The following is a 55,840-nucleotide window of genomic DNA, read 5'->3' as shown; positions in this document are numbered from 1 at the left end:
TTGATCTCACATGCTTTTTTAGCAGAAGCTTTGATAAATATGGCTGGATTTGGATTGTTTCGAGAAAAGTTTAAAGAAAAAGATTCATATCACTCGAAACGCAAGAAGGTACTTTCGAAGTTAGATGTCGATCATATTGAGGGGTTAGATAGTGTATTTGACTCACTACAAAGTGCAAGAAACACTCTGGCGCACGCAAAGCCTGAAAGATATGAATACGAGTTGCAAGACACTGAAGACGAGTTTGCTATGTTTAATCGACCATATGAAAAACTTTTAAACCTCGATTTCTTAAAGGGTGCAAATAGAGTGTTGGATGGAACTTTGGTATGTTATCGGTGATAACGAAGTTATAGAAGAATATGGTTTACTAACTTCTGCAATAGAAATCGGCTAACAAGTGCATCAAAGATCGCCCGCAAAAAAGACTGCGGACTTGGACGTGCTAAAGCACGCCCTTTATGCAAATCGTTGAGGCTGTAGAAAAACCTCAAAGAGAAAAGTAGAGCGCGCTCTACGTTAAATTTCAAGGAAGTTTAATGGTAAAACCTATATGGATTTTAAACTGAGGCGTATTTATAGAGTGATTTTTACTCTATTTTCATAATGAAATTTAGGCTGTGTGTTTTTCTACAGCCTCGTTAGCTATTCAATAAACTAAAGGAGTAATTTATGGGTGCATGGGGAATGAATCATTCAGACACTCATAGTTAAAATTTGGCAGGGGCTGCCTTAGCTAGGCACTCAGGGGGGTTAATTAACGCCATTAAAGCCGCTTACCCAGAGTGCAAGAAGATGATGACTTAGCTATTGGCGCAAACGCAGCCACGGGCGAAATGAAGTGGTAATCACATACATGACGTTTGCTGACATTGCTCAGTATTGAAATACTAAATTGGCAATTGAGCCAATGGATGCAAAGCCCTCGCAAGAGGGCTTTTTTGTGTCTATTGAATGAACCCTGATGTACATCATGAACAATAACCATGTAACGGGTATGGTTGCCAAAAATTAGTGATTTTTTGGAGTAACTTATGGTGCTTAAACGTCATGGCTTGACCATTGGAATCGAGCGCGTCGATCACGAGGTTTATATCTCTATTAAGGCGGTTGGCACTCTGACCCATGAAGATTATAAAACCATAACCCCTATGGTTGATGGGGCGCTGGCAAAAGTTGAGCATCCAAAAGCGAATATTTTATTTGATGCCACCGAATTAGAAGGCTGGGAATTAAGAGCGGCGTGGGATGACCTTAAACTAGGCCTAAAGCATGGTAGCGAATTTGAAAAAATTGCCATATGCGGCAATAAACGCTGGTTGCAAGTGGCTGCAAAAATAGGTGAGTGGTTTGTGTCCGGTGATGTGAAATATTTTGATGATGTGGTGGATGCTTTAGAGTGGCTGGCGAATACTCACTCTAGTGACATTACCAGCTAATTGCTTTGCCTTGCCAGTCAAGAAAACTGAGCTTACCGTCTGTTTCAAGGTTGCTCAGAATGCCCTCAAGTTGTTGGGCAACAAATTCAGGTGTGAATAATTGTTTTTTTGCTACGTTTTTTTGAAACGGTTTACTGAGTTGTGTGTCGGTTGTGCCGGGATGAAAGGCGAGTATTTTTATGCCTTTTGCTCTTTTTGCGTATTCGATACTGGCACTTTTTAATAACATGTTAAGCGCAGCCTTACTTGCTCGATAGCTGTACCACCCTCCTAGATTATTGTCTGATATGCTGCCAACGCGTGCACTAAATACTGTTACTTTGCATTGTTGATGTTTAATTAGCGGCAGCAGAGCCTGTAACCAAAGAATAGGAATGAGTGCATTGCTATGCATGAGGGCCATAAAAGAATCACTCTCTATACTCTCTAAACGCTTTTCGACTTCAATCGTGTCATTGTGCAGCACGCCGTTACAAATATAAATTCGATCAATGGACGACAAGTCCAACTGCTTAATATGGTTTATGGTATTAGAAATGCTATCCGTAGAATAGTCGCATAACAGGTTTATAACTGAATTGTCTGGTGTTTCATTAGGGCGACTCGAAATCGCAATGACGGATTCATTTTGTATGTTAATTTTCTTGATAATTGCTTGGGCAATCGAGCTGCTGGCACCAATGACAATACTATTCATGATGTGTCTCTTGCTTTGTTTTATTGACAAGGTGTGCGGCTCTTTTGGGAAACAGTACAGAGGTGATGTTGTGGCGATATTTAGCAAATACTAAATAACAGGGTTTTAGTATTGGCCTTAACCAGCGCCATTTTAATGGTGAGAACCACTTGCCTGCGCCCACTGTATTCCAAAGTAAGTAGGTAGCATCTAATCCTGTTTGCCACTGACCGTCTGATTGCTGTACATGCAACAATGCATCGAGTTGCTGTTTGTTGAGGTTTGGGTACTTCGTTGAAAACGACTCACTCTTAATGTCTTCAAATTCAATATTATTTTCACTGTCTTTTTTCTTTAAATGGTTAATATCCCAATCACACAATGGGCAGTGGCCGTCATAAAATACGGTTATTTTTTCGTCATTGTTAGGCATATTAAAGTCTCGCCTCAATGTCTTGTATAAACTGTTTTGAGTTTGGTTTTATCCAGCTATCGTAACGCTTTAAAACATGGCCGTTAGCATCAATTAAATATTTATTGAAATTCCATTTGGCTTCACCCTGTTGTGCGTTTAGGTGTTTGAAAATAGGGTGTGTGGTATCGCCTTTGATTATGACGGGTTTGCTCATAATAAAGCTGACACCAAAGTTTTGGTAACAAACATCTGCGGTATCAGCTTCGTTACTTGCTTCTTGATTAAAGCTGTTGGATGGAAACCCTAAAATCACTAAGCCTTGGTCTTTATATTTTTGGTGTAATGATTCTAAGCCTCCAAATTGCTTGGTGTAACCACAATGGCTGGCGGTATTAACGATGAGTAATGGCTTGTTTTCAATGACTTTACACAGTTGAATGACATCACGGCTGTGCAGTTTGTCGATAGAAATATCCAGCCAGTCAGGGCATTGGGCCAATGCAAGCTGTGGGAGGCTGATTAGTAATAAAAGTGCATATAGTTTCATGGTATACCCAGATCAAGACCTACATACTATACGCACCAGAGACATTAATGGATTTAAACCAGCCTGGGTTAAAGGGTTGTGCCTTATTCTTCAAGGTCTCGCATCAGTAACGCATGTTGATTGTCTACGTATCCATTAGGTTTTGGGATTAACACTTTTATGCCGGAGCCTTGCGCAACTGTCCTCGGTTGCTGCTTGGTGTCGAGCATGCCCGTTAGTGTAAACCGTATATTGCCAGCAGGTGTCATGAGCTCTAATTGGTCGTTTTCTTCAAAGTGATTTTTAACATCAATGGTTAAAAAATTAGGGTGTATTTCTTGGATAACCTCACCGACAAACTGTTGCTTGGTGCTATTTGATGTCCCTCTTTCGTAATTCTGATATTCATCATGCACATGGCGTCTGTAAAAGCCTTCGGTGTAACCTCGGTTTGAAAGTGCTTCTAGTGTATCCATTAAGGATTTATCAAAGGGTTGACCGCCAAGCGCGTCATCAATGGCTTGACGATAAGTTTGAGCGGTTCTGGCAGCATAATAATGACTTTTAGTTCGGCCTTCGATTTTCAGTGAGTGAACACCCATATCAACTAAACGCTGTATGTGCTGAATGGCGCGCAAATCTTTTGAATTCATAATGTAAGTGCCATGCTCGTCTTCGAACGCTGGCATTAATTCACCCGCTCGCCCGGGCTCCTCCAGTAAGTACAGTTCATCGCTTGGCTTGCCAATTCCCAGAGTGGTTTCTGGCTGCCATATCTTCGCGGTGTCTTTGAGAATGATGTCCCCTTGTTCATTTTGTTTGGCATCATGGGTGTCGTATTTCCAGCGACAGGCATTGGTGCAGGTGCCTTGATTAGGGTCTCGCTTGTTAATGTATCCGCTTAATAAACAACGACCGGAATAGGCGATGCACAATGCCCCATGGACAAAAACCTCTAGCTCCATTTCGGGGACAAGCATGCGTATCTCTTCAATTTCATCCAGTGAGAGTTCTCTTGATAAAATGACTCGCTCAATGCCTTGGCTGTGCCAAAACTTGACGGCGGCAAAGTTGACTGTGTTTGCTTGTACGCTGAGGTGGATAGGGGTGTCTGGCCATTTTTCTTTGACCAACATAATTAGGCCTGGGTCCGACATAATAAGCGCGTCTGGCTTCATATCAATCACAGGCTCAATGTCTTTTAAGTAGCTGTGCACTTTTTTGTTGTGTGGGGCAATGTTGCTGGCCACATAAAATTTCTTGCCTTGCAGGTGTGCTTCTTGAATGCCGATGTTTAGGTTGGCTAAATCAAAGTCGTTATTGCGGACTCTTAAGCTATAACGAGGCTGGCCGGCATAAACTGCGTCAGCGCCATAAGCGAAGGCGTAACGCATATTCTTGAGGGTGCCTGCGGGACTTAGTAACTCGGTTTTCATGATGTGCGCCCATTTATGATAAAGCGGCGCATTATGCCTGCCTTTGTTGTTTGGGCTTTGATTGAGGTCAAGCAAGCAGCTGCTTACTTATCCTAGTAATGGACTAGGTTATTGTTTAAAATGGCGCAAATTTAGCACACCAGATGAGAGCCTATTTATGTCTGAGATTATTGAGCAACTTAAAGAGCAAATTGAATCGAACGATGTCCTGATTTATATGAAGGGCAATCCAAACCAGCCACAGTGCGGCTTTTCGGCCCGTACTGTGTCAGCGTTGATGGAATGCGGTAAGCGTTTTGCGTATGTTGATGTTCTATCTAACCCAGATGTACGTGCGAACTTGCCTGCATATGCTAACTGGCCAACGTTCCCGCAGTTGTGGGTGAAAGGTGAGTTGGTAGGCGGCTGCGATATCGTTACTGAGATGGCGGAAAGCGGTGAATTGAAAAAATTGATTGATGCCGCAGTGCCTGACGAAGCTTAAAATAAGCCGAGTTCGAATAACCGCCTTCGGGCGGTTTTTTTATGTCAAAAATAGGGTTAATAAGCTTAAAAGCCTAGTAACCATAAGCTTAAGATGGCTGTAACATTACTGTAACAATTAAAAGTTAGCCTGCATCCAATTAAAAATATTCAGGTTTTAGAATGACACAAAAATCACGCTTATTGGCCTTTTTAGCTGGCTTTTTGATTATTGGTCTAGCACATGGCTCTATTTCGGCTGAACAACAATTACGCTGGTCTCAGGCAAAGATGGCCATTAAAGGAACGCCAAAGCCACTAGATACACTACCACGCGGCTCTGCTGTGCACACGCTCTTCACGATTCATGGCTCTAATACAGTGGGTGAAAGCTTAGGCCCCAATATGGTGATGGCTTACCTAGAAGCAAAAGGAGCTAAAAATGTGCGTGTGTCGTCGTTAGCTGAAGCAAACGAGAAAGTGATTAAAGGTGATTTTCCAGATCTAGGAAAAACGGTTCAAGTAGCCATTGCTGCGCATGGTTCTAGCACAGGTTATAAAAGTTTAATCCAGGGTGATGCTGACATTTGGGCGTCTTCGCGTCCGGTTAAAGAGAAAGAGGTGCTGGCAGCGCAGGATTTTTCAAATCTGTTGAACCCAGAATCAGAACACATTCTTGGCATTGATGGCTTGGCCATTGTTGTAAATCCAAAAAATAGCATTAATCAGCTCAATAAAGAGCAACTAGGTTTAATTTATTCAGGCGAGGTTACTAACTGGTCTGAATTAGGCGGCCCGAATGTAAAAATCGCTTTGTTTGCACGGGATGAAAACTCAGGCACGTGGGATAGCTTTAAAAATATGGTGCTTGGCAAGCGTTTTAAGCTGAGTGCTGATGCTCGCCGTTTCGAATCCAGTGAAAACCTAGTGAGAAACGTTCTGCAAAACGAAGGCGGTATTGGTTTTATCGGTATGGCTTTTGTCGGTGAAAGTAAGCTTTTGGCTATTAGTGATGGTCCAACGCAAGCGTTTAAACCGTCGCAGTTAACGGTTGCCACAGAAGATTACGCATTGTCTCGCCGTCTTTTCTTTTATACGCATCGCCAGCCAGCGAATGCCTATGTGCAAGAGTTTATGCGCTTTGCTCAGGGCATCAAGGGGCAATCCATTGTTCGAAGTGAGGGTTTTATTTCACAAAATGTTGAATCAATGGCGGCGGCACAAGCGGAGAACATGCCGGATGATTATGTCGAAATGGTGCGTGGCGCCAAGCGCTTAAGCGTTAACTTTCGTTTTCAAGAAGGCAGCGCCCAGCTAGACAACAAAGCATTAAAGGACATACAGCGATTAGTGTATTTTATGCGCGAACAGTCGCCTGGTTCTAAATTATTGCTAATTGGCTTTGGTGATAAACGTAAAAACGAGCACCGCTCTAAATTATTGTCTAAGTTGCGTGCAATGGCGGTGAAGCGCGAGTTATCAAAGCTCGGCATATACTCAGACAAAACCACAGGATATGGTGATTTTAATCCAGTGGCCTCATTTGAAGGGGCGTCTAAGGTTAAGAATCGTCGCGTTGAAGTTTGGTTGCGCTAGCACTCGCGGCATCTGTCGTGGGTAAGCGCCAAATATAAATGCTGACACACCCGCCAATTAATACTAAAAGTAACTTCCCCCAAATAATGGGCACCACAAGCCAGGCAGAAATGCTCATTGTGAGCCAAATAGTGGCGATGGTATAAACCTTCGCCTTTTTTGGTAAACCCTCTCCATTTAAGTAGTGCAGCACATATTTCCCCAGCTTTGGGTGCCCAACTAACCATTGATAAAAGCGTGGGCTTGAGTGTACAAAGCACGCGGCCGCTAACAGCAAGAACGGAGTTGTGGGCAGCAGGGGTAAAAATATGCCTAGTACCCCCAAGCAAACACTTACCCAGCCGATAGTGAGTAATCCCCATATTATGATGTTATGACGGCTTTTAGTTGGACTGGGCATTAAATACGGGTTTCTTTTGATAATTAAGTGACGGTAACGCAAAAATTTATCACTTGTTTGAGCAAAACACCATTGCAGCATCTATTCTTTATCTTACAAAGGCTTAATAGAGGAAACATGATGAGCATTGTTAGCGTTGATAATAGTGGTGGTGTTTTACAGATTGCCATAAAAGGGCGATTTGACTTCAATATCCTGGAAGAGTTTCGGGATGCTTATTCGGAAAAACAGGGGGCTGGCGACAAGTTTGTGGTTGATTTAGCTCAGACAGAATATATTGATAGCTCGGCATTAGGGATGCTATTGAATATGAAAAACCACCTTGGTGCGGAAGATAGACAGATAGAAATCAAAAACTGCCAGCCAAATTTAATGAAAATCTTCTCAATTGCACACTTTGACAAAAAATTTAAGTTTATATAACTATGCGCATCTTAGTTGTTGACGATCAAGCCACCAATAGAGCGATTTTGGTATGGCTACTTGAAGATGAAGGTCATGAAATTATTGAAGCAAAAGACGGTTTAGAAGCTGTTAATCTGTTTCAAGAATCCTCTATTGATATTGTATTAATGGATGTAATGATGCCGGTTATGGACGGGCTCGAAGCCGCTAAGAAAATTAAAGACCTTTGTAATGATGGGGGTTTACATGTCCCCATTATATTTCTAACGGCCTTAGAAGATGATAAAGCACTCAGCGAATGCCTAGACTCAGGTGGCGATGACTTCTTATCTAAGCCTTACAATGAAGCGGTACTAAAAGCCAAAATTTCAGCTCACCTGCGAATTCGTGAATTAACCCAACAAATTAAAGAAAAAAACACAGAACTGACATTACACAATAGCCGTTGGGAGCGTGAAAAAAGGTATTGTCTCCCATATATTTAACCGTGCGTTAGAACATAACTTAAGCGACTGCCGTAATTTACGCAGTCACATCGCACCTGCCTCCACGTTTAATGGCGACATTTTATTATCGGCCCCAAGCCCTAGTGGTGGTTTGTATGTCTTTTTGGGGGATTTTACCGGCCATGGTCTTGGTGCATCGATTGGTACATTACCAATAGCCAATAGTTTTGATCAATTGGTGAATCGTCATTTAAGTGTGGGTGAGATTGCGAGTGAATTTAATCGAATGTTGTTATCGATGCTGCCCGATTATATGTTTTGTTGTGCAACGTTACTTGAATTGAATTCACATGGTAACAGTGTACAACTTTGGTCGGGAGGTTTACCTGACGGCTATATTATTGCTGCCGACGGCGTTATCAAAGAAGCCATTGTATCTAGAAATATCCCACTAGGAATTGAGTCAAACGAAAACTTTAGCCAAGGGTTTGAAGTTAAAAAGCTAGAAGAAGGGGAGAAAATTATACTGTTTACCGATGGCATTGTTGAAGCCGAAAATCCTCAAGGTGAGTTTTTCACTGAAGAAGGTTTAAAAAATGTTTTTGTCAGCGGTGTTAGTGACCCACTTGGCTCCGTATTAAACAAACTGGATGCATTCACTCAGGGTGCGGAACAACACGATGATATTACCTTGGTGGAAGTCAGTGGAGGAAAAGTGTCTATTCGAGGAGACGTCATTGAGGAAAGTATTCAATACGAAGGCGTTCGTTGGAATATTCGCTTTAATTTAGATGTTAAGGACTTACAGCGAGCTAATCCTGTTGAAGAAATCATGTCTGTACTGGGTGCACAAACATTGCTGCGCCCTAATAGAGACGTAATTGGATTACTGCTATCTGAATTGTATAGTAATGCTCTTGAGCATGGGATTTTACAGTTGTCATCTGATATGAAACGCACAGAAGAAGGGTTCATAGAATATTACAATCAACGAAGGACGCGTCTTAGTCTGTTAAAAGATGCCTACATTAAAATTAGTTGTAAATTGATTTATGACGAAGAAAAAGAGTTAGTGCTGAGAATAAAAATGGAAGATTCCGGCAGTGGCTTTGATGTAAGTGCCATCATGGAAGGAGCCGGTGAAGACTCCTTTGGCCGAGGTGTGTCGCTTATACACCGAGTGTGTAAGCGCACTGAATACATGAAAAATGGGTGTGCAGTTGAAGCCGACTTTCCTGTCAATCAAAAATTAAACTTAGACGATTAACTTTCATCGCCGTTGTAAAGCAAAAACAAATCGATCAGATTGTCAGGAATACTGGCGCATACTTGTAGGCTTAATTGTTCATCGTCATCAATATCAGCGAAAGCATCATCTTCTGCATTCAGGCCTGAAGCGTAGACAATAGGGAAAAGTAATTCCGCTGCATTTTCTTCGTGTTTGCCATACCAGTCTTTGTGTTGTTCGATGCTTAATAGAATAAAGCCAATCGCCCAATTCTCTAGTGGTGCAGCCTCGCCGTCTTCATCTCCCTCAACATTCAGGTCACACGGAACCGGAAAGCTTTGGCCTGACTCAACTAATTCAATCACTTCTTTTTGCAAAAGGCTAATTAGGCTGATGATCTCAGCTTTTACGCTGTCTTTTGGCCACTGTGGCACGCCATTGAAAATCATGGGTATGAGCGCATCAATTGACAGTGTCTTAGGGCTGACCGCATTCGCTGTCAGTAAACCGTGTAATGCAAAGAAATCGAGCCCTTCAGCGTCTTCAGCTTGGTCTTCTAAAAATAATGCTAGGGTTTCTAATTGATCTTCATTCAAGGCGGCGGTCGTCGTCATGTGGCTTGTTCGCTTGTAATTAACAGATAGACTGATTTATGCTGCAGTATACCAGACTTTAGCAGATTGATAGCCCATGCGTGGACCCAGAGTAACTTTAGAGCAATGGCGGACATTACAGGCCGTAGTGGATCATGGCGGATATGCGCAAGCAGCAGAAGCGCTTCATAAAAGTCAGTCGTCGATCAGCTACACCGTTGCCAAACTGCAAGAACAAATAGGCATGGAGCTGTTACACATCGAAGGCCGCAAGGCCGTACTCACAAGCGCAGGGGAAGCTTTGCTCCAGCGCTCTCGCCATTTAATTGATCATGCCATTGAAATAGAACAAGTCGCGGCCAGTTTAGAGCAAGGCTGGGAGGCGCAAGTGGCTTTAGCCGCAGATGCTATTTTTCCAAAAGCCATTTTAATTCGTGCATTTAAACAGTTCTTCCCTGAAAGCCGTGGCTGTAAAATGTTATTGCGTGAAGAAGTGCTATCAGGTGCGGCAGAGGTATTGCTTGAGAAAAAAGTTGACCTGTCAATTACACCTTGGGTGCCGCCTGGCTTCATGGGTGAAAAACTCATGAGTATCGATTTTATAGCAGTGGCTCACCCTGATCATGCTTTGCATCAATTGGGGCGCAAGGTTGCTAGTAGCGATTTAAGCCAGCACCTGCATGTAGTGATAAAGGACTCGGCTGTTAAACAAAACCGCGATTCGGGCTGGTTAGGGTCGGACTTACGCTGGACGGTGACAAACCTAGAAAGTGCAAGGCAGTTGGTTGTTGAAGGCCTTGGCTTTTCTTGGATTCCGTTACATGAAGCGTGCGAGTACATTCAAAAAGGTCAGCTTTTGCCGTTAGATTTAGAAGAAGATTATCAAAAAACGGGCAATCTATATTTAGTTTTTGCGAATAAATCCATTGCCGGTCCTGCCACTGAGTTGCTAGCTAAATACATTAAATTGTGCACCGAGCAATATGTCAAAAAACAACTTAGTTTAGATGAGTTAAAGCATTCATCTTCAAGCGACGCTGAATAATAGTTTAATTTTCGGGCTTGTTTATACTAATAAATGGCATTGAAAACCAGTAGTAATCATTTGATGCTTTTGACGGTGCAGTGCAATTATAACGGCTGCGGCCCAGCGGTAAGGGCCCTTGAAATTGGGCCTCAATGGTTAGCTCATTGTTTGTAATCGTTGCGCTGGTGGATACAGGTTCACCAGCAAAATAACATTGAGCTTGTTTGTGCCGAATGTCATCGGCGTTTGTAACGAGCGTTAGCTGTGGTGTCGTTTCATTTGCGTGACGCAGTTGTTGCTCTGGGCTGTATTTGATGATCGGAAACGCCAAACTGTTTAATTTAGTCGTCAGCGTTTTGATATTGGTATAAACCCCAGAGGCTGGGAATCGTGGCAGTGCTTGAAAATCGCTAAATCGGTTGATCGCACCAGACTGCTGAGCAAACCCAATATACCCTTCACGCTTTAATAACTGTTTTAATGACTCATCAAACTCCCCATAAGGGTATGCAAAATAGTTGAGTCTTGGTCCTAGTTTTGTTTCTAAGTGCTGCTGGGTCATTGTTATATCTTGCTTTATGCGTTGTTGCCATTGCTCGTGTGTTTCGTTTTCTAGGCGCGCTAATAGGTGCAAGTGTTCCCAGCTGTGGTTAGTGATGTTTGCGCCGTTTTCATCCATTTCTTTAAGTTGTTGCCATGTCATTGTGCTGCCGTGGCTTTTATTGATCGCTTTGGGGCTTATAAAAACGGTGAATGGCCAATTTCTTGATTTTAATTGAGGGTATGCCGCAAGATAAATTGAGTCGTAACCATCATCAAATGTAATCACGACGGTTTTTTTCTTAAAGGGAATATTATTTTGAATACTCTCTATTACATGTTGCAGGGACTTAACTTGAAATCCGAGGGTTTCAATAAGGTCTAAGTGTTCCGCGAATTTTTCAGGTGAAATACTGGTACTTGCAGGTGTAGCAGAACTTACATGGTGATACTGCAAAATAACAGCTTGATGTTGACGTAGTAAGTCACTTTGAGCAGGGTTGATGTTGCTGTAAACGTGGGCACAAAAGAAGAATAAACTGAAGATAATACTCAGTGATAACAGTGTTGAAGACATTGCATAGCCTGATGAATTTCAATTAGAGTGTCAGCATTACCGCCTCTATCAGGGTGATGCTGCATCGCTAGGCGCCGATATTGCTGTTTTATGGTTTTAAAGTCAACGGGCTCTGTTAGGCCTAATTTATCGAGCGCACTTTGTTTTTGGTTATCGTTAAAATATGAGGTCCAAAAATCATTAAGTAGGTTTTCAATATCGGTTTCGCTTGTATTGGATAAATTGGATGTATCTAAATAAAACAAGCAAAGTGGGTCGTGCTCTGCCATCTCATTACGCCCTAATATAAAATGTGGCGTATTTTTTAGCGTGGCAGAAATTTCTAAACTGGATATGGAAAGTTGATAGCGCCCATGGCACATAGCCAAAATCTGCAATCGATAAAGTGCATTAAAAATCAAATAATGACAGCGGAACAATGAAAGTGTATCGGCCATGCAATCTTTTTTTAAACGCCCCTTTTTTTGCAAATACTGAATGATTTCATATTCTTTACATGGCGAATTTGAAAGAATAAATTGTTCAATATCTTGGCTTAGATCAAAATTAAACATGGCGTTTTTGTCATCATGGTGTGTATTTAGTTTAGTCGATAATAGCGATTTATTAAGGAATATAATGGACAATATACGCATACCTGTAAATTCAGGGATACTAAAAAATGCTCTGAATACTGGCTGCCTTGATGGGGTTGATGGTTGGGTTGCTCAAAAAAAAGAAGAAAATGACGTTATATTTCAACATGTGCAGGATGTTAAACCCAGTGTATTTTACCGTTTATTTAAGGCCACGCGGGCCATTAGCTTAACCGCAACGTTATTACCCTCTATTGCAGCGGTCTTACTTTGCTACAGCATGGGACTATCTATTGATGCATTCACATTGGTAACAGCTGTTATTGGCGTGTTGTTATTGCAAGTTTCGGTGAATGCTTTTAATGATGTAGAGGATTACTTGAAATTAATCGATTTGCCTGGGTCTTTAGGTGGCAGCGGCGTGATTCAATCCGGTTGGTTTAGCGCAAAACAAATGAACATGGTGGCTTGGTGCGCTTTGTTTTTAGCATTCATATTTGCTTTGCCTGCTGTTTTTCAATATCCCTTGTATATTTTAGTCATCGGTATGTTTGCCGGTGTTGGTGTGGTCGGGTATTCGGGTAAACCGTTTCGCTTCAAATATCGGGCATTAGGTGATGTGTTTGTATTTTTATTGTGTGGCCCAATTTTAACCTTAGGAGTAGGCTTGTCAGCCAGTGGCACCATGGCACCGTTACTGTTATTACTAGGCGCGTATTTTGGTTTTATTGCATGTGGTATTTTGAACGCCAATAATTTAAACGATATTAAAGTAGATGCCGCCAGTGGCGCAAAAACATTGGCCAGTGTTTTAGGGTTTGCTAACGCGAGGTGGCTACAGGTTTTATATTATGTTGCGGCGTTTGTTTGTTTAAGTATTTTGGCGGTAAGTTTGGGTGTTTGGTTATTACTGCCTATTGTTACTTTGCCTGTGCTTGTTAGGCATATTGTATTGTTGTTTAAAGCGGATTCATGTGATCAGGTATCGTTGAACGGTATTCGATTTGATGCGGCAAAATTACATTTATTATTAAGTGTCAGTGCGTGTATTGGGTTATTTTTGTCACTGTAAATTAGGTTAAGTATTAATGGTGCTTTTTGAAAACTAAGTTAGTAACCGAACAAGGCTTTGCGGCACTTAAACAAGAGCTTGACCACTTGTGGCGAGTGTATCGCCCAGAAATTACACAGAAAGTGACTTGGGCTGCAAGCCTTGGGGACCGCTCCGAAAATGCCGATTACAAAGAAAATAAGCGTATTTTGCGTCAAATTGATAGCCGCGTTCGTTATCTAAGTAAATGCATTGAGACACTAAAAATCGTGCCTTACTCGCCTCAGCAAGAGGGTAAAGTATTTTTTGGTGCGTATGTCAGTGTTGAAAACCAACAAGGTGATGAGAAGCATTTTCGTATTGTTGGGCCAGAAGAGATTTTTGCTGGTAGTGCTAATATTTCAATTGATTGCCCCATGGCTCGGGCATTACTTGGGAAAGAAGAGGGCGATGATGTGCGGGTGAATACTCCCAGTGGCATTCAAGAGTGGGAGATCGCTGAGATCCGCTATCAACCTGATAATTAAGGGTTATTGGGTGAATTAGCGCCTTTTCTAGTTTGATCTAGACTTAAAGTAGTCTTCTCGGAGAAGCCCTATGCGCCTTGTTATAATCAGTTTGCTGTTATGGTCACTTAATGCGGTATCGGCTGAAAAAAGCGCCGGTACAATTGATGAAGTTTATAAACTTAGCCCCGTTATTTATGATGTTAAAGGAATGGGCAATTGGCAAAAAGGCAGCCGAAGCGGCCAAATCCGTTTGATTCTTACACGCCTAGCAAAGCAAGATGAAGTGTTTTTGCAATGGGTACAGTGGAATGACAAAGGGCCAGAAATCGTAAGAAGCACAGTAGAGGTCAAAGAGATTCAGGCGCAAGGACGTTTCAAAGTTGATTTTATTCGCAGAGAAACGGTGGGTCACTCTCGCCACATCATTTTAGGGTTAGAAAACCTGCATGATAAATCATCGACGCGAGTGATTATTCAAGTGCAAGACTTGGGGGTATATACCTTCAAATTCGAATAACCCCATCTATGAAGCCTATCCAATCATGGTGAGCAATGCATTTTTGTATGTTTGCTTTTTTTGTTTGTAAATCGGCAGCTACTTTTTGTATTTGTGTTTCTGCATCTTTAAAAGAAAACCTTTCTGTTTTCGCATCTAATACAATTGAGTTATGACGGCCAAAGCCTGCACTTTTTCGGTTACCGTATAGGGCTTTGTAACGTTCAGGTGTCTTGTGTTTCGCTTAAAAGGTCAATGGCACTGATTAAATTGTCTGGTTTGAGTCGAGGTGGCATTTGTGCAAATTGACCAATACCTTCTACTAGTTGTCCCTCAGCATGTTCATAGGCTTCTCTTTCTGTACTGCGATCAATTGTGAGGGTTTCAAAATCAAACAGTTGAGTATCGGCTAGCTGCGAAGGCGCTATGTTTTGCATGGCACTAAAAACTTGTTGTACGCGGCCAGGGGTGTCTATTTCCCACTGAGTCAGCATGGCCTTTATGTTTTGGCGTTGCAGGTTTTCTTGGCTGCCGCATAAGTTACAAGGAATAATTGGGTAGCGTTTGATGTTTGAAAATTCACTTATTTCGCTTTCTTTGCAGTACGCCAAAGGGCGAATCACAATGTTGCGTTTATCATCGCTTAGTAACTTGGGTGGCATAGCTGCAAAGCGGGCACCATAGAATAAGTTTAAAAATAACGTTTCAACGATATCATCGCGGTGATGGCCCAGCGCGACTTTGTTACAGTTGATGTCTTCAGCGAAGGCGTAAAGTGTTCCACGGCGTAGGCGAGAGCACAGGCCGCAGGTTGTTCGGCCCTCAGGTACTTTTTCTTTGACTACCGAATAGGTGTCGCGGTTGACGATGTAATATTCAATATCCAGTGTGTCTAGGTAGCTGGGTAAAATGTGCTCAGGAAAACCAGGTTGTTTTTGGTCTAGGTTAACAGCCACTAACTCAAAGTTAACAGGGGCACTTTTTTGTAGGCTGATGAGCATATCCAGCATGGTGTAGCTGTCTTTTCCGCCTGATAGGCAAACCATAATACGGTCGCCTTCTTCAATCATATTAAAGTCGGCAATGGCTCTGCCCACGTCTCGACGAATACGTTTTTGAAGTTTATTAAATTCTGTTTTTTGCTTTTTGTCTGCATCAGGTGTCTTAGACACACTGGCATCAATGAACTGAACCATTCTACAACCTAGCTAAACCTGCTTAAGGCGCGGATTCTAGCGCAAATAGTACCTGTTTGCCTATGAAATAGGGTTATAAGAGGGGTGTGTTTTTACGTCAAGCAGATGGAATCGCTTGTTTTTAGGCATTCAAATGCTTCATGCGTGGGCCGTTTTGTTCGTCCACTGGCCATACAGCTGAGGTCTCTAGTTTTTAACCCGTCAGCTTTCTCTAAAAGTCAGATTTATAGTTCTTACAGTGGTCATTTAATTTTAAGCCAAAACCCCAAATTGGACTATTGTGTGTTTCTTGTGTGTCGATATTATGCAATTGAATCATAAGTGTTAATTATGCAAACATACTTGGAGAGATCACAATGAAATTTAAAATCATCAGTATTGCACTCATGCTGGCTTTCGGTGTTCAAGCTAATGCTGGTACGGTAAGAATTCATAATAACGATTCTAAAACCCATGTTGTTAAAATAAAGTGCAATGGCAGTAGTAAAAATGTGCAGGTAAATGGTTCAGCAACATCGTCTTATACGTTTCATTCGACAGCCAGTAGCTGCGACATTGTGGGTGGCACTGTGAGTTTTCCTGTGTCAAAACTAGAAGATGGGCAGTCTTGGAAATTTAAAAACGATAAAGCGTCACAGAACTAATTAACTATTTTTTGTATTTGTTTGAGTAAAAAGATAGGCGATAGATAACAGCGACACGAGTGTTTTTATGAACCGTGGCGCTTTTATCTTATGCGGCCAAGTTTGATTGTTTTTTAAGTAGCTTAAAGCGCTCAATGTAAGCGTTAATCGTAGCGTGTGGGCGACTATGAAAATGGCGATGCCAAAATTTTGCCATCGCTTCTAGATCATCGGCATGAGGTAATGCTTTGCCTTTGCGTTCATATAAAAGCCACGCGATGGCCGTGGCGTAGCGTAAATTGGTTGTGAGCTCTGAGTGAGGGTTTAACAAAAACTCATGCTGACTCGCCAACCCCCGTACTTTACTGGCTAGGTCTGGATTTTTTGCTAGGTAATGATCCCACAGTAATTGGTGGCTTCTTGGTGTGATGTGATAAACACCTAAGCCACGGCCTTGTTGCGCTTTGAGTTCATAACCTAAAGAAGATTCAACGGCAGCGGTTCCCATTAATAATGTTTCAGCGGCTAAAGAATATTGGTTTAGATACTCTAACGTGGGTTTAATAACCAAGTGCCTAAGTTCATCAGGGCACAATCCCATGGTTCTTGTCCTTGCATTCAGTGTGTAAACGCTTCATGTGTGAAGTTAGTTAAACACTAGATGCTAATATGAAAAAAGCAAAAAATACTTGCAATTTATTTTTTGCTTTAATCTCAATACGTTACTGGACTAGGGATGTTGTTGATCGCAGTTAGTTTGCGGTTCAGGGTTGCCAGATAAGGCATTTAATTCGGGGGTGTTGAGCAGTGTTATTTCTTTGCCTTCCGTTTTAATTAACTCACTTTTCTGAAAGCGAGTAAAAATACGACTGACGGTTTCTACGGCTAAGCCCAAGTAGTTGCTTATGTCGACACGGGACATCGATAATCGGAAGGACTTAGCTGAAAAGCCTCGACGTTCAAAACGATTGCTCAAATCTAATAAAAAATACGCCATGCGTTCATCGGCACTTTTCTTTGAAAGCTGAAGCATCATTTGCTGGTCTTGGCGAATCTCACCACTCATGTTACGCATGATTTGTTTACGTAAGCCTGAAATTTCGTCGCAAAGGGTTTCGAGTTGTTCCAGTGGAAGCTCACACACGGTCGTGGTTTCAAGTGCTTTTGCTGATAGCGGGTAAGTATCTTCAGAGTAACCAGATAAACCCACTAATTCGCTGGCTAGATGAAACCCTGTGATTTGTTCTTCGCCGCTTTGTGCAACTGCGTAGGTTTTAATCGCCCCAGTACGAATGGCATAAATGGCTTTGAATGGGTCGCCTTGCTTGAACAGTAGCTCACCTTTTTGGATTGGGCGGCCACGTTTAATGACTTTATCCAATGCATCTAGGTCGGCGCGTTCTAACGCGATAGGAAGACACAGAGAATTCAGGCTACAGGTACTGCAATGGGTTTGACCACTTTTGCTTGAAGCCAAAAAGTGAACAGACTGCGTATCCTTTGACATGATGACTCCTGAAGCTTGCGGTAAAACTAAAAGTTATAAGGTTAATACTATTATTTATAAGGACTATTGTCAGTCTTAATTTACTAACCAAGGGGCTATTATGGTCCAAACGCCAAAGATCACAATGCTGCCGCCAAGTATTAGTTTAACGAACCAATGACGCTTAAATTGGTTTAGCTGTGCGGTGAATACGGCAAAACTAAGTAACGCTGGAATATTTCCCAATCCAAATGCCATCATGAGTGTGGCGCTGTGTAATGGATTAGCCGAAACCAATGCCCAGCTTAATGTGCTGTAAACCAGGCCACAGGGGAGTAAACCCCAAATTAACCCAAGCCCTAATGCATGTTTTACCGAGCGCACGGGTAGTACATGCTTACTTAGCGGCTGAATGTACTTCCAGAGTTTGGAGCCACCTTTTTCAAGCCAGATTAAGCTTTTAGTCGAGCCCAAAACATAAAAACCCATCAGAATTAAAATAATACCGGACAGCGAGCGCAGTATGGCGCCAGCGAGTTCATGGCTTGATGCGAGCCATAGGCCGATAAACCCAGCAATTAAACCAATCACACCGTAAGTTGTAATTCGCCCAAGGTGGTAGCTGAGTTGCAGCATCATAGGTCTTGAGTGTTGCGTATTGAGGGACAGCGCGCCAACGATGCCGCCACACATGCCCATGCAGTGAATGCTGCCAAAAAGCCCTAATAAAAACGCTGTTAGGTAAGAGAGCGGTTCAATCATTGGCTAGAATCTTTAGTCTCTTTATCGGCTTGTGTTGCATCAGGTTGTGATTCTTTTTTATCAGGCGCGGCGTCATCGTCAAATAAAATGCGATGGGCTGGGCTATCTAAATCATCAAATTGCCCGCCTTTGTTTGCCCAAAAGAAAATCGCCACACCTGCTGCAATGAACAGCAGGGTAACCGGAATCGTTATAAAGATAATTTCCATACAACCTCAATTATTTAGGCAATTTGTTTAAGCGCAATGCATTAAAAACCACAACGAGCGAACTGGCCGACATGCCAATGGCGGCTAAATAAGGGGGAAGTAATCCCAAGGCGGCTAGGGGAAGAACGCTACTATTGTACAGCAATGCCCAAGCTAGGTTTTGTTTAATAATACGCGCGGTTTTATGCGCTTGCTTAACAAGCTGTGGTAAGCGTGTCAGTTGATTATTGACGAGAATGACATCGGCATGGGTTTTCGCTAAATCACTGGCACTGCCAATGGCAATAGAGACGGGGGCTTGTGCTAAAACCGGCACGTCATTGATGCCGTCACCTACCATAATGCTGGCGTCATTAGGATCTTGCTTTGCAAGGTAATCCAATTTGCCTTGAGGGCTGACACCGCCATTAAATTGTTCAATGCCTAAGGTGTTTGCCACGTGGCTAACATGGGTGCTTTGATCACCGCTTAATAGTTCGCAGTGAAATGATAATTTTTTTAGCGCTTCGATTGTTGTTTTGGCATTGGGGCGTATTTCATCACTAAGTAAGAACCAGGCTAACACGGTATCGCGATCGGCCAGTGCAACCCAGTGTCGCGGATCAGGTGGCGTCACTGAGATTAGGTGGCTGCTAATAAAAGAGGCCGTACCAATTTTATACTCAATGTTATCAATCACACCGCTGATGCCTTCGCCTGCGTGATTATGGATATGGGTTGCGGGCAGCAATTGTGCGTGCTGGAAAGCATGGGCAATTGGGTGCTGACTAAAATGCTCTAAGCTGGCTGCAATTTGCAGCGGGTTAACCTGTTTTGCATTCACAATTTGGGTTTGTTCGATGGCTAATTGGCCAAGGGTGAGTGTGCCCGTTTTATCAAAAATGATACGGCGGCTCTTACGCAGGGTTTCTAGTACATGGCCACGGGTGATGAGCACGCCATTACGCCTTAATGCCGTTGTGGCGGCCGTAAGGGCGGTTGGTGTGGCAAGTGACAACGCACACGGGCATGTGGCAACCAGTACCGATAAGGTAATCCAAAATGCACGGTCACTATCAATAAAATACCAGGTAGTGAAGACGATAACGGACATAAGCAGTACGCCTGCTACAAAGTACTGAGCCAGAGTGTCGGCCAGTTGAGCACATTTTGGGTTTATCCTGCGAGGCTCGATCAAGCAGAGACATGATGGTCGAAATTTGAGTGTCTTTACCAATGGCGGTCACACGCACATCAATTGGATTTTCGACGTTTAAACTGCCAGCGATAACGGCGTCATTGATATTTTTGTGTAAGGGGATGAACTCACCGGTAATAATGGATTCATCAACACTGCTGTTGCCATTCACTATGATGCCGTCGGTTGCAATGGTGCTGCCCGGTAAAATACGAATACAGTCACCAATGACTACTTGGTTAATGGGGAGTAATGCTTCGTCGCCATTTTCAAGAATTTTAACGCAGGCTCTTGGCATTAAATTGTGCAACTCATTGCCAGCCTCGCCATTACGCAAGCGGGCGCGGGTTTCTAAAAAGCGACCGACCAATAAGAAAAACGTGAACATACACACGCTGTCAAAGTAGACCTCTTCACCATGGGTGAACGTCGAGTACACACTGGCAATGTAAGCGCCGCCGATGGCAATCGATACTGGTACATCCATGGTGAGATGACGGGTTTTAATGTCGCGAATAAAGGCGCTAAAAAAAGGTCGAGCGCTATAAAGAATGACGGGCGTTGTAATGAATAACCCAGCAAACCGAAAATATGTTTCAAACTTTATGAAAACGCCAGCCCAGTCATCGGCATACAATGGAACAGCGAACATCATGGCTTGCATGGTGCCAAGGGCGGCTAGTACTAATCGTTGTATTGCTTGTTTTTGTTCTGCTTGTAGCTGCTGCTGTGCGGCGTCTGGGGTGTAAGGTTGTGCCTTGAAACCCAGAGTATAAATGCGAGAAATAATATCACTAAGGGGTGTGATGTCTTGCTGCCAAGTAATGTACAGCTTGTGCTGGCTTAAGTTGAGCTGGACGGCTTGCACACCAGCAAAACGTTGCAGTTGTTTCTCAATCAACCACCCACAGGCCGCGCACGTAATGCCTTCAATAATGAGTACAGTTTCAAAATGGCTGTCTGTTTGGGTGGCGATGTCGGCTAACACATCTGTGTTATCAAATAGTGTCAGCTCTTGGCGAATCGATTGGGGTAGGGTGTCTATGGTGAAGTCAGGCGTTGTGTTTGTATCACTGCGATATTGATAAAAGGACTCGCTGCCGCTTTCTACAATGGCATTAGTAACCGCTTGGCAGCCCACGCAACACATATCGCGGGCTTCACCAAATACACGAGCGGTTAAGTGAAGATTTTCGGCAACCGCTTGCCCGCAGTGATAACAATTACTCATAACTAGATGGCGATCGGCACGCCGTTTTTGACCCAAACATCTTTACGGACACGCCATTGCTGTTCAGTAGATTCAACCAGTAAATAATAACGACCATTTTCGGTTGGTTCGATAAACCCAACATAGCGCTTATCTTTCGTTAGCTGTAAGTGTGACTCACGGTCTTTTTCAGGAATAGTAGGGTGACCTAATGTAACTTTTAGAGTGCTTGGAGGATTTTGACGTGAGTTGATGAGATTCAAACTCAGTTCATTGCCGTCAGCTTGAATTTCAATACGGATATCCAATGATTTTGCTTTCTTATCCCACTGTAACTCTTGGTTGTAGGCTAAGCCGTCTTTGTAGTAATCATCACGTACTAGGGTGTCTTTATTTAAAATCGATATGGTGAGTAAACTCAAACCAACAATGATTGAGGTTAGCGGGAACCCGATAAGCATCCAAACATAGGGTTCTTTGTACCAAGGGCGTTGTAATTCAGTCATGGTGATTACTGCTATATCAAATAAGAGCGCCAGTGTAATCATTGCACTGGCGCTGAACAAGTTTTAAGGCGGGTTGGTAGCGGGTTTTTCTTACAAACTCCCTGCTTGTTATCCGCCTGCCGGACCGATAAAACGGCTTTCTTCTACTGCGCTTAAGCCATCATCACGTGTCACTGTAAAGAGCACGTCCGTTCGAGATTTTTTTAATTCCCACGGAACCACAATGAGATTCAATGGCATTGAGCCCACATCGCCCGGCATAAGATGAATTTTGGTTTTACCGCTTAGTTCACTGCCATCAAGGCCTTTTGCACTGATTGTAAATACGTGCTCTTCTGATGACATGTTCATAACTTTGGCAAAATAACTGTTTTGTAGGCGACCATCACTGGTATTGGTGTACAAGGCGCCTCGATCTCGAATCACGTCAAGTTCGATGGGTGAACGGTCGAAAATGGAGTACATGAAAATGCCGATCATAATAACCAATGCGCTCGCGTAGCCAACGAGTTTAGGTCGTAAAATATGGACCTTGTTGCCTTTTAAAGCGTGCTCATTGGTATATCGAATCAGGCCTCTTGGATAGTGCATTTTATCCATGATTTCATCGCATGCGTCGATACAAAGCGCACAGCTGATGCATTGGTATTGTAAGCCTTCACGAATATCAATGCCCACCGGGCAAACCTGAACACACATGTTGCAGTCAACGCAGTCACCAATATTTTGCTCAATAGGATCGACGCCTTTCTTTACGGGCACCGCGGCCATCACCCCGTTCACCGCGACGCTCGTCGTAAGAGACAATCAATGTATCTTGGTCAAACATAACGGCTTGGAAGCGAGCGTATGGGCACATGTGTGTACACACCATTTCTCTTAGCCAGCCAGCATTGCCGTAAGTGGCAAGTGTGAAAAACAATAACCAAAAACTTGCCCAATGATCTTCAATAGCAAACGTGATGATGTCAGGCACTAACTCTCGAATAGGGTAAAAGTAGCCGACAAACGCGACCCCTGTGGCAAACGAAATAACAATCCAAATACTGTGCTTAGATAATTTTTTGAAAAACTTAGACGCCGTGAGCGGTGCTTTGTCTAACTTCATGCGTTGATTGCGGTTGCCTTCAATTTTTTCTTCTACCCACATGAAGATAAACGTCCATACGGTTTGAGGGCAGGTATAGCCACACCAAATGCGTCCAGCTAGGGTAGTGATGGTGAATAGGCCAAAGGCACAAATAATCAGCAGCCAAGATAATAATATGAAATCTTGTGGCCAGAATGTCAGGCCCCAAATGTGAAACTCACGGCTTGGTAAATCAAACCACACCGCTTGCGTACCGTTGATGTTAATCCACGGTGTAATGAAATAGGCGAGCATTAAGCCCCAGAGTGAAAATGTTCTTAGTTTGTTGAAAAAGCCATTAATGGCACGGACATAAAGCTTGCCGTTTACTTTGGCCGAAACGCCTTCATATTGTTCACTGGCGTTAAAAGGGGTGACATCTTTGACAGGGATTTCTTCACTCATACTGACCACCTTAATAGCAAGAAGTGTCATGCCAAACGATATTGTCTTTTTTATAGTTTAGAGGCTGTTGTTGAATGACGGTAATGAATCATGTCATTTCTTTGTTATGCGCCTAAGACATACTTCTGTAGATTTAATTTGTAATGAGTCTAATACATTAGCTTGCGCTAATGAATATAAAAAAAGCGGCATATAGCCGCTTTTTCATGGTTTATTGAGTCAGCTCAATTAATCTTTAGTTTGTGATAAAGAATAAACGTAAGCTGAAACAACATGGATCTTATCTTCACCTAAAATCTCTTTCCAAGCTGGCATAACACCGGCACGACCATGTTTAATGGTGAAATCAATTTTAGCTTCGCTGCCGCCGTACAACCAAATGTTATCCGTTAGGTTGGGTGCGCCAACTGCTTGCATGCCTTTACCGTCGCCACCATGACAGGCCGCACAGGCTTGAGCAAACAGTGCCTTACCTTTTGACGCATCACCAGAGCCTTCACGGCCGGATAGTGTCAGTACGTGAGCAACAATGTCAGTACGTTCTTCAGCGGTCATGTTTGGTTTCAGACCGTTTGCAGGCATGGCACCATTACGGCCATTTGTCAGGGTTGCTTTAATAGCAGCAGGAGAGCCGCCATACAACCAATCGTGATCCGTTAGGTTAGGAAAACCTTCTGAACCTGATGCCGTTGGGCCATGACAAACAGAGCAGTTAGAAGCATAAATGCGTTGGCCTGTTGCCAGTGCTTCTTCATTTTGTGCAAGCTCTTCAACGCTCATTGCAGTTAGTTTGTCGTAGTAAGGCTGATATTTCTCTTCAGCTCTGGCTACTTCATCTTCCCACTGACCAATTGAGCTCCACTTAGAGAAGCCAGTCCAGTCACCAATGCCGTAGATTAGAATGTAAACAAAACCAAATACGATGGTTGACCAGAAAAAGTACATCCACCACTTTGGTAGTGGGTTGTCTAATTCGTGGATGCCATCAAACGAGTGGCCCGTGGTTTGGTCTGTTTCTTCATCAAAGTTCTGACCGCGTTTGGTCACAATGATCAGGGCGCCACTAGCAATCATGGAGCCTATAACAATGACACTTACCCATATGTGCCAAAAGGTTGTTAATTCAGTCATCTTTCTCTCTCTCTGCGTCTGCTGTACGTTGCGCGATTTGTTCGTCTTTAAAAATCATATCGGCGTCATCGTCAAAGCGATTCTTGCGAGATGAGCTGTAAGCCCACGCAATGATTCCTAGAAAAGCGATTAAAGCGAATACGGTACCTAAACCGCGAACGTCGTTAATATCCATAACTCTACCGTTTTTGGGTTAGAACTGTGCCAAGCTGCTGTAGATACATAACAAGCGCGTCGATTTCACGTACGCCGTCAGCTGCATCTTTAGCACCCGCAATTTGCTCATCAGTGTAAGGCACACCAACGAAGCGCAGAGCTTTCATTTTTTTAGGCGTATCTCGACCGTCAACTTTATCTTCAAACAACCATGGGAAAGCAGGCATGTTAGAAGAAGGAACAACGTCACGAGGGTTATATAAATGCGCACGGTGCCAGTCATCAGAGTAACGTTGACCAACTCGAGCCAAATCAGGACCCGTACGTTTAGAACCCCATAGGAATGGGTGCTCATAAACGTGCTCACCAGCAAGAGAGTAGTGACCATAGCGCTCTGTTTCAGCACGGAATGGACGAATCATTTGGGTGTGACATACATGGCAGCCTTCACGGATGTAGATGTCACGGCCTTCTAGTTCAACTGCGCTTAATGGCTCAAGGCCTTCAATTGGCTCAGTTGTCTCTTTCAAGAAGAATAGAGGAACAATTTCTGCCAGTGCTCCCCAGCTGATTGCAATGACAATCAGCACAATCATTAATGGCAGGTTCTTTTCGACGATATCATGTTTCATACTAATTTCTCGCCCTTATACTTGTGCTAGCTTAGCTTGTTGTTCGGCATTGGCACTGCGTACCGTTTTATAGGTGTTATAAGCCATAAGAAACATGCCGCTTAGGAATATAGCGCCACCTAAGGCACGAACAAAGTAACCAGGATAAGAGGCTTCTAGAGACTCTACAAAGCTGTAAGTTAGCGTGCCGTCAGCGTTAACTGCGCGCCACATCAGACCCTGCATAATACCGTTAACCCACATCGCAACGATGTACAGAACCGTACCTATAGTCGCTAGCCAGAAGTGAATGTTGATCAACTTGATTGAGTACATTTCACCTTGTTTCTTACCAAGCACAACCGGAAGCATGTTGTAGATAGCACCAATCGATACCATTGCAACCCAACCTAGCGCACCAGAGTGTACGTGGCCGATGGTCCAGTCTGTGTTGTGAGACAGAGCGTTAACTGTTTTGATTGCCATCATTGGGCCTTCGAACGTAGACATACCGTAGAAAGACAACGATACAACCAAGAAACGTAAGATAGGGTCAGTACGCAGCTTATGCCAAGCACCTGAAAGGGTCATCATACCGTTGATCATGCCACCCCAAGATGGAGCAAGAAGGATCAAAGACATAATCATACCAGCCGATTGCGCCCAGTCTGGAAGAGCAGAATAGTGCAAGTGGTGAGCACCGGCCCAAACGTAGATAGAGATCAACGCCCAGAAGTGAACAATAGACAAACGGTAAGAGTAAACCGGACGTTCTGCTTGCTTAGGTACGAAGTAGTACATGATGCCTAGGAAGCCAGCGGTTAAGAAGAAACCTACCGCATTGTGGCCATACCACCACTGAACCATCGCATCGATTGCGCCGGCGTAAATCGAATACGATTTAAAGGCACTAACCGGAACAGCAAGGCTGTTGAAAATATGAAGAACAGCGATCGTGATGATGAACGCACCAAAGAACCAGTTAGCCACATAAATATGAGGCTGTGAGCGCTTGGCGATGGTGCCAAAGAACACAATGGCGTAACACACCCAAACAATGGTAATCAGGATATCGATTGGCCATTCAAGCTCTGCATATTCCTTAGTAGACGTTAAACCTAAAGGTAAGGTGATTGCGGCTGCAACAATAACAGCTTGCCAACCCCAGAAGGTAAACATGGCTAAAGAATCAGAGAAAATACGAGTTTGACAAGTGCGCTGTACAACATAGTAAGAAGTAGCAAAAAGGGCGCAGCCGCCGAATGCGAAAATAACCGCATTAGTATGTAAAGGACGTAAACGGGAGAACGTCAGATACGGAATCTCAAAGTTCAGCTCAGGCCAAACAAGTTGAGAGGCGATCAAGACACCAAGGGACATGCCCACGATACCCCAGACCACAGTCATGATGGCAAAATATTTTACCACCTTATAGTTATAGGTTGGATGCTCTACAGCAGTGCTCATGATTAAGTTCCATTCGCAGCAAGTTAAAAAATCGGCGCAATTATCAGTAAAGGCGGGTGTAAATGCAATGAAAAGCCATTAAAAGCCATGATACACATCAACCTTTTATCGAGTGATAACAAATAGTTAGCTATTTTGTTTAAAAAATGCTCAGTAATCACTCAGGGGTTTGGTGTTTATAAGCTTAGCAGCGAATTTGTTGGATGGTTAAAAATACAACACCTGACATTTTCAGCCACTGGGATTACACTATGCGCCTTTATTTAGGACGTTAAATCCATGCTGATTGTTGATGGCGAATCACACTCAATAACATGTGTGTTTGCGCATGGTGCTGGGGCACCGATGGACAGCGACTTCATGAATACAGTCTCTAGCGGCTTATCCAAAATGGGTATTCGCGTTGTGCGTTTTGAATTTCCTTATATGCAAGAGCGGCGATTAAGTGGTAAAAAGCGTCCCCCTAATCGTCAGCCTGAATTGCTTGAGAGTTTTAATAAAGTATTAGCGGGGCAAAAAGGCCCAATTGTCTTGATGGGTAAATCAATGGGTGGGCGAATGGCGAGTATTCTGGCCAGTGAGCAAACCGAAACCGCAAATATATTAGGTGTCCTAGCGCTAGGCTATCCCTTTCACCCTCAAGGGAAGCCAGAAAAACTGCGCATTGATCACTTGCCTAATGTAAATGTGCCCATGGCCGTTGTGCAAGGCACACGGGATGCGCTAGGGAATCAAGACTTAGTCACGCAGCTACCATTGCCAGCCAGTTTGGCCTTCTTGTGGTTAGAAGATGGCGATCACGATCTTAAGCCTAGGGTAAAAAGTGGTTTTACCCATGCAGAACATATAGATAAAACAATTCAGTTTTGCGCTGATTTTATTAAGCGCTGCTATTAATTTTAATTCTTAGGTTATTAAACCTAATGACTGTGAGTACCCCGCTGTAATGGCTATGACACAACTAATCCTGTTATGTAGACAGGGCTTTGAAGCTGAAACCGCCGCTGAAATTCAAGATGTTGCATCTCAAGCTGGCTGTTTTGGCTATTGTAAGACGCAAGCTGATCAAGCATATGTGAGTTTTTTTGCTGAAGACCATCAGCTTAAACAAATCATTGAGCATGTTAGTTTTCGCCAGCTAATATTTGTGCGCCAATGGTTTATCTGTGGTGAGGCGATAGAGTTAGACGGCACTGACCGAGTCTCTTCTATTATGCAAAGTTTAGAAGGTACGCCTCATTGTGGCGAAGTGGAGTTGATTCACGCCGACACCAATGAAGCAAAAGAACTAAGCCGTTTATGCAAAAGCTTAACAGGGCCGCTAGCTGCCACATTAAGAAAGAAAAATAAACTAAGCGCTAAGCGCAGCCATAAAATCCCGCGCCTAATGATATTTTTAATTGATGGCCAGCATGCCCATGTTGGATATCATTTCACTAATAATGCATGCAAATGGCCTGACGGTATTTTGCATTTGAAATTCCCTAAAGACGCACCTAGTCGCTCAACGCTAAAGCTTGAAGAAGCTTGGCATTGGTTTGTGCCTAAGCGCCAGTGGGGCGAACGCTTAAGTGCCGGAATGCGTGCAGTTGACTTAGGTGCTGCACCGGGCGGTTGGACGTGGCAGTTAGTCAAGCGCAGCATGATGGTTGACGCGGTTGATAATGGTCCAATGAAAGGCGCTTTAATGGACTCTGGCCAAGTAACCCATCATCAAGAAGACGGTTTTAAATTTAGCCCGAGTAAAAAAGCCCATTGGATGGTATGTGATATGGCTGAAAGCCCTATCAAGGTGGCAGACAGAATGGCGCATTGGATTGTAAATGAATGGTGTCATGAAACCGTGTTTAATTTAAAATTGCCAATGAAAAAGCGCTATTTAGAAGTACGTCAGTGCTTGGAGTTAATCGAAGAAAAATGCCAAAGTGCCAACATCAATGTTGAAATTTCAGCTAAGCATTTGTACCACGACCGTGAAGAGATCACGTGTCATGTTCGTCGACTTTATTAGCCTCTAATTAGTTCTTATGAGTCAGCCTTATCAAAGGCTGGCTCTCTTTTTAAACCTTCTTTATATTATTTCGATCTTGTGATTTGCGCATCATAGGCCTGTTAATCCGTTCTCATTTATCACCTTGCTTGTCACGCTGAATCAACCCCCTGATACCTAGAGTCAAGTTTCCCATAGATAACCCACCTATATTAGCCACCACTGACAGTGGGTGCTATTTATGACTGTCATAAAAATGCAAACAAATGCCTTGAATATGAAACCTGTGAAAACAGGTTTGTTTTCCGTTAGTTGGTGTACTTAGGTATGCCATGTGCAGTCAACTTAAATGAGTAAGTCATATGTCGGCATTAGCAGAAGTAATTGATCAAGATGTTCAAACGTTAATGGACAGTGTGGGTGGTAATAGTGCGCAACTGCCAGTTGGTGAATTGCGACTTTTAAATCACGTGCCGTTAATGTCGGATGCTGGAGGTCGTTACGGTAAAGGACATGTCGTCACTGAAATGATCATTGACCCTGAGTCTTGGTTTTTTAAATGTCATTTTCCCGATGACCCAATTATGCCAGGTTGTTTAGGCATTGAAGGCTTGTGGCAAAGTTTAGGTTTGTATTTGGCGCTTAAAGGTTTTAAAGGCAAAGGTCGAGCACTTGGCGTGAGCAGTTTGAAATTTTCTGGTGAGGTATTGCCAACGGCCAAGCGTTTACAGTTTCAATTACATATTCGTAAAGTAGTTGAACGCGATTGGGTGATTGCCTTAGCCGATGGTGAAGTCCTCGTGGATGGCAAACTTATTTACGAAGCAAAAGATTTGAAAGTGGGTATTTTTCCTGAAGCGAGAAAAGCCTGAAAAAAATACAGAGGAAATAAAATGAATCGCGTAGCCGTTGTTGGAGTGGGCTTAGTATCAAGCTTAGGGAATGATTGGAAAACGGTACGTGATCATTTGTATTTTAGTAAAAGCGGCATTCGCGTTAACGAAAGTTTTATTGAGAAAGGTCTGCGTTCACAAATAAGTGGCTACATTGATTGCCCGGAAGTTGAAAATATTGATCGTAAACTGCGTCGTTTCATGGGGACGAATGGTGAGTGGTGCCATATAGCAATGGAGAGGGCCGTTCAGCAATCAGGCATATCACAAGAGCAATTAAGCAGCGATAAAACCACATTAATAGTGGGCGCAGGCGGTGTTGCCAGTGATGATTTAGTGGATGCGATTAAGGTATTAGAAACATCAGGTATTAAAAAAATTGGACCGTATCGAGTGACTCGAGAAATGGGCAGCGCACCTTCGGCGCAATTGGCAACCAATTTTAAAATCAAAGGGCCGAGCTTTTCGATTTCATCTGCGTGTGCCACCAGTGCACATTGCATCGGTACCTGTTATCAGCAAATTAAAATGGGCTTGATGACAACTGCAATAGCCGGTGGCGTTGATCAAGCACATTGGTCACATGCCATGCAATTTGATGGCATGGGTGCGTTATCAACACAGTTTAATGACCAACCTGAAAAAGCGTCTCGTCCTTACGACCGTGAGCGAGATGGGTTTGTTATTAGTGCCGGTGCTGGCATTGTCATTTTAGAAGAATGGGAGCACGCAAAAAATCGTGGCGCAAATATTCTTGGTGAAATTATTGGCTTTGGCGCAAGCAGTGATGGTGACAACATGGTTGCCCCTAGTGGCGAAGGCGCTGAGCGAGCAATCAGGATTGCATTAAAAGATGCGGGTATTCAAAACGTTGATTACATCAATACACATGGCACCAGTACACCAAGAGGCGATTTAACAGAATTAAAAGCCATTGAAAATGTGTTCAAAAATGATGTGCCTTATATTAGCTCAACGAAATCGTTATCTGGCCATGGTTTAGGGGCAGCAGGGGTTCATGAAACTATTTTTAGCTTGATCATGATGCAAGATGGATTCATTAGTGCATCGGCTAATATCGATAATCTTGAAAAAGAAGTTGAACACTTGCCTTTGGTTCGTCAGCGCATAGAACAAAAAGTAGAAACAGTTTTAAGTAATAGCTTTGGCTTTGGTGGAACCAATGCATGTCTTGTTTTTAAGGCAGCATAAGGTTCTAGATTAAATAAAAAATAAGAGTTTAGGGGTGGTTTATGGGTTATCAGCCAAGAATAAAAAATAATATTTGCACAAATGCTCATCCGGTTGGGTGTTATTACAATGTTTTTCAGCAAGTGCAAGCCGCCTCTGATAATCCATTAAAAGAGCTTCAAGGTAAAACGGCATTAGTTATTGGGGCAAGTTCGGGTATTGGTTTGGCCTCGCGAATTGCACTGACCTTTGCCGCAGGTATGGATACATTGGGTGTTTTATTATGATCGCGCTGCCCAGGCACACAAATACGGCAGTGCGGGTTGGTATAATAACCAAGCATTTGAATATTACGCGCGCCGTGCAGACAAACTGGCTTTTAGCTGTAATCAAGATGCCTATCAGCGCAATGCAAAAGACTGGGTTGTTCAAAAGTTACAGCAGAGCGAGAAACAAATTGATGTTTTGGTGTACTCACTTGCGTCACCTAAGCGCAGCATTAAAGGCGTTGCGGAATATGTGAGTGCGATTAAACCCATTAATGCCCCTTTCCATGGGCGCACACTGGATGTATTCAAAGGCGAGATTCGTGATATTGAGATTCAATCTGCCAGCCATGATGAAATAGACGCCACGGTTAAAGTCATGGGGGGAGAAGATTGGCAAGAATGGGTGAATGTTCTTAAAAAAGCTGGCGTACTGGCCCCTAATTTTAAGACCATTGCTTACAGTTATTTAGGCCCTGACCAAACTCAAGACATTTATGGTAATGGGACACTTGGGTCGAGCAAAAGCGCATTTGCACGAAACCGCCATTGCATTGGATGAAAATCTGAAAAAAATGGGCGCACGCGCGCACATCGGTTTATTGCAAGCACTGGTTACGCCGTCTAGCTCGGTTATTCCTAGCCTGCCTTTGTACATGGCTGCGCTTAATCAAGAACAAAAGCGTGCAGGTAAGCATGAAACCACACTGCAACAGGTGATGCGTTTGTTTAACGATAGTTTGTTTAATGCCTCGGTAGCGCAATCAAGTGTGCGCTTGCGAGCTGATAATTTAGAGCGAGATGCGGTTATTCAGGCGAATGTAAATGCTATTTTAAACCAAGTTGATGCGGACAATTTAAACGATTTGGTTGACGTAGACAGCTTAAGGCAACAATTTTTACACCAATTTGGTTTTGCTTATGACTTTATTGATTATGGTCAAAAGCCGGACCCACTAACACCTCCCGCTATTCATGATTTTTCTCAGTTAATGGGCATGAAAAAAGCAGGGTAATTTAATCATCAGATTCTTAGGAGAATAAAATGTCTGATATTTTTCAACAAGTAGTAGAAGTCGTTGCAGAGCAGTTGGGTGTTGAGGCCGCACAGGTTAAGGCAGGGTCTCATTTTATTGAAGATCTAGGTGCAGATTCATTGGATACAGTGGAGCTATTAATGGCACTAGAAGAAAAATTTGATTGCGAGATTGATGAAGCATCAGCAGAAAAATTAACTCGTGTGCAAGACATTGTTGATTTTATTAAAGCATTAGAAACTGCTTAATTCGATTGATTGAAAAAGCCTCAGCCTTAAGTGGTAAATACTTACGGTCTGGGGCTTTTTTGTGCTCAATGAAAAATATTAATTGGCGTGACATTAAGGACGTGAGCTAAAGTATGAGCGTTCAGTTTTATGGGTAATTACATGCTTGGCGCATATGCTAACGGCCATTTGAGATGGAAAAAACAATTATTATTAGTTATGAATTGTAATAACAGTGAAGATAATAAATATGAGTAGGTATAACGTCGTCTTAATTAGGGCTATAAATAATTAAAAGACATAAGTAAAAGGTCAGTATTACCAGTGTTCATAACTGATTGATCACGCATGGCAGAATAAAGGTGGGGATCAAAAATGATTGAAAGGGCATTGGTAATTTGGTTGATTATACTGGTTATGGCCATCGCTAATGGCATTCTGCGAGAAGTGCTTTTAGTCCCTTGGTTTGGCCAAGACCTTAGCTTTACTCTAAGTGGTATTTTGTTATGTGCTCTAATTCTTATGGTCATATATCTCATGTTGCCGTGGCTTGGTATTGCCAGACCTAAGCAGTATTGTGCAATAGGTTTTGGATGGTTGTTCCTTACGCTGGTTTTTGAGTTTACACTTGGGTATTTCATTCAAAATAAGCCGTTGTCGCAAATTTTAGATGCGTATACTTTCAAAGACGGTAATATTTGGCCTATTGTTTTGTTAGTGACGGCGTTCGCACCGTACATTGTCGCTAAAATTAGGCGTCTTGTATGAGCTATGTGATTACTTATTGGCTTTTTATAAGAAAAAATAGAATCGGTATCGTAGACACCATTCTTAATTTTAGTCAGCGCAAGCTGACGTTTGCATACTCAAGGAAGGATATATGTTCCCTATTGATGTTTGGATTACATTCACGCTGGCCTGCATGCTCTTGATTATATCCCCTGGCCCAGACAATATTCTGGCGATTGGTAGGGGGCTTAGCCAAGGTAAAGCCGCTGCCTGTATATCGGGATTATCATCCGGTATAGGTATATTGTTCCATGTTTTGACGGCCACTTTTGGGCTTACATTACTGATACAAACATCAGAGATAGCGTTTATGGTTGTAAAACTCGTCGGTGCTTGTTATTTAATTTGGCTGGGCATAAGAGTATTAAGGTCTGGGAACTTAATTAATCTTAAGCCAGCAGAGAAGCAGTCAACTAAAACGATCTTCTCAACGGGTTTATTATCGGCGGTTTTAAATCCTAAGCCAGGCATGTTTGTACTTGCGTTTATTCCTCAGTTTGTAAGCCCTGAATTGGGTTCAGTGACGACGCAAATGATTGTATACGGTGTTTGGTTTGCACTGCTAACGGGTATTGGGTTCTCACTGATGGGTATGTTTGCATCAAAACTTACTGGCTGGCTTCAAAATCGACCTAAAGTAACAAATGGTCTGAATGTTGGTGCAGGCCTAACGTTCATAACATCCGGTTTAGCCGTCGCTACGTTAAATCAGCGATAACACGACAGTGTTAAAGGTATTGCAAAAGGGGTAGTGCAGTAGGCTTACCCCTTTGATATTTGTTTTAGCCACTAATTCGGTGCTTTTTTATTGAGGGGTTAAGGCGTCACGAGTAAATAATGTACAAATATAAAAAACTATATGAGATTTCAAAGAAATTAGCCGATAAAACCTATGGGTTTCTTGATACAAAAGGACCGGGAATGGGGAATCATGCAACCAATCAAATTATTTCAGCCCTTTATTAATATTTTAGGCAACATAGATGCGTTATCAGAACAAGCGAGCTTTGATAGCATAGCTTGATATGGTCGATTAATTTTTTTGGGCTTTCGTAGATTAAATTATGGATATAGCCAATACGTTTCCGCCATTAACACCAGAATTAAATGTTCGTGACATTGCGGTATCTTTAGACTTTTATACGAGACTACTTGGCTTTAAAGTTTGCTTTTCGCGTCTAGAAGAAGGTTTTGCAACAATAGAGCGTGATGGTGTGTTCATCATGCTTGAGCAGGTAGATACACAGGAGCCCAGTGATGAGCCATGGCTGACTGCAGCGTTAGAATATCCGTTTGGTAGGGGGATTAATTTTCAGATAATCGTTACGGACTTTGAGGTTGTTTACGAGCGTTTATTAAGAAACGGTTATCCTATTAAGCTACCTTTAGAGCAAAGATCATATCGAGCAGGTGCTGAATTCATAAATGTTAGACAATTTATGATTATGGACCCAGATGGGTATTTACTCAGGTTAACTACTCATAATGCTAAGCATGACTTAACGGCTTAGCGATTAAAAATCGTCTAAATACAGGCTGTATCGATTTTATAACGATTAATCTGCTTTCGTAGACGACTTTTTGCCTGTCGCTTGCTTGCGATATTCGGCCGGTGTCTGTGCTGTCCAGCGTTTAAACGCCCGAGTAAATGCGCTTAATTCAGAAAACCCTAAATCATAAGCAATTACGGTTAGTGGTAGTTGGGTTTGTTTGAGCAGAAAAAATGCTTTGTTCTGCTTAACTTGATCAACTAGGTCACTGTAAGACGAGCCGTCATTTTTTAATTTTCGATACAGGGTCTGTCTGCTCATGTTAAGTAGCTTGGCGGTTTGCTCTGCATCAAAACTACCATCACTTAAATTCTTTTCAATAATGCGTTTTACTTTGCTTGAAATACTGCGTTTGAATAGGCGAGACAAAACTTGGTTCGCATAATTTAATGTAGCGACACGGGTATGTGGGTTGCGACGCTTGGGCTTCATGCTCAGCATTTTACTGTCAAAGATGACCTCACAATAAGGTTGGTCAAAGTTAACCTTACAGGGGAATACGTCTTCAAATTTTTGTGCATACTCGGGTTGGCTGTGCTGGAAATTAACGCAATGGAAGCGAGTTTCGAGCCCCACGGCCTTAATCGTGCGCAGAACCACAATGGCAAGCGTGCGTTCGATATCCGGAATATGATAAAAATCAGGCGATTTGTAGATGTAGCGAAGGTGGCAACGTTTATCAATGATTTCGCATTCTAATTCAATGGCTTCATTGACCACACTGAATAAGCGAATGTAGTGCTCTAACCCTTCTTTTATGGTGCTGCTGTTATAGACCACGTGGGCAACTAAGCCTAAGTCTTCAATGCCTTCGTTTTGGGCAATGCTCAAGCCAAGCTCAGGGCATTGGCTTTTTTTTATGGCCAAATCCCAGATCGAGTGATAAATGCTTAGCGGTAAGCGCTGATCGGGCTTCAGAAATAAGCGCTTCATCAATACCTAGCTCACTTGCTAGTGCCTTGGTGTCCATATTGAACTGTAGGAAAAAATCGATGATGGCCTGTGCTGAGGCTAACCCAACGGTGGGTTCAGAGAGAGCGTGCATGCAAAGATAAAACCTAGCATTAATAAAAAATAGTGGTGGCAATATAAGGGGTTACGCGGGGTTTCACAAGCAGCTTAAGCTAAAAACGATAACCCGCTACATAGCAGGTTATCTTTAGGTTTTTATCTGATTTCAGCCACGGTGATTTTTTCGTCACCATCTAAAATGGGTGTGATATCCGAGATGGCGTTTTTACGCTCGGGTGATGATTGCCACTTTTCCCATGCCTGAACAGATGCCCAGTTGATGACAATAAGGCGGTGATTAGGGCGATAAATGTCGGTGAGAGATTGGCTTGAAATATACCCTGGGGCCTCCAATACGGCTTTTAGTGTGGTGCGGATGGCGTCCAAATAATTTAGCTCTAAGCCTTCAGCGATATTGCGCTCTATGATTACTTTGATCATGGTTAATCCAATAACAGTAGGTGTATCTTATTTTTCGGTATTATATGCCCCAACTTAATACGTCTTTTAATGATATTCAAGGACTGAGAGGCTTGAATCTACTTGGTCAGACAATCCCTGCACCAATCTGGGGTAAAGGGCGTTAAATGGGTAGAATCATTTGATCAAATAGGCCACAAAGGGTAATCTTCGCGGCCATTCGATAAATACTCATATCTTAGGTATCCAACTTGATTTCTACGGCTAATATCACCATGCAGTTTGGGGATAAACCCCTTTTTGAAGACATTTCAGTTAAATTCGGTGAAGGTAATCGCTACGGTCTAATTGGCGCGAATGGTTGCGGTAAGTCAACCTTCATGAAAATACTGGGTAGTGAGCTTGAGCCAACTACTGGTAGCGTCAGCATTGATCCTAATGAGCGCATGGCTAAATTGAATCAGGACCAGTTTGGCTACGAAGAGTATTCCGTTATTGATACCGTATTAATGGGTCATGCTGAGCTTTGGAAAGTAAAAAGCGAGCGTGATGCGATTTATGCCAACCCAGATATGACCGAAGAAGACGGCATGCGCGTAGCTGATCTAGAAACCGAATTTGCTGAGATGGATGGTTATTCAGCCGAAGCCCGTGCCGGTGAATTACTCCTAGGCTTGGATATTCCTATTGACCAACATTATGGCTTGATGAGTGCGGTCGCTCCAGGTTGGAAACTGCGCGTACTACTCGCGCAGGTGTTGTTTGCCGACCCAGATATTCTTTTACTCGACGAACCAACCAACAACTTGGACATTAACGCCATCCGTTGGCTAGAAGGGGTGCTTAATGATCGTAACTGCACCATGATCATCATTTCGCATGACCGTCACTTCTTAAACAGTATTTGTACCCACATGGCTGACTTGGATTACGGTGAGTTACGTGTTTACCCTGGTAACTATGATGAGTACATGACCGCGGCGACTCAGTCCCGTGAGCGTATGCTGGCTAATAACGCGAAGAAACAAGCTCAAATTGCAGAATTAAAAACCTTCGTAAGCCGTTTCTCGGCAAACGCATCAAAAGCCAAGCAGGCGACCAGCCGAGCGAAGCAAATTGATAAAATCAAGTTAGATGAGGTTAAAGCCTCTAGCCGTCAATCGCCATTCATTCGTTTCGAGCAAGAGAAGAAATTGTTCCGTAATGCATTGATCGTTGAAGATTTAAAGCAAGGTTATGACGATAATACCTTGTTCGATAAAGTAAACTTGATGGTTGAAGTGGGTGAGCGCATTGCGGTTATCGGCCAAAATGGTATCGGTAAAACCACCTTGTTGCATACGCTTGCGGGTAAGATGCCATCAAAAGCGGGCACTATGAAGTGGTCTGAAAATGCAAATATCGGTTATTACGCGCAAAACCACTCTAGTGATTTTGAGCAAGACTTAAACCTTTATGACTGGATGGACCAATGGAAAAACGAAGGTGATGACGAGCAAGTGGTTCGTGGTCAGCTTGGCCGTATGTTGTTTAGTGCGGGTGACATCAAAAAGTCAGTGAAGGTTATATCCGGTGGTGAGCAAGGCCGTATGCTATTCGGTAAGTTAATGATGCAATTCCCGAATATCTTATTGTTAGATGAGCCGACTAACCACATGGACATGGAATCAATCGAAGCATTGAACCTGGCACTTGAGAACTATGAAGGTACGTTGATATTTGTATCCCATGACCGTCAATTCGTAAGCTCCATTGCCACGCGCATCATTGAGATCACCGATCAAGGTCTAGTGGATTTCCATGGTAGCTATGATGATTACCTTAAGTCACAGGGTTTAGATGCATAATTATTAGCATTTAAGTGACACAAAAAAACGGCTTAAGAAGCGATTCTTAAGCCGTTTTTTTTGTTTGTATGGTTTGATTATTCCATGTCTTCTTTCATATCGTCATACGCTTTTTCTGCGTTTTGCTTTGCTCGTTCGGCGGCGGCTTGCCCATCATTTTTTGCTTTTTCAGGCATGCTTTCACAGCCACTTAGCGTGAATAGGGTAAATAAACTAACAGAGATAAGAAGAGCAGTTTTCATGGTGATACCTTTTTATTGTGAGTTGTGTTTACTGCCGTAATTAGTGATTAAGCTTCAAATGCCACTTCAAATCCACCAAATATCATGCGTTTACCATCGAATGGTATATCAAGGTCAGCCATACTCATTTCAGGGTCTGACATGGCTGCTTTCATGCCTTTGTCACGCGTAGCTTTGTCTGGCCAAACCATCCAGCTAAATACGACGGTTTCATTATCTTTGCATTTTACAGCCATGGGCATTGATGTAACTTTACCTTCAGGAACATCGTCTCCCCAGCACTCTGTTACGCTGATCATGCCATGCTGTTTAAAGATTGGCGCGAAGCGCTTTGTCATTTCGATATAAGCTTGTTTGTTGTCAGTTGGTACCGCTAACATGTAACCGTCTATGTAGCTCATGTGAAGTCTCCATAAAAGTACTTCTAGAATATAGCGCTATCAATTAAGTATGACCATGACTTTTGTAGCGGTTTTTAGATCGGCTAAACCACCTTGTTTAAATGCAGTGCTTGTACTTGCCAGCCGTGTTTTGATTTAACCCAATTTTCTTCAAAATCTATTTCAAGTAGCGGGTTGCCATTAGCTGACGTACGACCGTGGCCCGATACTTTTGCTTTACGATCATTTAGCAGAAACTGAAGAGCGTTTTCTTCTAGCGTTATGTCGGTTTCAAACCACTTGCCGTTTTTTATCGCTTGTTTGATTGTGTCATAACGCGTGAGTCGCTCTTCTTTTCCCTTGGGGCTGCTCACATAGAAATCAGACGATTCAATTTTTTGTAATACATCCGTGTCGCCTTTGAAATAGGCTTTATACCAATGTTCACGCGCTTTTTTTATGTCACTTAAATCACTCATATTATTCCGTTACCTCGTAAGTAATTATGTAATGAGTAGGGTTGGGTGCTAACCAATGACAATAATGCGGTGTGTGAGTTGGTTAGCTGACTCAATTGGATTTATTTATAACCTTCTTTGAGTTTTTTTGTTTTCATTAGTTCATTTAAATATAGTTTGTTTTGGCCAAAATAAAAGGCCTAACCATTGCTGATTAAGCCTTTTTTTGTGAAGCGGTCTGCTTTAATGGACTACCACATTAAATCATCTGGGATTTGATAGTCAGCATACGGGTCGTCTTCTACTATTTCTTGCTTAGATGGTTCAGCTTGGTATACAACAAAACTCTCATTACGCTCTCGAATTTTATCGGCCACTACAACGGGAATGATAAAGTAGCTTTGATCTAGTTTAGCGATAGCCAATATGCCTCGGCTTAGCTGATGTTGAAGTAGGCTGGTGACTTGTATGCGCTTGATTTTATTACCATCTTGGAAATTGTAGTCAAGCTCAGCCCCTTCACGTTTGATGGCATGATTTTGAATTAACTGCTTGATTTGAGCGGCCAATGCTTTGGTTTGTTCCTGTGCTTTACGCTCGTCATTTAGTTTTTTGTCTTTTTCGAGTTTTTCTTTACGTGCTTTCTCTGTTTGTAATTTGGTTTCGTCAATTACCTCATCGCCTTTACGGATTTGCTTGGCGACTTTCTTCTTTGCGCGCTCTGCTTGCTGCATTTTCTTTTTGTTGGTTAGGCCAGCTTTTAACAGCTGCTCTTGTAACGATGCCATGACTTGCTCACTAATGAATATGAAATAGGGTGTTATTTTAGTGATCTGAGTGTGGGTTGCCTAGTGCTGTGTCACTCAAAAGGGTTTAAAGCGCGATAAAGTGCTTCTTTCGAGTATTTAAGCTCAAGTGGGACCTTTTGTGCTCGGGTAAGTTTGCTCGACACAAGGGCGTAGCTGTGGTCAATGAGGCGCTTAATTTCACTCTCGGGGAGGGTGTCATCAAGAATCAGCGTATTCCAATGCTTTTTGTTCATGTGATAGCCAGGAATGACGGCTGAAAAAACATCCCTGAGCTCTTGTGCATGAAAGGGGTCACACTTTAAATTCATTTGTGCCACTTGATTCGGGTTGTTTGGGGTTTTGTTGCCCGTTGAGCTAATAAGAGCAAACATCTTGTTGCATACTTTGTAAACATGCACGTCTTGGTCAAATGGAAAGCTTAATTGCGCTTCTGGCTTGCTTGCTAGATATTCACAGCATTGGTCAAAGGTCATGGTTTGCTCTTTAGGTTTTTCGCTTCTTTATTGGATAGAGTGTTTTATTGATCCAGTGAAGTATTGCTTTCGTAAGTCAATGAAGCAAGTTAGTCTTTGGCTGACATTCATATGTTGAATACATATAACTTCACATAAACACAAGGAATCATCATGGCAACAGTTACACTTCAAGGCAATGCGTTTGATACTCAGGGTGAGTTACCTAAAGCAGGTTCTCAAGCACCTGCTTTCACGCTAGTGCAAAGTGATTTATCAGACCTAATGCAGGAGCGATTTGGCTGGTAAGCGTATTATTTTGAATATTTTCCCTTCTGTTGATACTGCAACCTGTGCCGCCTCTGTTCGCAAGTTTAATGAAAAGGCCGCTGCATTAGATAATACCGTTGTTGTTTGTGTCTCAGCGGATCTACCGTTTGCATTAAGCCGCTTTTGTGGTGCTGAAGGCATTGAGAACGTGAAGGTAGCATCTAGCTTTCGCTCAAGCTTCGGTTTAGATTATGGTGTTGAATTTATCTCAGGCCCGTTGAGCAAATTATTGTCTCGATCCGTAGTGGTAATCGATGAGTCAGGCAAAGTACTGCACTCTCAGCAAGTGGCTGAAACTGTTGATGAACCAAACTATGATGCCGCGTTAGCGGTTTTATAAGAACAACTGTAAAAAGGCCGTTAACGCTTAGGTGTTAACGGCTTTGTTGTTTTTTGGCGTTGTACATACCTTTATCGGCATAGGTGAGCAGCTCATCGCAGGATGAGCCGTTGGTAGGGAAAGTAGCATAACCAATACTGGCGTGAATATTTAATGTTTGATCATTGATTTTCATATCTTTGTAGAGGTTTTCGGTAATGTAATTAATAGCGGTTTTGATGTCGCTTTTTTTATGCGTATTCTCAAGTAACAAAATAAATTCATCACCACCAATGCGTGCAACCATGTCCGATTTTCGGATACTGTTTGAAATGCGCTTGGCAGCTTCTTTCAGTACTAAGTCCCCGAACGAATGCCCATGGGTATCATTAATTTTTTTGAAATTATCTAAATCAAAAAATAGTAGACTAAACGCGCACTGATTGCGTTCGTATTGCGCAATTAAATGGTCAATACGATCGATAAGTGAGTATCTATTTGGGATGTTGGTCAGGTAATCGAATCTAGCTTGATACCGCAGTTGTTCAGTTTCATCTATGCGTTGGGTGATATCGCGGTTAATGCCTAATGCGCCAATCATGTGTTTATCATCATCTAAAATGGGGATGCACATAGATTCAATCCAACCGATTGAGCCGTCTTTTTTTAGCATGCGAACTTCACCTGTCCACTTTCCCTCGCGGGCCACTGCGGCTAATACTTCTTCGGTAATATGCTCCGTGTCTTCTGGTACATGAAGAATACTGACGGTTTGGCCAATCGCTTCTTGTTCGGTGTAGCCGTACAGTTTTTCAGACCCAATATTCCAGTCAGTGATGATACCTTGATCATCTGTGACCACGACAGAATCAAAAAGGTGATCAAAGGCTTTGGCTCTGAGTAATAACTGCTCGGATTTCAAATCGATTGCTCATTATTCATTTTATGTTTAATTGCTTAATGGTTATCAGTCTAGCAATGGAATACAGAATAGAAATAGTCAAAGCGGGTAAGTGTTTAGTTAAGGCAGATAATGAGTGTCTATATAACCTTGAGCCATATGAATGGGCTCTAATGAACCGCTTTTATTATGTTTTTTATAAGTATAGAAAGCTGAGTTGCTGATGTTCAGTGAAAATAGAAACGTGTTTTATTAAAAAGCCGTTAGCACTGACGAGTTAACGGCTTTTGTTTTCTATGTGTTTGCTTAAGCTTTTTTCCCAGCTTGGCTGCGTAGGCGCTGCTGTTCACGCTCTACATCTTTTGCTTTGCGATGCGCTTTAATGGCGTCTTTTACGTCAGAGCCGATATGGGCTTCACCGCGTTGTTTAGCAAGCTCGACTTGCTTTTCACGCTCGGCAAAGCGTGCGCGTTGCTCGTCTGTGATTTTGTCGAAGCAGTGTGGGCAGCTTACGCCTTTTTGATAGCGGCTATCCAGTTTTTCGTCTTCGGTAATCGGTAAACGACACGCATGACACTGGTCGTATTCGCCTTTTTCTAGTTTATGGTTTACGGTGACGCGCTCATCAAATACAAAACATTCGCCGTCCCAAAGTGTATTGTCTTCAGGTACGTCTTCTAAGTATTTTAAGATGCCGCCTTTAAGGTGATAAACTTCTTCAAAACCTTGCTCTTTCATGTACGCCGTTGATTTTTCGCAGCGAATACCGCCAGTGCAAAACATAGCGACTTTTTTGTGTTTAGTTGGATCTAGGTTTTCTTTAACGTACTGTGGGAATTCGCGAAAGGTTTCCGTGTTCGGGTTAATTGCGTTACGGAATGTGCCGACTTGATATTCATAGTCGTTGCGCGTGTCTACAAGTACGACGTCTGGGTCGCTGATTAGGTCGTTCCAATCTTTAGGTTCAACATACGTGCCCACGACTTGTTTTGGGTCGATGCCTTCAACACCCATGGTGACGATTTCTTTTTTCAATTTTACTTTAGTACGGTGAAACGGTTGGATATCGGTATAGGATTCTTTGTAAACAATGTCGGCTAAGCGTTCGTCGTGTTTAAACCAAGTCAGTAGCGTATCAATGGCGTCACGGGAGCCAGCAACGGTGCCGTTAATGCCTTCACCTGCTAATAATAACGTGCCGCGAACCTGGTTATCATCCATGACCTTTAATAGGTTAGGGCGAATGGCTTCGAAGTTTTCAAGGGTAACAAACTTATACATGGCGCATACGACGATGCTGCCAGTGTGTTGGGACTGGGTCATATCTTCTCCTGCTAACCGAAGCGTAAGTTCGGCGCATTCTATTTGGCTTAAAATCAATCGCTGAAACGATCAGCTGGGCGGGATTATAGTGATTTTACGCCATTTGTGAAGATCTTAGGTTAATCCAGCTTGTTATTACCGTGGGCAATAACAAGCTGCGTATCGCGAGTTTTACTGATATTTGGTGGCCAGCATGTCAAAGGCAGCGCGAATCCCCATGGCTTCGCCACCGATAGGGCGCCCTGGCAAGCTGCGGTTGTTCCAAGCCATAACATCAAAATGCACCCAAGGGGTGTCTTTTTTAACGAATGCCTCAAGGTACAGGGCCGCTGTAATCGCGCCGCCAAACGGGCTTGGTACGCTGTTGACCATGTCGGCAATGTCGCTTTTTAGCATGTCTTTATACGCTTGATGCAGGGGCAGTTGCCAAACAGGGTCTTGGCTTTTTTCGCTGGCGAGCATTAATGCATTGGCGGTGGCTTGATCATTGGTAAAAAACCCTGGTAATTCTGTGCCCAGTGCCACGCGGCACGCGCCGGTAAGCGTGGCGAAATCAATGATCAGTTCGGGGTTGTCATTATTCGCTTCACTTAATGCGTCGCACAGCACTAAACGGCCTTCGGCGTCTGTGTTGTCGATTTCGACGGTTAGGCCATGGCGAGTGGTTAATACATCGCCCGGACGAAAGGCATTGTCTGATACGGCGTTTTCAACGCTGGGCACTAATACACGCAGGTTGATCGGTAAATGGTGGCTCATGATTAAACGAGCAAGGCCCAATACGTGCGCGGCACCACCCATGTCTTTTTTCATGTTACGCATGGCAGCACCAGGCTTAAGATCAAGGCCGCCGCTGTCAAAGCAGACGCCTTTGCCCACTAGTGTCACTTTGGGGTGCTCAGTGTTGCCCCAGTGCATATCAAGCAAGCGTGGCGCATGACAACTGGCTCGTCCTACGGCATGAATCGTCGGGTAATTTTGGGTTAATAGCTCATCGCCAATAATTTCGCTAAATTGTGCGCCAAACTCGCATGCAAGGGATTCCATGGTCACGGACATATGCTGCGGCATCATGTCGCTGGCGGGTGTGTTGATCATGTCACGCACAAGGGTGGCCGCTGCAATAAACTTATCTGCTTGCTCGATGATGGCTTTATCGGCAATGGCTAATTTGGGTTGGCCTTGAGTGACGGCTTTATATTTATCAAAACGATAGCTGGTTAAGCCAAATGCAATGGCGGTATTTAATTGGTGCTCAGCGTCTGCTTTCAATAAAAATGTTTTGGCTGGTAGGACTTTGGCTAAATCTGCCGTTGCAAAGAAGTCCGACAGGTTCTCACTGACAAAAATAGCGGTTTCTAATGCGCCATCTTTACTAGGAATAAGCGCAAGGCCTTGCTCTTTATATTGGCTTTGCTCAAGCCAATTTTTTACGAAGCTACTTTGTTGCTCTAGCCATTGTGAATATTGATTTTTCTCAAAAAGGTGTAAAGGGATGCCAGTTGAATCATGAATAATAACGTTTTGCATAATGAATCCTTAGTACAGTGGCGTGAGTTTAGCATGGGGCTAGGTGTAACCTGCACTGCTTTAACTGAATCTTTTTTACAAGAGGCGTTTGAATCATTTCTAAAACACCTAATTGATTAAGCAATGCATCAACATTGTTTTTTTCATGCTCTTTTAGTGCGTTATATACGGTTTGCAGTCGTTGCCACATCCATAATACATAACTGAGGTTTAATCGTTTAGATTGAATGTTGTCAATGGTGAGAGTGGTGCTGCCAAAGGTGCGTGGTAGTCGAGTTTTATCTGGGTAGTATTGGCACCATTCAGTAAACCCGCGGATGCTTTCTTTGATTAAAGGCACATGGGTTTGACTCCAGATTTGCAGTATCGGAAGTAAGCTTAAGGGCAGTGTCGGTGTTTCCAGCCATTCGCCATTATGTAGGTTGATGGGGCCGTTGAGGGTGTTAATCCAGTTAATAATATGGGGGTACGATGTGATTAATTTGTCCGGAAATGGGTCCCGATATAGGTGCGCATAAATAGGGCCGTATAAAGAAAAATCGGCCAGGCTCGGGCGTGTACCAAATATAAATGTATGTTGAGCTAAATGTAGATTTAAAAAATTTAAAATACTGTGTGTATTGGTTTCAAGTGGTTGTTGCATGGCTTCATTGATACCGAGAATAGGAAGGTAGCCCGCCATTTTCGCACCCATTTTCTTTGCAACAAACGATTGCATAAATGTTGGAAATTTAGGCAGCGCGCTACGACCAAATTCGCCATAAATAAATGGGTTATTCTCCGGGTAGTGCCAACGGTAATGCAACGCTGATAGTGGTAGCCATTCATCCCCAAGTAGTTCTAGAATATAGGCGCATATTTTATGAAGGGGCTCATCAGGAATAACCGCTTTTGAAGAATACTTTTGTTCGTAATGGTCAATGATGACGCTGCTGTCTTGCAGTACGGTATTATCGTCATACACCACGGGCATGATAATTTGGCCCACGTCTTTTTTGATTTTGTAATTTAATTGCCAAGCACTTACCACTTTGTAATCGGGGTCAAGTTGCTTGTAAGAAAGGTAGCTGCGTACCTTGGCGGTGAAGGGGCTGACATCCCAGCCATATACTTGAATTTTAGACATGCTGTGTTCTTATTCTGCGACCCAGACTCTAACGTTAGCAGGGTGTGAACACTCATGGCAAATTTGTGCGACTTATATAAAAAGAAAGTGGCCAGAAGCCACTTTCGATTTTGCCTGATTAATCAGGGATAACGTCTTCAGCTTGAGGGCCTTTAGCGCCATCAGTCACAGTCATGGTAACCTGTTGGCCTTCAGCTAGGCTTTTACGCCCTGATGCATTGATTGCACTGTAGTGAACAAAAACATCTTTGCCACCTTCTTTGCTCAATGAAACCAAAACCTTTTTCGTCGTTGAACCATTTAACGGTTCCGTTAACACGTGACATTTTTTCTACTCTCTTTCAGGCCAATTGTATTGGCAGTTTAACTACGACCTACGCGGTAAGCGTGTGGTCGTATCGGTAAGATTTATCTGGAGTATTCCATTTGATAAATCAGTGCTTATCTTAGACCCAATTGTTTTTAAATAAAACAAAAAATATGCGAAAAAACCATTTTTTTCCCATGAATATTGTGAGGTTTTAAAATGTCATATTAAGATTTAAATAATCGAATAAATTTTCATTAAAAGTTATATGTTGGTCATAAAATTGCAACGTAAATAAAGTAACAATCAATTACATATTTCGTCGATACTCACCACCTGCTACATACAGTGCATGACTGATTTGCCCAAGTGAGGCATGTTTGACTGCCTCAATTAAACTGGCAAATGTATTGCCTCTTTCTACTGCACAAGCTTGTAATGATTGCAGAGCCTGTTCTGCATTACTTTGGTGTTGTTGATGAAACTGCTCGATGTTATTGATTTGTTGGTGTTTTTCATCATCACTCGAACGAGCTAACTCTAAATTACCACTGATATCTTGGCTGTCATTTCCCAAAAATGTGTTTACTCCAATAATAGGTAGGCTGCCGTCGTGTTTTTTATGTTCGTAGTACATAGATTCATCTTGAATTTTGCTGCGTTGATACATGGTGTCCATAGCGCCCAATACACCACCACGATCACTTAATCGATCGAACTCTTGATAAACCGCTTCTTCTACTTGGTCGGTTAGTTGTTCAACAAAAAATGAGCCCTGCAATGGGTTTTCACACATATTCATGCCTAGCTCTCTGTTAATAATGAGCTGAATGGCCACTGCTCGGCGTACGCTGTCTTCTGTTGGTGTAGTGATGGCTTCATCAAAGGCATTGGTGTGTAAGCTATTGCAGTTATCAAATAGGGCGTACATGGCTTGCAAGGTCGTACGGATATCATTGAACTGAATTTCTTGGGCATGGAGTGAGCGCCCAGATGTTTGAATGTGGTATTTTAATTTTTGCGAGCGCTCGTTACCTTGATAGCGATGCTTGATGGCTTTTGCCCAAATTCGGCGCGCAACACGTCCGATGACGGCGTACTCTGGGTCCATGCCATTGCTAAAAAAGAAACTTAAGTTAGGGGCAAAGTCATTAATGTTCATACCTCGGCTTAAGTAATACTCGGCAATGGTGAAGCCGTTTGCGAGAGTAAACGCTAATTGGCTAATGGGGTTCGCACCTGCTTCAGCAATGTGATAACCACTAATCGAGACGCTGTAAAAATTTTTCACATCGTGATCAATAAAATATTGCTGGATATCGCCCATCATATGCATGGCAAACTCAGTCGAAAATATGCAGGTGTTTTGCGCTTGGTCTTCTTTTAAAATATCAGCTTGAACGGTACCGCGTATGGTTTTCAATGTTTGCTGTTTAATATTTTCATAAGTGTGTTTGTCGACTAATAATTCACCGTTAATTCCTAATAAGGCTAAGCCAAGCCCGTTGTTATTGTCGGGCAGTTCGCCTGCATAAGAGGGCTTGGGGTGATCTTTGAAGTATTCATTAATCGTGATTTGCGCCTGTGGCCAACGTTGATTTTTTTTTAAATATTTTTCAACTTGTTGGTCGATGGCCGCGTTTACAAAGAACGCAAGAATAATTGGCGCTGGGCCATTGATTGTCATTGAAACAGAGGTGGTGGGTGAGCATAGGTCAAAACCGCTGTAGAGTTTTTTCATGTCATCGACGCTAGCAATGCTGACGCCAGAATTACCCACCTTGCCGAAAATATCTGGCCTTACCGCTGGGTTTTCGCCATATAGCGTTACACTATCAAATGCGGTAGATAGCCGTGCGGCATCTTGGCCTTTGCTTAAATAATGAAAACGTCGATTTGTACGTTCCGGCGTGCCTTCACCTGCAAACATGCGAATGGGGTCTTCGCCTTGGCGTCGATAGGGGAATACACCCGAGGTATAAGGGTAGAAGCCGGGTAAATTTTCTTTGCCTAAAAACAGCACCCAACTTCCCCAGTTATTGTCGAGTGGTGCTGCAACTTTACAGATATCTAAGTGGCTAAGACTTTTTTGGTAGTTATCGCCCTTGATGACTTTATCCCGCACTTGATACTCATAGTGCTCGACGGTGACTGCGTTGCGTTGGTGTGGCCATTGCTTCAATATGTTTAGTAATGAAGGCTCAATATTGCAGAGATGGCTTTGGTAGCGCTGTCGCAATAAGGAGTGTGGGCTGTCTTCTTGTAATGCGGTTTGCGTGTAATGTTCAAGTGGTTCTGGCAATGCTGAATCGTTTAATTCTTTCAGTGCTTCATAGCAGTGCTGTGCTTTTGTGGCGCTTATACTGTGTTGCTCAATGAGTGATGCTTGTTGGCGACCACTATCTGATATTTCAGATAAGTAGCGGCTGCGATGACTTGGAATAATCGCGGTGCCTTTTGGTTCTATGGCGTTAAAACGTGATGTGTAATTGGTCTTTTGTGCAAAATCAGGGTTATTTTTTTGCAGTAAATGAACGAGTGAATCGAAAAACCAATTAACACCGGGGTCGTTAAATTGGCTGGCAATACATGGATAGACAGGTACTTGATCATCTGCAAGTGCAAACTCATTATGATTACGACGCCATTGTTTTTTTACATCTCGCAATGCGTCAGAGCTGCCACCTTTTTCAAATTTATTGATGACAATGCAGTCGGCAAAATCCAACATGTCAATTTTTTCTAATTGGCTTGCTGCGCCAAATTCACTGGTCATGACATAACTTGATATATCCACATAATCGACAATCTCGCTGTCGCTTTGGCCAATGCCTGCTGTCTCAACAATAACAAGATCAATATCCGAGCTTTTTAAAAATCCAATGGCATCAGCCAGCATGCTATTGGTTGCCGCGTGCTGCCTGCGAGTGGCCATTGAACGCATAAATATGTTGGCATGACCTAGGCTGTTCATGCGAATGCGATCCCCTAATAATGCACCGCCGGTACGTCTGCGAGTGGGGTCAACGGCCAATACTGCAATTTTTATGTGAGGTAAAAACTGACAAAAACGATTGAGTAGCTCATCGGTTAAACTGGATTTACCGGCACCGCCAGTGCCGGTAATACCAAGTACTGGGGCTTGTGGCAGCTGATGCCATTGTTGACGTAGGCTATTTAATGTTTCAGTTGTTAGGGTGTTGTCTTCTAAGGCGCTCAGCATTCTGGCGATATGATGTGTAGGGGCTTGTTGAGTATCTGGCAGTATGTGCTGACGGCGTTTTTCTGCGCGTATGACGACGTCATCAATCATACCGAGTAACCCCATTTTCATGCCGTCATTAGGGTGGTAAATACGTTCTACGCCGTAATCATGTAATTGCTTGATTTCTTCTGGGGTGATGGTGCCACCGCCCCCGCCAAATACAGCAATGTGTTCGGCGCCTGCGTGTTTTAAACGGTCGATTAGGTATTGGAAATATTCAATGTGACCACCTTGGTAAGAGCTTAAACAAATGGCGTCGGCATCTTCTTGTAGGGCGGCGTTCACAACATCTTGAACACTGCGATTATGGCCAAGGTGGATAACCTCAACACCTTTGTCTTGTATTAAGCGGCGCATGATATTAATGGCGGCATCATGACCGTCAAAGAGACTGGCTGCGGTGACAAAACGCAATGGCTGTGTGCTCATACTTCACCTCAAATAACACTAAATGATTCGTTAGTGTTGATTGTTTTTATTCTTATGGTGAATTCAGTCTAGCCCTAACGGTGAGTGGACAATAGGGCCAATTTGGCCCTAGTGTTAAATAGATTTAAACGGTCAGTTTATTTGGAAGAAAAGGTCATAAGCGCAACACATAAAAATTAAATGCTTAAGACGAGCAGCTAATTTCTAAGGTCTTGCCCCAATCTGGTGGCAGCTTGGCATAGTCGTCGTTTTCAGGTTGCTCATCAAAGGGGTTTTGCAAAATGCTAAACAGTTTTTGCACTTCACTGTAATCACCGCTTTGTGCTGCGCGGATAGCATTTTGAGCAAGATAATTACGTAGAATATATTTTGGGTTAACTTGATTCATTCGCGCTTTTCTTTTGTTGTCATGCTCACTATTAAGGGGTTGTTTGTTGTCAGATAAGCTTTTTTTATAGGCCGTAAACCATTCGTCAAAGGCGGTAATATTTAAGCACATATCACGTAAATGTGTGTATGTGTCTTGGTTGTCAATTGAAGACAACTGGCGAAAAAAATAACTAAAGTCTAATTGACAGCTTGCCATCATTTTAGATGTTTGTTCGATGATGTCTTGATGCAATTTTGCATCACCCATTAAGCCCAATTTGAGTGTCATTTTTTCTAAGTAGGCGTGCTCGAATATACTTGGGTAGGTATCAAGTATCGCGACTAATTGTTCTTTATTGGCCAGAGGCAAAAGCGCTTGGGCTAATACGGCAAGATTCCAATTGGCAATATTAGGTTGTTGGTTAAAAGCATAGCGTCCTTGGTGGTCGCTGTGGTTACAAATGAAGGTTGGGTCGTAATCATCCAAAAAGGCAAACGGCCCAAGATCAAATGTGTCGCCAATAATCGACATGTTATCGGTATTCATTACACCGTGGGCAAACCCTATGCTTTGCCAATGGGCCATTAAGTTGGCAGTGCGGGTTAATACAGCTTGAAAAAAATCCGCATAAATATTGTCATGTTCTTGGTTAAGCAACTCACTGAAATGATGCTGAATAACATGATCACACAGGGTTTTAAGCAAATCAGGTTGTTGTGTGAATGAGCAAAACTCGAAATGCCCAAACCGAATATGACTCTCGCTTACCCGTAAAACGGTGGCTCCGGTTTCGGCGCGCTCTCGATAAACAGGCGTATCGGTATCCACAACACACAGTGCACGACTGGTGGGCACATTCAGTGCGGCCAATGCTTCTGAGCATAAAAATTCACGAATGCTTGAGCGCAACACCGCACGGCCGTCACCTTGGCGAGAGTAGGGGGTGAGTCCTGCACCTTTTAAATGTAAGTCCCAAATTTTGCCATCATTCTCAACTTGGCTAAGTAATACACCTCGACCATCACCAAGGTCAGGATTGTAATAGCCAAACTGGTGTCCCGTGTATTTCATGGCAACAGGCTGCCAATTACTTAATAGGCTTTGGCCTGAGAGTATTTTTAGTGTGGTTTCGTCATGCAGCGATTGTTCATTAAGGCCAAACAATTGCGCACAGGCAGGGCTAGACGCCACAAGCCTCGGGTTTGATAATGGTTGCGGTGTGACCGGACTGTAGAGGGTGTCAGGCAGTGTTTGAAATGCCTGTACATAGTTGAGTTCTAACCAGTTATTCATAATGATCTCGCGACGACAGAATCACAGTATACCTGTGATTAAGATGCCGTGCTTTGCTTGTGACCACTGTACAGAACTAAAAAAATCCCGCCAAGTATACCGCTGCTTGCCAGTATAAATGTCAGGGTAATGGCTTCATGATTCCAAATTATGCCGCCAATGGCGGCCAGTATCGGCACGCTCAACTGCATAACGCCTGCACTCAAGGACGTAAACGAGGGCAGAACTCGATACCATAGCCAGTAACCCAAACCGGATGTGATCGCCCCAGACGCTATGGCTAATAAAGTACCTTGGTTTGTGATGTTGATTGCGTCATGCAACCAATAAAGTGGTATTAGAAATACACAAAAAAATACACTATAAAAAAAGTTTTGCGCGGTATCTTTTTGTGGGTTCTGGCTGGTTTTACCGGCAATGGTGTAATAACCCCAAGCAATACCCGCAATGGCCATGAGTAAAACACCGGATACATCTGGGCGTTGAGCACCTGGGATCATCCATGCAGCAAAGCTGCCCAGGGCCAGTAGCAGTCCCGCTAGTTCAAGTTTGGTGCTTCGACGCCCTTGTATGTATTGCACAGTCAGCATGGTTAATTGCACGCTGACAAATAAAATTAATGCACCAGCAGCGGTGCCAAGCATTAAATACGCAATTGAAAAGCAAGCGGCATATACAAATAAGTAAGCCGCTTGTTTGATGCGAAGTTTGCTGGGTTTTTCAATAGGGGCATGTTTGCGATTCATGACAAACACCAGTGCCACTAAAATACAAGCGCCACTGATTAAGCGGATAATAGTAAAACTGTTTGCATCGATTAAACCATCGTTTAGCGCAAGACGACACAATACACTGTTGCCTGCAAAGGCTAACAGTGCGAGCACCGTTTGCATAGCTAACGAAAGAGGCGACATGTTTAATCGTCTTTTTTTATGTTGTTAAGCAAGTCTTTGAGCTCTTTTGCTTTTGCAGGATCACCCATAGCTGCTTTTAATTTTTCTCTTGCGGCGTTTGTATGATCGTATTCTTTTTTACAGCACGCTTCGTATTCTTTACCGCTGCCACAAGGGCAAAGCTCATCATCTTGAGTCATATCGTTCTCTTTGTTTTAAATAAAAAGCATTAGCTTGGGTACAGAGGCTGTAGTGGCGACGATGTGTTGTCTTTGTTCGGCTTAATGTTACGAATAAGTTGCCACAAGTACTCGCCTTGCCATGCACTGCTACCATGAGGTGAGTACAGTGTGTAGTCCAATTCTTGCAATGCTTGTTTTAGTTCTTTGTTGTTATTAATGGTAGCGATTTGCTCTAACGTTACGGTTTGTGTAAAGCCTTGTGTTTGCGCCCATTCGATAATGGCTTGACGAGCGGCGGTTGCATCATTAGTACGGCAAGCTTGTTTGATGTGTTTTAATTGCGCTGACGATGATGATTGTTTGTTGTGTTCTTGGTTGTTTTCATCAGGCTTAGCTTGGTGCTTTTTCCAAAGAAAATAACTGGTAATCAGCCATAACAACATAAAAATCAAACTTAATACTGGCCACAGTTTTTCGCTATTGCTTTGCTGAGTTGTGGCGATTAAGCCATCACTGCTTTCGCTTGCATCATTGCTCTGTGCGTTGCTTTGAATATTTTCGATACTGCTTTGTGCGTTATTGTTGTTTGGTTGTGTCGAGACAGCGGCACCGGATACGGTTAATGTTTGTGCTGGCATAACCGCGTACTCAATACGACCCGCTTTAATATCAAACCAAGGAATACGAATTTCAGGTAGGCGTACATCACCGTTACGGGTGACAACGATAGCAATATTTTGGCTTATAATGCCGGTGATGCCGTTGTCATCATTGATGTCTTGGTTTTGAGGCTGCTCTGGATAGTATTTAAGTTGCGGTACATCACTCAGTGTTAGTTTAGGTAATTGTGCGGCACCTAAACCTTGTGCTTTTAACGTCAGTGCGAGCGTAATGGGCTCACCTTGTTTTAGATTCTTGGTATTGCCTAGCCATTTATAATTTATGCTGACATTTTTTGCGGGTAGCCATGTGGATTGCTGCGGGTAGTTGGCAGGTTGTGGCAATACTTGAATGCGAATAGGCGGATGGCTAATGGAAATAGGGCGGCCGGGGCGCCAGCGACCATTGCTTATCTCACCGGTATAACGTGGTCCTGGGATAATTAAATCACCACTGGTTTGTGCAAAAATCACATAGCGGCGTTCGTATACATCAAAACTGCGACCATTTAGTTGAGTGCGATACTGCTTGGTTTCGCCTAGTGGTTGCACGACGGCATCTTCAACTTCAACTTCGTTCAACTGGCTGTTATCCAGTGGCACTGCAAAGTATAATTTTTCGCTGTAGACAATTTGCCCTTGCACATAACTGGTTTTGATGTCGGTTTCGGTGTGAAAAAACACGTCTTTTTGTTGGTTCTGTAGGCTTGGGTCGAGTTTGCTGACCATAATTTGAATCGGTTTAGTGCGTTCGCCCTTGAATTCAATTGACGGTAACACTAAGTTGCCTTTGCGTTTAGGTGACAGTGCAACGGTCCAAACGGTCCACGATTCACTGCGACCATTTATATATTGAAAGCTATTTTTACGCTTTTGGTTAATAACGGTGAATTGTTGCTCTAGTGGTGAAAGGTCTGGGTCACCGGACAACACATTACTGTTATAGCGTAATGTGAGCATGAGTGACTCACCTTCACCAATATTGGCCCGATCGACACTGGCGTCAAATGCGACAGCGAAGGATTGGCTGGCTAATAAGCTTAATATTAAAATACAAAATAAGTGTTTTACCACGGTTTACGCTCCCCATTTTGTTCGGTGTTGCCTTGGCGCTGTTGATATTGATATAAGAATTTATTACGCAATAAACCACCCGGATCATCGGGTATGCGTTGTATCCATTGTTTCATGGCTTGTTCTTGTTCTAAATCTTCTTGGCTTTTAGGTTGCATCTGCATATTAGCCGGATCACCTTCTTGTTCTTCGTTTTGTGATGACTCGTCGCTTTGTTGTTGCGCCATTTGCTGTTTCATTTCTTCCATTTCTTCTTGGCGCTGCTTTTCGGCTTCGGTTTGTGCTTGCTCGAGAGGGTTGTCACTGTTTTTTTCATCGTCGGACTGATTGCCTTGTGCGCTTTGATCGCTCGACTCTTGACCATCTTTTGACTCGCTCGACTGAGAGTCACTTTTTTGAGAATCGGACTGTTGCGAATCACTTTGTTGAGATTGCTCTTGATCCGATTGCTCGCCTGACTCTTGGTTTTGATCGGAAGGGTTTTCCTGTGAGTCGGAACCGTCTTGGTTTTGCTGTTCGTTATTTTCTTGATTTTGTTTTAGCTGCTCTAATATTTTTTTATTGGCTAATGCGTCTTCAAGATCAGGTTGTTGCTTTAATGCTGCATCATAGGCCGCAATGGCTTTGTCTATTTTTTGTAATTGCGCGAGTGCATTGCCTTGGTTGTAAAGACTTTGAGGGTCATCAAACTGTTGCCAAATATCCAATGCGCCTTGGTAGTCACCGGCTTTATATAAACTGCTGGCTTTCCATTTTGGGTTGTTAAAATGTTCGGCGGCCTTGGCTGGGTCTTGCTCAAAGTATTTCTTCCCTTGTTGGTCACCGTTCAATAACACATCCGGTAAGTCCACTTGGGCAAAACTGTCGTTCGGCTGTATTAAAATGAACAGTGCGAGGCTCAACACAACGCCTTTTCTAAATGCACCTAAACATAATAAAAGCAGTGGTAATAATAACCAGTAACCGCTGTCTAACCATTGATCAAACTCCATGTTTTCATCGTCATCCTTTTTAAAGCTATTGGCTGAAGAGAGACTGCCAAGCAGTGCGCTAATGTCACGGTCATTGTTGGTTAGACGTTCTATTTTTGCCGATGTGGCACGCGCCAGTGCTTGTAGGTTATCCCATTCCAATGGCGGCATAATGACTTGGCCTTTGCTGTCTTTAAAGAAACGCCCATCCGGTTGCACCATAGGCGCACCTTGCTCGGTGCCCACCGCTAAAATGGCAAGGCGGATATCCGCTTGATTAAATAAATCAGCGGCACCTTGTATGTCTCGACTTTCAACGCCGTCGGTGACCAATAAAAAGGTGCGAGGGGAGCTGCCTGCTTGCTCGAATAAATTGACGGCCTCTTGTGCCAGAGCCATTAAATTACTGCCCTGACTTGGCATGATGTAAGGGTCAAGTGGCGGTAATAATGATTTAACTGTGTTGCTGTCTTGGGTAAGTGGGCTAACCACATGAGCATCACCAGCATAAGCAATTAAACCAATGTTCTGCCCACGTTGCGCTTGTAGTACATCCATTATTTTATATTTTGCACGTTGCACACGAGAGGGTGCAATGTCTTGCGATGTCATGGAAAGGGATAGGTCCAAGCCAATAACAAGCCCTTGTTCAGAGCGGTACACTTCTGAACTTTGTTTTTGCCAGCTTGGGCCGCTCAGTGCCAATATTGCCAATAATGCGCCTAACCACAAAGCGCTCTGCGTTAGTCGCTGACTGCTTTTTTGTTGGGTGTTAAATAGCACATGTTGTTGCAATTTAGGTGAAATAACCGACTGCCAATTACCCGCACGTAATGGTTTT

60 protein-coding genes and 4 pseudogenes (2 of these 64 cut by a window edge) are annotated in these 55,840 nt (G+C 43.0%); 25 read left to right on the top strand and 39 right to left on the bottom strand.

Annotated features, from left to right (window positions below; all coding sequences use genetic code 11):
* Together ACU6U9_RS19520 and ACU6U9_RS19515 are read left to right on the top strand one after the other, a co-directional pair.
* Positions 1-342: the 3' portion of a hypothetical protein gene (locus ACU6U9_RS19520; RefSeq protein WP_446736651.1), read on the top strand. Its footprint begins 129 nt before the window's first position; 342 of the gene's 471 nt are visible here — the last part of the coding sequence; its start codon lies beyond the left edge, outside the window; it ends in the stop codon at positions 340-342.
* A gap of 692 nt (positions 343-1,034) precedes the next feature.
* Entirely contained in the window at positions 1,035-1,439 is a 405-nt protein-coding gene (locus ACU6U9_RS19515) for an STAS/SEC14 domain-containing protein (protein ID WP_446736650.1), read from the top strand.
* On the opposite strand, the gene ACU6U9_RS19510 is transcribed toward ACU6U9_RS19515, so the two are convergent.
* From ACU6U9_RS19510 to trhP, 4 genes are all read right to left on the bottom strand, one after another.
* On the bottom strand, positions 1,429-2,136 hold the full coding sequence (locus ACU6U9_RS19510; RefSeq protein WP_446736649.1) for an SDR family NAD(P)-dependent oxidoreductase: 708 nt from the start codon (positions 2,134-2,136) through the stop codon (positions 1,429-1,431). The genes ACU6U9_RS19515 and ACU6U9_RS19510 overlap by 11 nt on opposite strands.
* On the bottom strand, positions 2,129-2,548 hold the full coding sequence (locus tag ACU6U9_RS19505) for a thiol-disulfide oxidoreductase DCC family protein (RefSeq protein WP_446736648.1): 420 nt from the start codon (positions 2,546-2,548) through the stop codon (positions 2,129-2,131). Before ACU6U9_RS19505 ends, ACU6U9_RS19510 begins: the two co-directional genes overlap by 8 nt.
* Before the next feature lies 1 nt (position 2,549).
* The gene (locus tag ACU6U9_RS19500; protein ID WP_446736647.1) at positions 2,550-3,077 is read right to left on the bottom strand and encodes a glutathione peroxidase; all 528 of its coding nucleotides are present in this window, start codon (positions 3,075-3,077) and stop codon (positions 2,550-2,552) included.
* A gap of 83 nt (positions 3,078-3,160) precedes the next feature.
* On the bottom strand, positions 3,161-4,492 hold the full coding sequence (gene trhP, locus ACU6U9_RS19495; protein WP_446736646.1) for a prephenate-dependent tRNA uridine(34) hydroxylase TrhP: 1,332 nt from the start codon (positions 4,490-4,492) through the stop codon (positions 3,161-3,163).
* Between the two features lie 157 nt (positions 4,493-4,649).
* Between trhP and grxD the strand changes: the two genes are divergently transcribed.
* The gene (grxD, locus tag ACU6U9_RS19490) at positions 4,650-4,976 is read left to right on the top strand and encodes a Grx4 family monothiol glutaredoxin (RefSeq protein ID WP_446736645.1); all 327 of its coding nucleotides are present in this window, start codon (positions 4,650-4,652) and stop codon (positions 4,974-4,976) included.
* 161 nt (positions 4,977-5,137) lie between these two features.
* Positions 5,138-6,550, top strand: coding sequence for a substrate-binding domain-containing protein (locus ACU6U9_RS19485; RefSeq protein WP_446736644.1), 1,413 nt, complete (start codon positions 5,138-5,140; stop codon positions 6,548-6,550).
* Here ACU6U9_RS19485 and ACU6U9_RS19480 read toward each other — a convergent pair.
* Positions 6,516-6,950 (bottom strand): YbaN family protein, encoded by a 435-nt coding sequence (locus ACU6U9_RS19480; RefSeq protein ID WP_446737203.1) that lies wholly within the window; start codon positions 6,948-6,950, stop codon positions 6,516-6,518. The two genes, ACU6U9_RS19485 and ACU6U9_RS19480, sit on opposite strands and share 35 nt — an antisense overlap.
* 117 nt (positions 6,951-7,067) lie before the next feature.
* Here ACU6U9_RS19480 and ACU6U9_RS19475 point away from each other — a divergent pair, with 117 nt between their 5' ends.
* From ACU6U9_RS19475 to ACU6U9_RS19465, 3 genes are read left to right on the top strand one after another with little or no spacing between them, the layout of a single operon-like run.
* Positions 7,068-7,373 carry an STAS domain-containing protein gene (locus ACU6U9_RS19475; protein ID WP_446736643.1) on the top strand — a complete coding sequence of 102 codons (306 nt, stop codon included), beginning with the start codon at positions 7,068-7,070 and terminating at the stop codon, positions 7,371-7,373.
* Between the two features lie 2 nt (positions 7,374-7,375).
* A complete protein-coding gene (locus ACU6U9_RS19470; RefSeq protein ID WP_446736642.1) occupies positions 7,376-7,840 on the top strand; it encodes a response regulator in 465 nt (154 codons plus the stop codon).
* Positions 7,809-9,068, top strand: coding sequence for a PP2C family protein-serine/threonine phosphatase (locus ACU6U9_RS19465; RefSeq protein ID WP_446736641.1), 1,260 nt, complete (start codon positions 7,809-7,811; stop codon positions 9,066-9,068). The genes ACU6U9_RS19470 and ACU6U9_RS19465 overlap by 32 nt, the downstream gene beginning before the upstream one ends.
* Here the strand turns inward: ACU6U9_RS19465 and ACU6U9_RS19460 are convergent.
* The gene (locus tag ACU6U9_RS19460; protein ID WP_446736640.1) at positions 9,065-9,643 is read right to left on the bottom strand and encodes a YecA/YgfB family protein; all 579 of its coding nucleotides are present in this window, start codon (positions 9,641-9,643) and stop codon (positions 9,065-9,067) included. The genes ACU6U9_RS19465 and ACU6U9_RS19460 overlap by 4 nt on opposite strands.
* Positions 9,644-9,719: 76 nt before the next feature.
* On the opposite strand from ACU6U9_RS19460, the gene ACU6U9_RS19455 reads away from it, so the two are divergent.
* On the top strand, positions 9,720-10,667 hold the full coding sequence (locus tag ACU6U9_RS19455) for a LysR family transcriptional regulator (RefSeq protein ID WP_446736639.1): 948 nt from the start codon (positions 9,720-9,722) through the stop codon (positions 10,665-10,667).
* Positions 10,668-10,671: 4 nt separating this feature from the next.
* On the opposite strand, the gene ACU6U9_RS19450 is transcribed toward ACU6U9_RS19455, so the two are convergent.
* Together ACU6U9_RS19450 and ACU6U9_RS19445 are read right to left on the bottom strand one after the other, a co-directional pair.
* Positions 10,672-11,766 carry a polysaccharide deacetylase family protein gene (locus ACU6U9_RS19450; protein ID WP_446736638.1) on the bottom strand — a complete coding sequence of 365 codons (1,095 nt, stop codon included), beginning with the start codon at positions 11,764-11,766 and terminating at the stop codon, positions 10,672-10,674.
* Positions 11,742-12,392, bottom strand: coding sequence for a DNA-J related domain-containing protein (locus ACU6U9_RS19445; RefSeq protein WP_446736637.1), 651 nt, complete (start codon positions 12,390-12,392; stop codon positions 11,742-11,744). Before ACU6U9_RS19445 ends, ACU6U9_RS19450 begins: the two co-directional genes overlap by 25 nt.
* Between ACU6U9_RS19445 and ACU6U9_RS19440 the strand changes: the two genes are divergently transcribed.
* The 3 genes from ACU6U9_RS19440 (at position 12,385) to ACU6U9_RS19430 (ending at position 14,418) form a co-directional block, all read left to right on the top strand.
* A complete protein-coding gene (locus ACU6U9_RS19440; RefSeq protein ID WP_446736636.1) occupies positions 12,385-13,413 on the top strand; it encodes a prenyltransferase in 1,029 nt (342 codons plus the stop codon). The two genes, ACU6U9_RS19445 and ACU6U9_RS19440, sit on opposite strands and share 8 nt — an antisense overlap.
* 26 nt (positions 13,414-13,439) lie before the next feature.
* Positions 13,440-13,919, top strand: coding sequence for a transcription elongation factor GreB (gene greB / locus ACU6U9_RS19435; RefSeq protein ID WP_446736635.1), 480 nt, complete (start codon positions 13,440-13,442; stop codon positions 13,917-13,919).
* A 70-nt stretch (positions 13,920-13,989) separates the two neighbouring features.
* Positions 13,990-14,418: a hypothetical protein gene (locus ACU6U9_RS19430; protein WP_446736634.1), complete on the top strand. Its 429-nt coding sequence runs from the start codon at positions 13,990-13,992 to the stop codon at positions 14,416-14,418.
* Between the two features lie 335 nt (positions 14,419-14,753).
* On the opposite strand, the pseudogene ttcA reads toward ACU6U9_RS19430, so the two are convergent.
* Positions 14,754-15,593, bottom strand: a pseudogene (ttcA, locus tag ACU6U9_RS19425) (tRNA 2-thiocytidine(32) synthetase TtcA); the annotation flags it as partial.
* Between the two features lie 356 nt (positions 15,594-15,949).
* Between ttcA and ACU6U9_RS19420 the strand changes: the two are divergent.
* Positions 15,950-16,237, top strand: coding sequence for a hypothetical protein (locus ACU6U9_RS19420; RefSeq protein ID WP_446736633.1), 288 nt, complete (start codon positions 15,950-15,952; stop codon positions 16,235-16,237).
* An 88-nt stretch (positions 16,238-16,325) separates the two neighbouring features.
* Here the strand turns inward: ACU6U9_RS19420 and ACU6U9_RS19415 are convergent, their stop codons facing one another.
* From ACU6U9_RS19415 to ccoN, 12 genes and pseudogenes are all read right to left on the bottom strand, one after another.
* Complete coding sequence (locus ACU6U9_RS19415; protein ID WP_446736632.1) at positions 16,326-16,817, bottom strand: hypothetical protein; 492 nt, start codon at positions 16,815-16,817, stop codon at positions 16,326-16,328.
* Between the two features lie 129 nt (positions 16,818-16,946).
* Positions 16,947-17,723, bottom strand: coding sequence for a fumarate/nitrate reduction transcriptional regulator Fnr (gene fnr, locus ACU6U9_RS19410; RefSeq protein WP_446736631.1), 777 nt, complete (start codon positions 17,721-17,723; stop codon positions 16,947-16,949).
* A gap of 75 nt (positions 17,724-17,798) precedes the next feature.
* Positions 17,799-18,464 (bottom strand): sulfite exporter TauE/SafE family protein, encoded by a 666-nt coding sequence (locus tag ACU6U9_RS19405; RefSeq protein WP_446736630.1) that lies wholly within the window; start codon positions 18,462-18,464, stop codon positions 17,799-17,801.
* Positions 18,461-18,673 carry a cbb3-type cytochrome oxidase assembly protein CcoS gene (gene ccoS, locus ACU6U9_RS19400; protein ID WP_446736629.1) on the bottom strand — a complete coding sequence of 71 codons (213 nt, stop codon included), beginning with the start codon at positions 18,671-18,673 and terminating at the stop codon, positions 18,461-18,463. Before ccoS ends, ACU6U9_RS19405 begins: the two co-directional genes overlap by 4 nt.
* A 10-nt stretch (positions 18,674-18,683) precedes the next feature.
* Positions 18,684-19,772, bottom strand: coding sequence for a heavy metal translocating P-type ATPase (locus ACU6U9_RS19395; protein ID WP_446737202.1), 1,089 nt, complete (start codon positions 19,770-19,772; stop codon positions 18,684-18,686).
* Positions 19,729-21,081, bottom strand: a complete 1,353-nt coding sequence (locus ACU6U9_RS19390; protein ID WP_446736628.1) for a heavy metal translocating P-type ATPase — start codon at positions 21,079-21,081, stop codon at positions 19,729-19,731. Before ACU6U9_RS19390 ends, ACU6U9_RS19395 begins: the two co-directional genes overlap by 44 nt.
* A gap of 2 nt (positions 21,082-21,083) precedes the next feature.
* The gene (locus tag ACU6U9_RS19385) at positions 21,084-21,566 is read right to left on the bottom strand and encodes a FixH family protein (RefSeq protein WP_446736627.1); all 483 of its coding nucleotides are present in this window, start codon (positions 21,564-21,566) and stop codon (positions 21,084-21,086) included.
* Between the two features lie 108 nt (positions 21,567-21,674).
* Positions 21,675-23,100: pseudogene (gene ccoG, locus ACU6U9_RS19380) on the bottom strand (cytochrome c oxidase accessory protein CcoG).
* Between the two features lie 228 nt (positions 23,101-23,328).
* Positions 23,329-24,231, bottom strand: a complete 903-nt coding sequence (gene ccoP, locus ACU6U9_RS19375; protein ID WP_446736626.1) for a cytochrome-c oxidase, cbb3-type subunit III — start codon at positions 24,229-24,231, stop codon at positions 23,329-23,331.
* Positions 24,224-24,406, bottom strand: coding sequence for a cbb3-type cytochrome oxidase subunit 3 (locus ACU6U9_RS19370; RefSeq protein WP_283785810.1), 183 nt, complete (start codon positions 24,404-24,406; stop codon positions 24,224-24,226). Before ACU6U9_RS19370 ends, ccoP begins: the two co-directional genes overlap by 8 nt.
* A 4-nt stretch (positions 24,407-24,410) precedes the next feature.
* On the bottom strand, positions 24,411-25,019 hold the full coding sequence (gene ccoO / locus ACU6U9_RS19365) for a cytochrome-c oxidase, cbb3-type subunit II (RefSeq protein WP_446736625.1): 609 nt from the start codon (positions 25,017-25,019) through the stop codon (positions 24,411-24,413).
* Between the two features lie 15 nt (positions 25,020-25,034).
* A complete protein-coding gene (gene ccoN / locus ACU6U9_RS19360; protein WP_446736624.1) occupies positions 25,035-26,465 on the bottom strand; it encodes a cytochrome-c oxidase, cbb3-type subunit I in 1,431 nt (476 codons plus the stop codon).
* 279 nt (positions 26,466-26,744) lie between these two features.
* Between ccoN and ACU6U9_RS19355 the strand changes: the two genes are divergently transcribed.
* From ACU6U9_RS19355 to ACU6U9_RS19305, 11 genes are all read left to right on the top strand, one after another.
* Positions 26,745-27,362, top strand: a complete 618-nt coding sequence (locus ACU6U9_RS19355) for an alpha/beta family hydrolase (protein ID WP_446736623.1) — start codon at positions 26,745-26,747, stop codon at positions 27,360-27,362.
* Positions 27,363-27,417: 55 nt separating this feature from the next.
* Entirely contained in the window at positions 27,418-28,476 is a 1,059-nt protein-coding gene (gene rlmM / locus ACU6U9_RS19350) for a 23S rRNA (cytidine(2498)-2'-O)-methyltransferase RlmM (protein WP_446736622.1), read from the top strand.
* A 341-nt stretch (positions 28,477-28,817) separates the two neighbouring features.
* The gene (fabA, locus tag ACU6U9_RS19345; protein ID WP_446736621.1) at positions 28,818-29,327 is read left to right on the top strand and encodes a bifunctional 3-hydroxydecanoyl-ACP dehydratase/trans-2-decenoyl-ACP isomerase; all 510 of its coding nucleotides are present in this window, start codon (positions 28,818-28,820) and stop codon (positions 29,325-29,327) included.
* 21 nt (positions 29,328-29,348) lie between these two features.
* On the top strand, positions 29,349-30,560 hold the full coding sequence (locus tag ACU6U9_RS19340; RefSeq protein WP_446736620.1) for a beta-ketoacyl synthase N-terminal-like domain-containing protein: 1,212 nt from the start codon (positions 29,349-29,351) through the stop codon (positions 30,558-30,560).
* Positions 30,561-30,601: 41 nt separating this feature from the next.
* Positions 30,602-30,826 (top strand): hypothetical protein, encoded by a 225-nt coding sequence (locus tag ACU6U9_RS19335; protein WP_446736619.1) that lies wholly within the window; start codon positions 30,602-30,604, stop codon positions 30,824-30,826.
* On the top strand, positions 30,813-31,367 hold the full coding sequence (locus ACU6U9_RS19330; protein ID WP_446736618.1) for a hypothetical protein: 555 nt from the start codon (positions 30,813-30,815) through the stop codon (positions 31,365-31,367). Before ACU6U9_RS19335 ends, ACU6U9_RS19330 begins: the two co-directional genes overlap by 14 nt.
* Complete coding sequence (locus ACU6U9_RS19325) at positions 31,318-31,821, top strand: hypothetical protein (RefSeq protein ID WP_446736617.1); 504 nt, start codon at positions 31,318-31,320, stop codon at positions 31,819-31,821. Before ACU6U9_RS19330 ends, ACU6U9_RS19325 begins: the two co-directional genes overlap by 50 nt.
* A gap of 29 nt (positions 31,822-31,850) precedes the next feature.
* A complete protein-coding gene (gene acpP, locus ACU6U9_RS19320) occupies positions 31,851-32,090 on the top strand; it encodes an acyl carrier protein (protein WP_446736616.1) in 240 nt (79 codons plus the stop codon).
* A 354-nt stretch (positions 32,091-32,444) separates the two neighbouring features.
* On the top strand, positions 32,445-32,837 hold the full coding sequence (locus ACU6U9_RS19315) for a hypothetical protein (RefSeq protein WP_446736615.1): 393 nt from the start codon (positions 32,445-32,447) through the stop codon (positions 32,835-32,837).
* Positions 32,838-32,949: 112 nt separating this feature from the next.
* Positions 32,950-33,576: a LysE family translocator gene (locus tag ACU6U9_RS19310; protein ID WP_446736614.1), complete on the top strand. Its 627-nt coding sequence runs from the start codon at positions 32,950-32,952 to the stop codon at positions 33,574-33,576.
* A 346-nt stretch (positions 33,577-33,922) separates the two neighbouring features.
* Positions 33,923-34,369 carry a bleomycin resistance protein gene (locus ACU6U9_RS19305; protein WP_446736613.1) on the top strand — a complete coding sequence of 149 codons (447 nt, stop codon included), beginning with the start codon at positions 33,923-33,925 and terminating at the stop codon, positions 34,367-34,369.
* 45 nt (positions 34,370-34,414) lie between these two features.
* On the opposite strand, the gene ACU6U9_RS19300 is transcribed toward ACU6U9_RS19305, so the two are convergent.
* Together ACU6U9_RS19300 and ACU6U9_RS19295 are read right to left on the bottom strand one after the other, a co-directional pair.
* Positions 34,415-35,341, bottom strand: coding sequence for a helix-turn-helix domain-containing protein (locus ACU6U9_RS19300; protein ID WP_446736612.1), 927 nt, complete (start codon positions 35,339-35,341; stop codon positions 34,415-34,417).
* 234 nt (positions 35,342-35,575) lie between these two features.
* Positions 35,576-35,860, bottom strand: coding sequence for an antibiotic biosynthesis monooxygenase family protein (locus tag ACU6U9_RS19295; RefSeq protein WP_446736611.1), 285 nt, complete (start codon positions 35,858-35,860; stop codon positions 35,576-35,578).
* Positions 35,861-36,090: 230 nt separating this feature from the next.
* On the opposite strand from ACU6U9_RS19295, the gene ACU6U9_RS19290 reads away from it, so the two are divergent.
* Positions 36,091-37,686, top strand: coding sequence for an ABC-F family ATPase (locus ACU6U9_RS19290; protein WP_446736610.1), 1,596 nt, complete (start codon positions 36,091-36,093; stop codon positions 37,684-37,686).
* A 77-nt stretch (positions 37,687-37,763) separates the two neighbouring features.
* Here ACU6U9_RS19290 and ACU6U9_RS19285 read toward each other — a convergent pair whose 3' ends face one another.
* The 5 genes from ACU6U9_RS19285 to ACU6U9_RS19265 form a co-directional block, all read right to left on the bottom strand.
* On the bottom strand, positions 37,764-37,928 hold the full coding sequence (locus ACU6U9_RS19285) for a hypothetical protein (RefSeq protein ID WP_446736609.1): 165 nt from the start codon (positions 37,926-37,928) through the stop codon (positions 37,764-37,766).
* A gap of 47 nt (positions 37,929-37,975) precedes the next feature.
* On the bottom strand, positions 37,976-38,329 hold the full coding sequence (locus tag ACU6U9_RS19280) for a DUF1428 domain-containing protein (RefSeq protein ID WP_446736608.1): 354 nt from the start codon (positions 38,327-38,329) through the stop codon (positions 37,976-37,978).
* Between the two features lie 83 nt (positions 38,330-38,412).
* Positions 38,413-38,787, bottom strand: coding sequence for a hypothetical protein (locus ACU6U9_RS19275; RefSeq protein WP_446736607.1), 375 nt, complete (start codon positions 38,785-38,787; stop codon positions 38,413-38,415).
* Positions 38,788-39,017: 230 nt separating this feature from the next.
* Positions 39,018-39,554 (bottom strand): DUF2058 domain-containing protein, encoded by a 537-nt coding sequence (locus ACU6U9_RS19270; protein ID WP_446736606.1) that lies wholly within the window; start codon positions 39,552-39,554, stop codon positions 39,018-39,020.
* Between the two features lie 71 nt (positions 39,555-39,625).
* On the bottom strand, positions 39,626-40,048 hold the full coding sequence (locus tag ACU6U9_RS19265; RefSeq protein ID WP_446736605.1) for an MmcQ/YjbR family DNA-binding protein: 423 nt from the start codon (positions 40,046-40,048) through the stop codon (positions 39,626-39,628).
* 153 nt (positions 40,049-40,201) lie between these two features.
* Here ACU6U9_RS19265 and tpx point away from each other — a divergent pair.
* Positions 40,202-40,697: pseudogene (tpx, locus tag ACU6U9_RS19260) on the top strand (thiol peroxidase).
* A gap of 34 nt (positions 40,698-40,731) precedes the next feature.
* Here the strand turns inward: tpx and ACU6U9_RS19255 are convergent.
* From ACU6U9_RS19255 to ACU6U9_RS19205, 11 genes and pseudogenes are all read right to left on the bottom strand, one after another.
* Positions 40,732-41,598: a diguanylate cyclase domain-containing protein gene (locus ACU6U9_RS19255; protein ID WP_446736604.1), complete on the bottom strand. Its 867-nt coding sequence runs from the start codon at positions 41,596-41,598 to the stop codon at positions 40,732-40,734.
* Positions 41,599-41,883: 285 nt separating this feature from the next.
* Positions 41,884-42,900: an oxygen-dependent tRNA uridine(34) hydroxylase TrhO gene (trhO, locus tag ACU6U9_RS19250; protein ID WP_446736603.1), complete on the bottom strand. Its 1,017-nt coding sequence runs from the start codon at positions 42,898-42,900 to the stop codon at positions 41,884-41,886.
* 171 nt (positions 42,901-43,071) lie between these two features.
* A complete protein-coding gene (locus ACU6U9_RS19245; protein ID WP_446736602.1) occupies positions 43,072-44,430 on the bottom strand; it encodes a leucyl aminopeptidase family protein in 1,359 nt (452 codons plus the stop codon).
* A 28-nt stretch (positions 44,431-44,458) separates the two neighbouring features.
* Positions 44,459-45,556 carry a glutathione S-transferase family protein gene (locus tag ACU6U9_RS19240; protein WP_446736601.1) on the bottom strand — a complete coding sequence of 366 codons (1,098 nt, stop codon included), beginning with the start codon at positions 45,554-45,556 and terminating at the stop codon, positions 44,459-44,461.
* 118 nt (positions 45,557-45,674) lie between these two features.
* Positions 45,675-45,882 (bottom strand): annotated as a pseudogene (locus ACU6U9_RS19235) (cold-shock protein).
* A 291-nt stretch (positions 45,883-46,173) separates the two neighbouring features.
* The gene (locus ACU6U9_RS19230; protein ID WP_446736600.1) at positions 46,174-49,557 is read right to left on the bottom strand and encodes a methylmalonyl-CoA mutase family protein; all 3,384 of its coding nucleotides are present in this window, start codon (positions 49,555-49,557) and stop codon (positions 46,174-46,176) included.
* A 184-nt stretch (positions 49,558-49,741) separates the two neighbouring features.
* Positions 49,742-51,220, bottom strand: a complete 1,479-nt coding sequence (locus tag ACU6U9_RS19225; RefSeq protein ID WP_446736599.1) for a protein adenylyltransferase SelO — start codon at positions 51,218-51,220, stop codon at positions 49,742-49,744.
* A gap of 38 nt (positions 51,221-51,258) precedes the next feature.
* Positions 51,259-52,134, bottom strand: a complete 876-nt coding sequence (locus ACU6U9_RS19220; RefSeq protein ID WP_446736598.1) for a DMT family transporter — start codon at positions 52,132-52,134, stop codon at positions 51,259-51,261.
* A 2-nt stretch (positions 52,135-52,136) separates the two neighbouring features.
* On the bottom strand, positions 52,137-52,313 hold the full coding sequence (locus tag ACU6U9_RS19215) for an SEC-C metal-binding domain-containing protein (RefSeq protein ID WP_446736597.1): 177 nt from the start codon (positions 52,311-52,313) through the stop codon (positions 52,137-52,139).
* 29 nt (positions 52,314-52,342) lie between these two features.
* Positions 52,343-54,028, bottom strand: coding sequence for a BatD family protein (locus tag ACU6U9_RS19210; RefSeq protein ID WP_446736596.1), 1,686 nt, complete (start codon positions 54,026-54,028; stop codon positions 52,343-52,345).
* Positions 54,022-55,840, bottom strand: the 3' portion of a protein-coding gene (locus ACU6U9_RS19205) for a VWA domain-containing protein (RefSeq protein ID WP_446736595.1). It continues 80 nt past the right edge of the window; 1,819 of the gene's 1,899 nt are visible here — the last part of the coding sequence; its start codon lies beyond the right edge, outside the window; its stop codon occupies positions 54,022-54,024. Before ACU6U9_RS19205 ends, ACU6U9_RS19210 begins: the two co-directional genes overlap by 7 nt.

The sequence above is a fragment of the Pseudomonas sp. HK3 genome (assembly GCF_052920985.1).
Note: the sequence above shows the minus strand (reverse complement) of the source record. Positions and strands in the feature narration are given on the sequence as shown.

What these genes read in the sequence shown, in the direction of transcription:
- ACU6U9_RS19515 (WP_446736650.1), top strand. Translation starts at nt 1,035, where the DNA reads ATGGTGCTTAAACGTCATGGCTTGACCATTGGAATCGAGCGCGTCGAT.
- ACU6U9_RS19510 (WP_446736649.1), bottom strand. Translation starts at nt 2,136, where the DNA reads ATGAATAGTATTGTCATTGGTGCCAGCAGCTCGATTGCCCAAGCAATT.
- ACU6U9_RS19505 (WP_446736648.1), bottom strand. Translation starts at nt 2,548, where the DNA reads ATGCCTAACAATGACGAAAAAATAACCGTATTTTATGACGGCCACTGC.
- ACU6U9_RS19500 (WP_446736647.1), bottom strand. Translation starts at nt 3,077, where the DNA reads ATGAAACTATATGCACTTTTATTACTAATCAGCCTCCCACAGCTTGCA.
- trhP (WP_446736646.1), bottom strand. Translation starts at nt 4,492, where the DNA reads ATGAAAACCGAGTTACTAAGTCCCGCAGGCACCCTCAAGAATATGCGT.
- grxD (WP_446736645.1), top strand. Translation starts at nt 4,650, where the DNA reads ATGTCTGAGATTATTGAGCAACTTAAAGAGCAAATTGAATCGAACGAT.
- ACU6U9_RS19485 (WP_446736644.1), top strand. Translation starts at nt 5,138, where the DNA reads ATGACACAAAAATCACGCTTATTGGCCTTTTTAGCTGGCTTTTTGATT.
- ACU6U9_RS19480 (WP_446737203.1), bottom strand. Translation starts at nt 6,950, where the DNA reads ATGCCCAGTCCAACTAAAAGCCGTCATAACATCATAATATGGGGATTA.
- ACU6U9_RS19475 (WP_446736643.1), top strand. Translation starts at nt 7,068, where the DNA reads ATGATGAGCATTGTTAGCGTTGATAATAGTGGTGGTGTTTTACAGATT.
- ACU6U9_RS19470 (WP_446736642.1), top strand. Translation starts at nt 7,376, where the DNA reads ATGCGCATCTTAGTTGTTGACGATCAAGCCACCAATAGAGCGATTTTG.
- ACU6U9_RS19460 (WP_446736640.1), bottom strand. Translation starts at nt 9,643, where the DNA reads ATGACGACGACCGCCGCCTTGAATGAAGATCAATTAGAAACCCTAGCA.
- ACU6U9_RS19455 (WP_446736639.1), top strand. Translation starts at nt 9,720, where the DNA reads ATGCGTGGACCCAGAGTAACTTTAGAGCAATGGCGGACATTACAGGCC.
- ACU6U9_RS19450 (WP_446736638.1), bottom strand. Translation starts at nt 11,766, where the DNA reads ATGTCTTCAACACTGTTATCACTGAGTATTATCTTCAGTTTATTCTTC.
- ACU6U9_RS19440 (WP_446736636.1), top strand. Translation starts at nt 12,385, where the DNA reads ATGGACAATATACGCATACCTGTAAATTCAGGGATACTAAAAAATGCT.
- ACU6U9_RS19430 (WP_446736634.1), top strand. Translation starts at nt 13,990, where the DNA reads ATGCGCCTTGTTATAATCAGTTTGCTGTTATGGTCACTTAATGCGGTA.
- ACU6U9_RS19420 (WP_446736633.1), top strand. Translation starts at nt 15,950, where the DNA reads ATGAAATTTAAAATCATCAGTATTGCACTCATGCTGGCTTTCGGTGTT.
- ACU6U9_RS19415 (WP_446736632.1), bottom strand. Translation starts at nt 16,817, where the DNA reads ATGGGATTGTGCCCTGATGAACTTAGGCACTTGGTTATTAAACCCACG.
- fnr (WP_446736631.1), bottom strand. Translation starts at nt 17,723, where the DNA reads ATGTCAAAGGATACGCAGTCTGTTCACTTTTTGGCTTCAAGCAAAAGT.
- ACU6U9_RS19405 (WP_446736630.1), bottom strand. Translation starts at nt 18,464, where the DNA reads ATGATTGAACCGCTCTCTTACCTAACAGCGTTTTTATTAGGGCTTTTT.
- ccoS (WP_446736629.1), bottom strand. Translation starts at nt 18,673, where the DNA reads ATGGAAATTATCTTTATAACGATTCCGGTTACCCTGCTGTTCATTGCA.
- ACU6U9_RS19390 (WP_446736628.1), bottom strand. Translation starts at nt 21,081, where the DNA reads ATGAGTAATTGTTATCACTGCGGGCAAGCGGTTGCCGAAAATCTTCAC.
- ACU6U9_RS19385 (WP_446736627.1), bottom strand. Translation starts at nt 21,566, where the DNA reads ATGACTGAATTACAACGCCCTTGGTACAAAGAACCCTATGTTTGGATG.
- ccoP (WP_446736626.1), bottom strand. Translation starts at nt 24,231, where the DNA reads ATGACTGAATTAACAACCTTTTGGCACATATGGGTAAGTGTCATTGTT.
- ACU6U9_RS19370 (WP_283785810.1), bottom strand. Translation starts at nt 24,406, where the DNA reads ATGGATATTAACGACGTTCGCGGTTTAGGTACCGTATTCGCTTTAATC.
- ccoO (WP_446736625.1), bottom strand. Translation starts at nt 25,019, where the DNA reads ATGAAACATGATATCGTCGAAAAGAACCTGCCATTAATGATTGTGCTG.
- ccoN (WP_446736624.1), bottom strand. Translation starts at nt 26,465, where the DNA reads ATGAGCACTGCTGTAGAGCATCCAACCTATAACTATAAGGTGGTAAAA.
- ACU6U9_RS19355 (WP_446736623.1), top strand. Translation starts at nt 26,745, where the DNA reads ATGCTGATTGTTGATGGCGAATCACACTCAATAACATGTGTGTTTGCG.
- rlmM (WP_446736622.1), top strand. Translation starts at nt 27,418, where the DNA reads ATGACACAACTAATCCTGTTATGTAGACAGGGCTTTGAAGCTGAAACC.
- fabA (WP_446736621.1), top strand. Translation starts at nt 28,818, where the DNA reads ATGTCGGCATTAGCAGAAGTAATTGATCAAGATGTTCAAACGTTAATG.
- ACU6U9_RS19340 (WP_446736620.1), top strand. Translation starts at nt 29,349, where the DNA reads ATGAATCGCGTAGCCGTTGTTGGAGTGGGCTTAGTATCAAGCTTAGGG.
- ACU6U9_RS19335 (WP_446736619.1), top strand. Translation starts at nt 30,602, where the DNA reads ATGGGTTATCAGCCAAGAATAAAAAATAATATTTGCACAAATGCTCAT.
- acpP (WP_446736616.1), top strand. Translation starts at nt 31,851, where the DNA reads ATGTCTGATATTTTTCAACAAGTAGTAGAAGTCGTTGCAGAGCAGTTG.
- ACU6U9_RS19315 (WP_446736615.1), top strand. Translation starts at nt 32,445, where the DNA reads ATGATTGAAAGGGCATTGGTAATTTGGTTGATTATACTGGTTATGGCC.
- ACU6U9_RS19310 (WP_446736614.1), top strand. Translation starts at nt 32,950, where the DNA reads ATGTTCCCTATTGATGTTTGGATTACATTCACGCTGGCCTGCATGCTC.
- ACU6U9_RS19305 (WP_446736613.1), top strand. Translation starts at nt 33,923, where the DNA reads ATGGATATAGCCAATACGTTTCCGCCATTAACACCAGAATTAAATGTT.
- ACU6U9_RS19300 (WP_446736612.1), bottom strand. Translation starts at nt 35,341, where the DNA reads ATGAAGCGCTTATTTCTGAAGCCCGATCAGCGCTTACCGCTAAGCATT.
- ACU6U9_RS19295 (WP_446736611.1), bottom strand. Translation starts at nt 35,860, where the DNA reads ATGATCAAAGTAATCATAGAGCGCAATATCGCTGAAGGCTTAGAGCTA.
- ACU6U9_RS19285 (WP_446736609.1), bottom strand. Translation starts at nt 37,928, where the DNA reads ATGAAAACTGCTCTTCTTATCTCTGTTAGTTTATTTACCCTATTCACG.
- ACU6U9_RS19280 (WP_446736608.1), bottom strand. Translation starts at nt 38,329, where the DNA reads ATGAGCTACATAGACGGTTACATGTTAGCGGTACCAACTGACAACAAA.
- ACU6U9_RS19275 (WP_446736607.1), bottom strand. Translation starts at nt 38,787, where the DNA reads ATGAGTGATTTAAGTGACATAAAAAAAGCGCGTGAACATTGGTATAAA.
- ACU6U9_RS19270 (WP_446736606.1), bottom strand. Translation starts at nt 39,554, where the DNA reads ATGGCATCGTTACAAGAGCAGCTGTTAAAAGCTGGCCTAACCAACAAA.
- ACU6U9_RS19265 (WP_446736605.1), bottom strand. Translation starts at nt 40,048, where the DNA reads ATGACCTTTGACCAATGCTGTGAATATCTAGCAAGCAAGCCAGAAGCG.
- trhO (WP_446736603.1), bottom strand. Translation starts at nt 42,900, where the DNA reads ATGACCCAGTCCCAACACACTGGCAGCATCGTCGTATGCGCCATGTAT.
- ACU6U9_RS19245 (WP_446736602.1), bottom strand. Translation starts at nt 44,430, where the DNA reads ATGCAAAACGTTATTATTCATGATTCAACTGGCATCCCTTTACACCTT.
- ACU6U9_RS19240 (WP_446736601.1), bottom strand. Translation starts at nt 45,556, where the DNA reads ATGTCTAAAATTCAAGTATATGGCTGGGATGTCAGCCCCTTCACCGCC.
- ACU6U9_RS19230 (WP_446736600.1), bottom strand. Translation starts at nt 49,557, where the DNA reads ATGAGCACACAGCCATTGCGTTTTGTCACCGCAGCCAGTCTCTTTGAC.
- ACU6U9_RS19225 (WP_446736599.1), bottom strand. Translation starts at nt 51,220, where the DNA reads ATGAATAACTGGTTAGAACTCAACTATGTACAGGCATTTCAAACACTG.
- ACU6U9_RS19220 (WP_446736598.1), bottom strand. Translation starts at nt 52,134, where the DNA reads ATGTCGCCTCTTTCGTTAGCTATGCAAACGGTGCTCGCACTGTTAGCC.
- ACU6U9_RS19215 (WP_446736597.1), bottom strand. Translation starts at nt 52,313, where the DNA reads ATGACTCAAGATGATGAGCTTTGCCCTTGTGGCAGCGGTAAAGAATAC.